We start from the raw sequence: 48,338 nt of genomic DNA, 5'->3' as shown, positions 1-48,338 counted from the left end.
CCCTTCGACAGGCTCAGGAGAGGGATCTCCTGAGCCTGTCGAAGGGGCGCTCGGGATGACGGTCTATGTGAAGCATGGGATGTCGGGAGGTCGTATGTCGCGACGCGTGGTCCTTGCGTTCGCTCTGGGTGTCGCGACGGCGGCCGCAGGCAGCGCCGCCTGGGAGCGCCTTCTCGTCGGCACTGCGCATGCCCAGAACGAGCAGATGACCGGCCGCCAGAACTACCTGCTGGTGCTGGCGATCGGCAACGCCCTGAGCTCCCTGGCCGTGGACAGCGAGCGCACAGCGTCCGGCCTCAACGATGTGTCCGACCGGGTCAAAGCCCTCGAGACGCGCCTGCGGCGCGCCGAGAAGCGGGTCGAGGAGCTGGAGCGCATGCGGTAGCCGGCAGCCGCGGCAGCACGATCTTCCCGTCATCCCGAGCGCAAGCGAGGGATCTCCTGCGGCAAGGCTCACGGTGCGCCATTCGCGGGAGATCCCTCGCTTGCGCTCGGGATGACGGCGGCGCCATGACAGGGATAGAAGGCAGCCCTCAGTCGCTGGCGATCAGCTTGCGCTTGGCGGCTTCCATCATCGGCGTGCGGATGCCCAGGTGCTCGATGTTGTCCAGGATCTTCTGCCGCAGCTCCTCGGAATCCTCCGGCTGCCATGACGGCAGGAAGGTCCAGAAGCGCTTGGAGGCGCGGAAGTAGCCCAGCTCGTCGAACAGCGACACGCCGAAATAGTAGGCTTCGTCGAGGCTGCTGTAGGGGCTGACGTCGAACTCGCCGATGCTGTTCATCGACAGCCGCCGCGCGCGGGCGGTGATGATCAGGATCTCGGCCCAGGCGTTGGCGCGCTCCTCGTCGGTCATGTGCGGCCAGCCCAGGCGCAGCAGGCGCACGACGTCGTAGGCGTGGTGGTTGTTCTGGGTGCCGCGGTCGTGCCAGCCGAACGGGTAGGGCCGGTCGCGGATGCGCAGGGTCGTGCGCACCATCTCGCGGATGCGCGGGATGTCGCCATTGCGGTAGCTCGCGATATGGAACGTGATGCTGAGATCCTCGGTCTTCACGAGCTTGCCGTCGATCTTGTACCACGGGCCCCAGTAGCCGGTTTCCGGATCCTGCCACTCGTGGTCCATGAAGTCCTTCAGCCCCTGCGCCACGCGATCGCGCTGCCAGGACGGCTCGAACAGATAGGCGAGCTCGGGCAGGAACAGCATCTGCGACAGCGCCGAGAGGCCGAGGTTCATCTCCTTGCGCTGGTTGCGTCCGTTGCGCCCCACGTCGGAGACCAGCAGCGACCGGGCATAGGCCGCCAGCTTCTCGCCGCTGTCGACCCGCTCCAGGAACTTCAGGGGATATGCCGGCCGCGCACCCTGCACCGCCAGCTGCTTGAGCGGGTCGGCGCTGGCGTAGACGCGCAGGAACCATTCCTCGTAGCAGCCGCCCCAGGAGCCGTCGTCCGGCGACTGCAGCAAGGCGGCGCGCTGGCGTTCCGGCGGCAACTTGAGGCTGCGCCGCAGATCCTCCAGCCGCTTGTCGACGCGTGCCGTCTCGTTCGTGTACTGGATCAGCCATGCGAGTTCGGTCAGGATTTGCGTCGAGCAGGTCAGCGTCTCGCCGCGCGCCTGACGCTCCAGGATCGTCTTCTGTATCTTGTCGAAGGTCGGCGCATAGCGCTTGTTCATCGCCTTCTTGAGCGAGAAGCGCGGCAGGTAGCCATCGATGAGATAGACGGTGTCGTCGACCATGGCCGCCGGGATGGTGGTCGGTTGCTGTTGCTGCGGCTGCGCCGGGGCTGCGGCGCCAAGGACAAGCGCCAGCCCAAGCGCCAGCGCGGCGGTCGTCAGCCTCCGCACCGATGGCCTCCTGTGGCGGGCGAGGTCGTCACGGCGGGGAAGATAGCCTTGTCAGGCGCCTGCAAGGCAAGGCAAAACGATGTGCTCAGCCGATGAAACTATTCCGCAGCAGCCCGGCTCCGCGCAATTCGCGCAGAGCCGGGCCTTCGATCGCGCTGATAACGGGCTTGTTACCTCTTGGCGCTGGCCTCGCGACAGGTGTGCAGCACCACGTCGCCGTCGAGGATCGGAGCGGCGACCTTGAAGAAGGTGGCGACGGCGTCGGAGCCGTTGTGCCGGTCCATCGCCGCCTCGTCGGTGAAACGCTCGTAGGTGGTGAGCACGGTCGGGTCGTCGCGCCCCTGCGCGACGAAGAAGTCGACCGTGTCGGGCTCGTTCCGTGCCACGTGCGCGGCCACGTCGAGCAGCGCCTGGCGCAGCGTCGCCTCGGCGCCCTTGCGGGCCCGCAGGATGGCGGTGATGGTGATCACGCCGTCACCTTCATCCAGTCGTGGCTCTTCTCGTAGGCGTCGGCGGCGCGGTAGATCGTCGATTCGTTCCAGTGCTTGCCGATCAGCATCAGGCCGGCCGGCAGGCCGTCGCTCATGCCACAGGGAACGGTGATCGCCGGGTGGCCGGTGACGTCGAACGGGGCCGTGTTGGGCAGCATCTCGAAGGCGCGCTGGATGATGTCCATGCGCGGCCCGGCCGGGTCGGGCAGCCTGGTGGCGCGCAGCGGCAGGGTCGGCATCAGCAGCAGGTCGTACCTGGCGAGCGCGGTGTCGTAGGCCGCCACCAGCTTGCGCGCCAGGTTCTGCGCCTTGGCGTAGTAGTGGCCGCGATACTTGTTGAGCGCGTATTGCCCGAACAGGATCGTGGTCTTGAGCGTGTCCGACAGCTCGTCGGCGCGGCTCCTCCAGGCCGAGTGCGCATCGATCAGGCTGGTGGCGTACAGGCCCTTCCAGTTGAAGCCGTGGCTGTTGCCGTTCATCATCTGCGCCGTAGCGCCTTCGCTGGCGATCGCCGACCACACCGCCATGCCGGTGAGGTGCCAAGGGATGGAGATCTCCTCGACCGTGGCGCCCATCTCCTTGAGCCGCGTGGCACCCTTGCGCACCAGCTCGTCGACCACCTTCTCCGATTGCGGATGGCCGAAGCCTTCCTTGACCACGCCGATCTTCATGCCGGCGACGCTGCCGCTGAGCGCCTTGGTGTAGGTGTCGGTGGTGCAGCCCATCTGGCGCGGATCGAGCCCGTCGGGGCCGGCCAGCACCTCCAGCATCAGCGCGTTGTCGGCGACGTCGGCCGTCATCGGACCGGTGTGGTCGATCGTGAGCTCGATCGGCATGACGCCGGTGTAGGGCACCAGGCCCCAGGTCGGCTTCAGGCCGACGATGCCGCAGTACGCCGCCGGTATGCGGATCGAGCCGCCCTGGTCGCCGCCGATCGCCATGTCGGCCTCGCCGGCGACGATGGCGGCGGCGCTACCCGACGACGAGCCGCCGGCCGAGTAGCCCATCTTGCGCGGGTTGTGGACCGGGCCGGCGGCGCTGGTGTGGCTGCCGCCGGAGAAGCAGAAATATTCGCAGTGCACCTTGCCCACGACGGTGGCGCCGGCATCGAGCATGCGCGTCACCACGGTGGCGTCGACGTCGGGCACGTAGCCCTCCAGGGTGGAGGCGCCGTTCATCATCGGCATGCCGGCGACGCAGACATTGTCCTTCAGCACCACGCGCTTGCCGGCCAGCTTGCCCGACGGCGCGCCCTTGATCTCCGATTTGACGGACCAGAGATTGTACTTGTTCTCCTCGCCCTCGGGACGGTAGCCGGGCGTGCGCGGATATTTCACGGCCGGCAGGTTGTCGGGCAGGGTCTCCAGCAGGTTGTAGGCGGCGACGCTGCCGGCCATCGTCTCCTGGAAGAACGCGATATCGGCATCCGACAGGTTCATCCCCAGCTGCTTGCCGACGTCACGCAGCTCGGCCTGTGTCGGCATCTTGACGCTTCCCATGGCAGTCCCTCGCTTTTTGGGTTCACACAACGATCCTCCTCCCCAACGCAGTTGGGGAGGTGCCCCCGAAGGGGGCGGAGGGGAGCCGACGTGGTCCCTGCAATTGAGATCACGTCGGGTCCCCATCCGGCCTTCGGCCACCTTCCCCACTGCGTGGGGAAGGTTACTACGTCACCGCCATGCCAATGAACTCGGCCACCAGCGCCGGATCGGCGAGATGGTCGGGCGGTACCTCGCCGGTGATGCGGCCTTTCTGGATGATCAGCACGCGATCGGCGAGGCGGCGGATGAAATCCTGGTTCTGCTCGACAAGCACGATGGTAAGTCCGCTCCTGCGCTTGAGCCGCAGCAGGATATCGATGATCTCCTCGATGATCGACGGCTGAATGCCCTCGGTCGGCTCGTCGAGCAGCACCATCCTGGGCCGGCCGCACAGGCAGCGCGCCAGCGCCAGGATCTGCTGCTCGCCGCCCGACAGCACGCCGCCGGCGCGGCCCAGGATCGGCTTCAGCCGCGGCAGCTCGTCCAGCACCTCGTCGAGCACGTCATCGGCCAGCCCGGCGCCGGCGGCGCCCATGCGCAGGTTGTCGCGCACCGTGAGGCCGGGGAAGATCTGCCGCCCCTGCGGCACGTAGCGCAGCCCGCGCCGCGCCCGCTGGTGGGTCGGCGCGTGCGTGATGTCGCTGCCGGCGAAGCCGATGCGGCCGGCCGTGGCCGGCAGCTGGCCGACCAGGGTCTTGAGCAGGGTGCTCTTGCCCATGCCGTTGTGGCCCAGCACGCCCACGAACTCGCCGTCGCCGACCTCGAAGCTCACGCCCATGATGATCGGGATCTTCTGGTAGCCCGAGGCGAGGTCGGTGACGCGCAGCATGGTCAAGCCATCACCGCCAACGTCATCCCGAGCGCAGCGAGGGATCTCCCGGGGAGGGAGGCTCCATTCGCGGGAGATCCCTCGCTGCGCTCGGGATGACAGTGTTGGCGCTCGGGATGACAGGCTGACCGATTCATCATCACGCCGCCTGCCTGCCGAGATAGACGTCGCGCACGCGGGCGTCGACCAGGATGTCGGCGACGTCGCCCTCGACCAGGATCGCGCCCTGGTGGAAGACGGTCACGGTCCTGGCGACGCGACGGATGAACTGCATGTCGTGCTCGACCACGACCAGGGCGTGGCGCTTGTTGAGCTCCTTGATCAGGTCCACCAGCCGGTCGACCTCGTCATCGGTCATGCCGGCGGCCGGCTCGTCGAGCAGGATCAGGTCGGGCTCGGGCGCCACCACCATGGCCAGCTCGACGAGCTGGCGCTGGCCATGCGCGAGCTGGCCCACCATGCGTCCGGCGATGGCGCCGATGCCGACCCGCTGCAGCGCCGCGTCGGTCATGGTGTCGGCCAGCCGCCCGGGGTTCACGCGCGCGGCGGCCAGCCACACGTTCTCGCGCACGCTCAGCCCGTCGAAGACGCTGGGCACCTGGGTCTTGATGCCGACGCCGTGGCGGGCGATGGCATGGCTCTGGCTGCCGGCGATGCTGTGGCCGCGGAACAGCACGTCGCCATGGCTGGGCCGCAGCTGGCCGGTGAGGCACTTGAAGAACGTGCTCTTGCCGGCGCCGTTGGGCCCGATCAGGCAGCGTAGCTCCGCCTCCTGCAGGCTGAAGTCGACGCCGTTCACCGCGATCACGCCGCCGAAGCGCATGGTGAGCCCGCGCGTCTGCAGGATGGGGGCGGTCATGCCGACGACTTCCTTCCCCCGGAGGGGGAAGGTGGCGCGAAGCGCCGGAAGGGGGATGTGTGAACGGATTCGAGGTGGGATCCTGTCGCCGAGGCGGATCGAACATCCCCCTTCCGCCCTTCGGGCACCTTCCCCCTCCGGGGGAAGGGAAGGTTGCGCACCACCCACCGCACCGCATCCGCCGCCAGCGCCATCAGGCCCTTGGGCACCAGCAGAACGAAGACCATGAGGATCACGCCCAGCACCAGGTTGGGGTCGACCCAGCCGAAGCCGGGCACCTGGTTGAGCGTGCCCAGCCAGTTGGTCAGGACCTGCATCAGGATGCAGCCGATCACGGGTCCGATCAGGGTGCCGAGCCCGCCGATGATGACCCAGATGATGATCTGGCCGCTGACGGGCAGGCTGAACATGGTGGGGCTGACGAACACCGAGTTGGCGAACATCAGGCCCGACAGGCCCGCCACCGCGCCGCCGACCACGAAGATCGCGAGCTTGTAGCGGCGGGTGTCGTAGCCCAGCAGCGCCACGCGCGCCTCGTTCTCGCGGATCGCCACCACGACGCGTCCGAAGCGCGTCGCCAGCAGCGCCTTGCAGCCGAAATACACCAGGATCAGCAGCCCGGCCGCGAGGCTGAAGATGTTCTCCGGCGCCAGCTGCTCGCCCGGGCGGCCGGGCCAGTTCAGGATCGGCGTCGAGGGGATGCCGTTGAAGCCGCCCAGCGGCGCCTCGCCGATGTTCCACTGCTCGCCCGCCGTCTGGTTCACGAAGCGGTAGAGGATCAGCGACACGGTGAGCGTGATGACGCCGAGATAGACGTCACTGATGCGGCCCCAGAACATGAAGTAGCCGAGCAGGGCGGCGAACAGGGCCGGCAGCGCCACCGCCAGCGCCGCCGCCCCGGTGGTGTCGCCGAAATTGATCGCGGCGACGGCGTAGGTGTAGCCGCCCAGCCCGAAGAACGCCGCCTGGCCGAAGCACAGGATGCCGGCATAGCCCCAGATCAGCGCCAGCGACAGCGCCAGGATGGCGAAGCTGGCGAAGATGGTGGCGTTGATGATGACATAGGTCTCGGCGAACGCCGGCAGCCCGAACAGCGCTGCCAGGCCGGCGACCAGCACGGCGATGTTGCCGAGCACCGGCAGCAGACGGCTCATGATGACAGCCCCTCACCGTCATCCCGAGCGCAGCGAGGGATCTCCCGGGAACGGAGACTCCATTCCCGGGAGATCCCTCGCTGCGCTCGGGATGACGCGCTCACAGCGACCTCTGGAAGAAGCGGCCGGTGATGCCCTGCGGTAGGATGCGCAGCAGGATCACGGCGGCGGCGAGCAGGGCGACCTCGCCCAGCACCGGCGTGAAGGCGAAGGTCATCGCGGTGTTGATGGTGCCCAGCAGGCCCGAGGCGATGGCGGTGCCCGACAGGATCGCGGCGCCGCCGCTGATCACGGTGATGAACGCCTTGGCGATGTAGGCGGCGCCGATCGTGGGCACGACCCCCGACAGCGGCGCCAGCAGGCCGCCGACCAGGCCCGAGAGCGCCGCGCCGACGCCGAAGGTGACGGCATAGACCAGCGATGGGCTGACGCCCAGGGCGGCCGCCATGGCCGCGTTCTGCATGGTGCCGCGCGCGATCAGGCCCAGCCGCGTGAAGCGCAGCACCGCCCAGCCGGCCACCAGCAGCACCGCCGCCACGAGGACCAGGAACACCTCGTAGGCGCCGGTGCGATAGGCGCCGATGGTGAGGCTGCCCAGCGGGGCAGAGATGCCCGACACCGTGTTGCCGAACACCACGGTCACGAACCCGATCATCGCCAGGCTCAGGCCCCAGGTCGCCAGCATGGTGTCGATCAGCCGGCCGTAGAGATGGCGGATGATCAGCCGCTCGACCACGATGCCGAACAGGCCGACGGTGAGGGGCGCCACGATCAGCATCGCCAGCCACAGGTTGACGCCGTTGTTGTAGGCGGTGATGGCGGCATAGCCGCCCAGCATCAGGAACTCGCCATGCGCCAGGTTGATGACGCGCATCATGCCGAAGATCACCGCCAGCCCGAGGCTGATCAGCACCAGGCTGGCAACGGCGCTGCAGATCTGCAGCGCCAGGATGGCGGCGTAGTCCATGGCTAGGCCCTGACCCTCCCCGCGCAGTGGGGAGGTGCCCCGAAGGGGCGGAGGGGAGCCGACGAGGTCTCTCTACTATACATCACCACAGCTCCCCATCCTGCCTTCGGCCACCTTCCCCGCAAGCGGGGAAGGGATGTACTGCATCACGTCTTCACGTCGATGACGTACTGCTTGTTGTCGTTCGGGTTCTTCTTCAGGTCGCAGACGGCGGCGGTGTCGGCCGGGGTCTGCACCGGGAACTTCTCAAGCACCACGAACTTCTTGTCCTTGGCCTCGCCGATATAGACGTCGAGGATGTTGTGGTGGGTCTTGGCGTCGAGCGTGGTCTTGCCCGCCGGTCCGGCGAAGGTGAGGCCGCTTTCGAGCGCCTCGATCACCTTCATGCGGTCGATCGAGTTCGCCTTCCTCACGCCCTCGGCCCACAGGTGCACGCCGTGATAGGTCATCGCGGCCAGCTCGGTCATGTGCGGGATGTTGTACTTGGTGTGGATGGTCTCGACGAACGCCTTGTTCTCCGGCGTGTTGATGCCTTCGAGATAGCCGAACACCACGTGGATGCCGTTGTGCTCCTCGGGCGAGGTGATCACCACCTCGTTGCCGAAGGTCGTGGAGGCGAGCGGGATCTGCTTGTTCATGCCGGCGGCCGCCCATTGCCGGTAGAACGAGATGTGCGCCGCGCCGACCAGCGGCGCCAGGATCAGGTCGGGCTTGGCCGCCTGGATCTTCTTGATGGTCGGGCCGAAATCGGTGACGTCGAGCGGGAAGAAGTCGGTCGCCACCACCTCGCCGCCATTGTCCTGGGTGTATTTCTTGATCCACTTGGCGGTGATTTGACCATAGTTGTAGTCGGCCGCGATGGTGTAGACCTTCTTGCCCCATTTCTTCATCACGTAGGACATGAGCTTCTCGACCGTCTGCGCCGGGGTCGAGCCGGTGCAGAAGATGTTGCGGTCGCACACGCCGCCTTCGTAGAGCGTGTTGTAGAAATAGAGCGTGTTGAAGCGCTTCAGCAATGGCCGGATCGCCTCGCGCGAGGCCGAGGTGATGCCGCCATGCACCACCGCCACCTTCTCCTTGGTCGCCGCCTCGGTGGCGTACTGGGTGTAGAACTGGATGTTGGATTGCGGATCGTAGTTGATCAGCTTCACCTGCTTGCCCAGCAGGCCGCCCTTGGCGTTGATCTCGCTGACGGCGAGATCCATCGTCGCCACCATCTGCTTGCCGTAGATGTCGAGGCCGCCCGACGTGTCGTGGATGCCGGCGATCTTCAGGACGTCCTGGGCCCGCAGGTCGCGGATGACGAAAGGTCCGACGGAAGCCGCGCCCAGGCCGGCGGCAGCGGATGTGAGCAGGCGTCGACGACGTATGGGCATGAGCAGGCTCCTTGCGTGGCAAGTCCAGCAATAAGGAAAGCGCAGCAATAAGAATGCCAACGGAACGCGGTGGGGACGCGCGGGACGATCGCGGAGCCGAGCCTGCGCGTGCGAATCGTCCGGGTCAAGAGAGCAAGCGGACGGCCTCGTCAACACATCGCCTGCACGGCGACGTTGCGCACCACGACAGACGGCGCAACGTGTGGTTCAACGCCGACATGACAGGCCGCGGTGTCATCCCGGGCCCGACGCGGGAGCTGGTGCCGCCCCTGGATCCCTCGCGCGCCTGGCATGACGAACGGAATGGCAGCGGCCGCGATGTTCCCGGGGACCCGGGCGGAACGGAAGCGCAGGCGCCAAGGATGCAGGGGCGACCCGGGCTGCGCGTACGGCCACGGGCACCGAGGCTGGGGAAATCGCCTGTCAGGCTATTTGACAGGCCTGAAGCAGCAAGGCTAGAACCACCCCGCATCCGTCGTGGTCATAGGTTGCTCGGGTCTTGACGGTTCCCGCGGAGGGGTGGCCGAGCGGCTGAAGGCGGCGGTTTGCTAAACCGTTATACGGGCTTAAACCTGTATCGAGGGTTCGAATCCCTTCCCCTCCGCCACTCTCTTTAATATCAATGACTTGGACGTCGTTTCGTGGCGCCGTCAGGCGCGGTTATCTGTGCCGAACCGCTGCACCTGTGCCGGGTTTTGTGCCGGCCCGTGCATGGCCTGTTCCTTCTCCTCGGGCGTCAGATAGTCGAGATACAACTCGGTGGTCTTGATCGAGGCGTGGCCCAGGATCTGCTGCAGGTCGTAGATATTGCCCCCGGCCCGCAGGTAATCCACGGCGAAGCGGTGCCGCAAATGATGGAACCGGAAGCGGATCCCGTGGGATCGGCGTTGCGCCGCGAAGTTCGAAGCGAAGTTGGCGAAGCCTGCGCCGTCGCCGTGCCAGAAGACCAGCTTGGATTTCAGGTGCCGGACTGTGCCGGCTATTGTGCCGACGGCCAGATCCGTGATCGGGCCGGTCAGGGGGATTGCCCGGGGCCGGTTGGTCTTCGTTTTGGTGAGGTCGATACGCGCCGGCAGGTGCACCTGGGGGTGCTCGAGGGTGACGATCTCATCCTCGCGCATGCCGGTGCGCCAGGCCAAGGCCATCATCTGCCCCATGGTCGCCGGCACAGCGGCGATGGCGGCGGTGATCTCATCGGCGGTCGGCAGCAGGATGGGGGCGCGGCGCTCCTTGATATGGCTGCGGTCCCATTCCTTGGCCGGGTTGTCGTCGCGCCATCCCCAGCCGGTGCAGGCCTTCAGGACGGCGCTGGCGGCCGTCAGGTCGCGGCGGATCGTGGCGTTGGTGGCGCCCGACTTCTTTCGCTCGCTGACGATGTCGGCGATGGTCGTCCGCGTGATGCGCTTGTCGGCCGGCAGGCTCTCGGGCCGGTCGACGAGGCGATCGCGCAGCAGCGCGTCGAGCTGGCGCAGCGATACCAGGTAGCGCGTGGCGGTCTTGGGCTTGACGTTGTCGGGTAGGACCTCGGTGGTGAACCGCACCACGGCTTCCTGCCAGGTGTGGCGCTCCTCGCCGGCGTAGGCGGCGCGATTCAGGTCCTCGAGCCAGGCCGTGAGCCGGCGTCGCGCTTCAGTCCGATCGCGCGTGCGTAGGCTGCGTCGATGCTCGTCGCCGGCAACCTGGGCGCGACCCCACCAGGTTTTGCCGCGGCGGTAGAGATTCTCGGGCACGATGTCTCCTCTCGCTGGTGTATCCAGCCGCGCAGCCTAACCTCATCGAACGTCCACACGGAACCGAGTTTGGCGGCCGACGGGATCATCCCGCGCACCGCCATGTTTTGGATCTGGCGTTGCGACAGGCCGGTGATCTGGGCGGCGCGGGCGGTCTGCACCCGCTCGGGCTTGCTGGTGCCGCTCATGCTTGCTTCACGCCGGCGACGATCAGCGACGCCCACGGCTGCCAGACGGTGAGGGCCTTCACAGCGGCAGCTCCTTAGTGGTGTTCTCGGCGATCCACGCCTGCACGTCGCGCGCGGCCTCGAGGTATTCACGGCTCGGCCGCTGGTCGGCTTCCTGGCCGGGCCGATAGGCGCGCCAGATGCGGTCGCGCAGCGGCTTGGGCAGGCGATACCAGTGCTCGCGGCAACCCCACATCGCCGGCGGCACCTGCCTAGTGCAGCCTGGCCAATGGCAATGGTGCTGGCGCGTCTGGCGTTGGCGCACGACGTAGGCGGCTTTAGGCGGCAGTGTCGGCATCATCACGCCACCTTGGGCCATGCGGTGTGCTCGACGCCGTCGAGCAGGCGGCCGGCGCGCTTCTTGCCGACGCGAATCAGCGGACCGTCACCCTCACTGCAGAGGCAGGAGGTCACCCAATTCTGTCCGGCGTGGAATTCGCCATAGGGCATGTCATCGAGATTGAGTCCGTGTCCGTCGGGCAGTGCAGATTTCGGCGCCCACTCGCCCCATTGCTTGAAGAAGAATGCCGCGCCGGCGCGGGCGGCCTGGTCGCGCAGGGAACGCACCGGATCAGGATGCAGCGGGCGTGCGCGCCGGCCGCTCTCGCCGCCGACAATGATGCCGTCGAGGCGAGGCGGCTCGACCCCGGTCCCATCGCAGGCCGGGCACGGCTCGTCGAAAAAATGCCCCGTCACGCGCGTGCGGCCGTTAAAGCAGTCCGGGCACGCGTGCAGGTATTTCAGGATGTCGACCGGGCCCAGCAGCGGCTCGAGCGATACGATGCGTCGCGCCGCCGCCGCGGCCAGCAGCTCGGGGATGCGCTCATCCGCCGATGGCTGATCCTCGGCCGATACGCCAGCTGTGACGTTGCGCAGCGGCCAGCCGCCGGCGTCGTCCAGCTCGCGCGTGCACCAGTGCGCCGGCGCGATTTCGTTCATGGCCTTGTCGACCTGGCCGGGCGTCGCGGGATCGGTCGTCCAGATGCGCATGCGATCGCCGCGCTTGGTGAGCACGACGAATTCGTGCTGCGGGCAGAGCGCCATCACGGCGTAGATCCTGGCCAGCATGGGCACCGTCACCCAGGCGCCGAAAGTGTCGCTCATGCTGTGAAGGAAGATGCGCCGTGGCCGCCGCCACCGGAACGGCAGCATCAATGTCACGCCGTCGAGGTAGATCTCGACATCGCCGATCCTGCCCTCGCTGAATGGCACCATGTTGCCGAGCCGCAGGTTGATGGCCTCGGCGTAGCAGTGACGGCAGCCGGCGCTGACACGAGCGCAGAACGATCCGACCTTGCCCGATGCGCGCGACCGCGCGCGCACTGGGTTCCATGTCGAGTCGCACCATTCGATACTGGTCTTGTCGCCCATGATCAGCCCCTGGTGATGATGGCTTGCGCCGACGCCAAGACGCCGGCTGCAGCCGAGTCCGCGGTCACGATCAAGCCGGCCTCGGCGAGGCGCACGACGTCGCGCGCCAAGGTCACTCCCGCGTCGAGCTGGGCCCGGGCGCGCACCAGCTCGCCCAGGATCAGCTGGTATGTCGTGAGCGTCACCGACAGGGTGTTGCCCTGCGCGATGGTGCCTGTGCGGGCGCCTACGATGCGCAGGCCGCGCCGGTCGAGCTCGGCGACCAGCGCCTCGGCCGCGGTGCGCGAGCCGTGGCCCGGGCCCAGGCGGCCGTCGAGCACCAGGTCGATGATGATGCCGGACAGGGCGGCGACGATAGCGTCGTCGCCCTGATCCGTTGTCTGTGGCGCGTCGGCCATCAGCCTGCCGTCGGCCAGCCGCGCAGCGGCGTGATCGTCGTCGCCTGCTCGACCGTCTGGCAGGCGTGGGCAAGCACGCGCTCCCAAACCCGCTCAAGCTCGTGCAGCTCGACGATCCATTTGACGCTGCTGCCCGCCATGCGATAGCGCAGGTGCACCGCGATCAGCCACGCCTCGGGGTCGTTCTGCAGCACCGGGATCGCAATCAGGAAGAGGTTGGGCACCTTGACCTTGTCGGCGCCTTCACCCTGGTGCTCTTCCTGGTAGACGACGGTCGCCTCGCCGGTGTCGCGGTTCAGCTCCTGTTTGGCCATCCGGCCGGCGGTGATCTGGATGCCGCGGGCGAACCGCGCCAGGTCACCCGGCGTCGCAAGCTTCTTGTCCAGCGTCGCGATGAGCTTGCGGATCTCGGGATCGGCGAGCGCCGATTCCTCGCGGCCGTCGGCGTACACGGACGTCGGAGGCGGCAGCACGTCGACCAGGCGCTGTTCCAAGAAGGCTGCGAATTCGCCCTGGTCCATGGGCTTTCCGCTGGCATTGCGCCACGCCTCGAACACGCGGCTCTTGGGGAAGGTGTACATGGCGCGGTGCTTGCCGTTGCGGGCGCGGTGGCCGGGCTCGTCGATGACGTCGTCGCCGTCGTCAACGCGCGGATACGTGAGCGCGGCCTGCTCAGGGCCGGCCATGTCATAGTCGATGATGGCCAGCAGCGACGGGTCGTTGATGTTGTCCTTGCAGAACACCACCGAGCCGTCATCACGATGACGGTTCACCCAGGCGGTGAAGGACGCCATGTCGGTCAGCTTCGCCGTGCCCTCGCGCCGCTCGGGGCGGGTGCGGAAGGCGTCGAGGATCGGCTTGACGTCCTCGAGCGCGTAGCCCTTCGGCACCAGCATGGCGACGGCGCCGTCGCTGGTGCCCCTGCTGACGCTGATCGTCTGCGGCACGCGCGTGTTCTGCTGGATGAATTCCGCGAGCTGCCGCAGGTCGGCAAGCGCGGGCTGGGACTCTTGCATTGTCTGTCCTGATGTACGGGGTTGACGGGAGACGTCGGAGCCGCGCCGCTAGGCGTCGGTCACGACACGGGTGCTGCGCGCGTCCTCGACCTGCCTGAAGCGGAACTTCATCTGCTTCGGATTTTCGGGCGTCAGGTTGTTGTCGCGATCCGCCCACATGAACGTGCGCTGCACGGGTTTCGCCGGCGCCGTGACCTTCAGCTCCGGCTTGATTTCGTAGGTGCCATCCTCGCGGATGATCGACAGCTTGAGCGTGATCGCCCCTTTGACCTTGCGCAGGCCTTCGGCGGCCACGTCCTCGAGGGTGGCGATGAGATCCTGCACTTCCTGGCCGGCGGCGCCGTCGAAATCCTGATCGAGGTAGGCGATCAGCTGCGACAGCTTGCGGGCCGGCGGCGTCAGTGTGACGTCGTCATCGGCATTGGACATGCGATGCTCCTTGTGCTGCTGGGCGAACATGAAGGCTCCGAAGTGAGAGGGACGCGGGGACTACGCGGCACGCGCGCCGTGCCGGCGCAGGACGCGCCAGGCCAGCGCGCGCTGGCTGGCGGTGTAGAGGTGCGGTGCGGTGGCGATGGCCAGCGCCTGGGCACGCCAGGCGGCAAGCGCGCGCAGGAAATCGGACATGCTAGTCCTCGGGGTTGCTCTGGTGGGTGAAGCCGGTGGCCGGGTGCCAGCCGCGCTGATGCTCGGCGTAGCGGCAGCTGATCGGCGTTCCCTGCTGGATGCGGGACATGAAGAAACTCCATGCCCCTTCGCCGTCGAGGTAGATGAAGATGCCTGGCGGCGCTGTGTCGAAGCCGAGCGCGAAGATGAAGAGGGGGCGTTTGTGCCAACCGAAGACGATGGGCTCGCTGCTCATCGCGCGGCCCCGAACAGCTGGCCGGTGGTGGTGTCGCGCCGCGTGCCGCCGAGCTGCGGCGGGCCCGGGTCGGACCCCTTGCCGATCAGCGGCGCCTCGGCGAAGAGGCGATTGAGCGTGTCGACGCCGCCATCGTGCGGGCACTTGAATTCGTGCGCCGGGAAAAACCGCACGATGGTGGTTTCAGTGCCGTCGCTGTTGAGGCGCACGGCGCGGATCTTGCCGGCGCCATTGCGGCCGGTGATCCGCATACGCCAGCCGTCGCGGCGCCCGGCCGGCCACCAATAGACACGGGGTTCGGCGGGCACCGGCATGGCTACACCACCTTCGCGCGCAGCGCCTGGGCGGCGCGATCGCGTGCCTTGGGCAGGTGCTGCGCCAGCTCTGCGCGCGTGAAGCCGGCGCCGATCAGGTCGGCCTCGCAGGCCGACCCGGTGCGGATGGCTCCGTCGACCAGGGCGTCGGTGAGCGCGTCGACCAGGTCGCTTTCGGTGCGCACATGGCGCGGCTGGCCGTCGATCATCAGATAGCGTGGCCGGGCCGGCTGCGGCGTGGGGAACGCCTGCTGGATATGATGGATCATCCAAAACTCCTCTGCGCGGTTGAGCGGGGCGGAAAACGCGCTCATCACAGCCCCCGGCAGCGGAAGAGCCGTGGGCAGCCGTTGATGAGGCACATGCGCGAGCCGCAGTGCTTGCGGCGCGATGCGCGGATGCGGCGCAGCGCCCAGGCCAGCAGGCACAGCAGGCCAAGCGCGAGGCCGACCAAGGCGGTGATGGTGTCAGCGCTCACGACGCGGCCTCGGCGCGGCGAATGGCGGCATGGCTGCCGATGGTCATGAGGCCGGATGCCGGGTTCAGCTCCGACGGCAGGCGGTCGTGAGCGGGCCTGTGCCGCAGCGCGCGCTGGAGCGTCTTGACCGGCAGCATGATGCAATCGGTGTTGCCGCTGCCGGTACGCACGAACACCAGCGCGGCGCTGGCCTGGCGCAGGTGGGCCCGGGCATCGGCGACGGTGCGGCCCAACTTCATGTTGGCGTCGCGCTCGACCTGCAGCAGGCCGAGCCGCGCTCTTGCCGCGATGTGGGCAATCTGGCTGGCGCCGGCGGGATCAAACTGCGCCGACGTGACCGACGGCACGACGGGCATGCCGTCGAGCTGCGAGAGGAACAACCCCATGTGACTTGGCCTCAATGTTCCATGCGGAAAGCGTGCAAACGCTAATAGGCCAATTCCTATAAGTCAATAGGTCTTTACCTATTAAGGGGCGTTCGCTTGAAGGTTGCAACGTTCGTGTTACTTTTGAGGGAGTTGGGGAGAGGTTCGATGTTCAAGACTGGTGCTGTCGTTCTGGCGTCGATCGTGCTGGCAGCCTGTGCGCCCACCGCGCCGGCGACCACGGCGATGGATGTCGATGCGAAGCGATTCGAGACGGCGCCCGGCACTGGCGCGGTCTACGTGCTCCGCGGTAGCGATTCAGCGTTTCTCACCGGGCTGGAACTCAAGCTGGACGGCGCGCCGTTGGCGTGGCTCGGTCGCCGCGACTATGTGCGTATTGATTCGCCGCCGGGGCGGCGGCGCATCACCTGCGGGGAGGGGGACACCCTTTACCTTGCCGACGTTGCGGCCGGGCAGACGCTGTTCGTAGAGGCCATCATCCAGGTGGGCTGGATGACGCCGCGCTGTAGTCTGGTGCCGCTCGACGATCTCAACGGCCGCGAGCGCGTGATGATGGGTACACGCGTGGCAACGCCCGGGTGACGCTCATTCGGCAGCGGTCGCATCAAACCCGCCGCAGCGGATCCACGCGATCGGCGTTGCCCACCGGCAGCGGTCGCTGATGACCTTGCCGTCGCGGCCGATCGGGTGCAGCTCGACCACGCCAGCTTTCTTGCCTGGCATCACCAGCGCGATGAGCAATTGCCCGCAGCTCGTCTGCACGACCGACGTTCGATAGAAGGCCTCGGCAAGCGTCGCCTTCCCGCGCGGCCGGCGGAAGAAAAGCAGGTCGCCGTCGATGAACCGGCCGGCGGATTCCCCGCGAAACAGCACGGCCTCATAGCGCCCGGCGACCGGCACGTCGAGGTCATCGACTGACAGCACCTGTAGCCGGGTGCGCTTGATCTTGCCATCATCGCGAGCATTGCCGATCAGGTCGATGCCGGCGGTGCGAGGCGCGCTCGTCAGCTCTTGTTCCGTGACGCCTAACGCCCTGGCGAGGTCGCGAACGGTGTCGTGCCGCGGATGCTTCGAGCGGCCGGAAGTGATGTTGTACACCGTCGAGGGATGACGCCCGGCCTTCTTGGAAAGGCCGGCATCCGTCAGGCCGCGCTCGCCGATGATACGCACAAGATTGGATGCTAACTGACTCTGCCCCATGCGGGGAAGTTTCCCATTGGGGCACCTGCAGCTGGTAAACGTAAGTATACGTTCAATCGACGTAAATTTACGCAGGCAAGTCTGATCCAATCAGGATGATTCACCTATGCGTGTGCACGCGGGCGCTGGAATTTTTCACGGTGGTGTGACAGGAAGATTGCGGACCGGTCTGCGCCGATGGCTCTTCGCCAAAGCATGTTCTGAAACTCGCGCGGCCCAAGGAGTCCCCGAAGGCGTTGGGGAGGGAAGCGTGTCGAGTGATGTTAGCGTGGTGTCGCGCGGTGGCGTAGTCGAGGGTGTAGCCGGGCGCAGCGATGTCATTGTGGTCGCCGTGGTGAGCGACGAGATGCACCCGACGTTGCGATCAGGTCAGCGGGTCATGATCGACACGAACGACAGGTGTCCGTCACCGCCCGGCGTCTTTGCCGTGTGGGACGGCGTCGGCCTCATCCTGAGGCGGATCGAGGTGATACACGGGGACCGGCCGGTGCGGGTGCGAATGTCACCGGACAACGCCCGCTATGAATCGGTCGAGGTGCCACTCTCGGAGATGCGTATCCGTGGGCGCGCCTTCGCGGTGTACCGGCCGCTATAGCCGGGCCCACACCCCGATGACGCGACCGTTGATATGTGCCTCGTCCAGGGTGCGTTCGTAAGGCGCGTGGTTCTGGTTGTCGGAGCTGATCCGCACCCGTGGCGGGTCCGAGCCGAACACGACCTCGACGCGTTTCAGCACCAGTCCCAGGCCATCGTAGACCACGAAGATCCCGGGCGGCGAAGGGCGGCGGTCGGTCAGGTCGACCATGACCTTTTGCCCCGGGAAGAGGGTGGGGGTCATGCTGTCGCCGACCACGGATATGATCCTGACCGCATCAGGCGGCGCACCGTAGAGCTGGCGAAACCCGTCCCTGGGAAAGCTGTATTCGCCGACCACAGCGTCGGACGCTGTGGCGTCGTCGATCTCGATCAGGGAGCCGCCTGGCCCCATCGCTGCCCTGACGTCGAATTCAGGGACTCGCACTGATGACGCGTCGCCGATGACCGGCGGCTGATCGGGCGTCTGGTCGACCTGCGTTTGGCGGCCGGCGCGGGCTTTGCCTTTTCCCTTCAAGGCGTCGGGCGGGATGCTGAGGATCTTGCCGACCGCTTCGCGCACGCTTTCCGGCAGGTTGGCGGGAACCCCGCGGTAGATGAATTGCTGAAGATACGCGTGGTTCAAGTCGGCCTTCAGCGAAACCTTTTTCAGGTCGAGGTCGGGCCGCTTGCCGATCGTGTCGACAATCAGCTTGCGGGGTGCATCAAGTTTCACGGCCATGGCGTCAGACAATAGGCATCGTCCTATTCGTGGCCAGTAGGTTTATGCCTATTGACGCGATAGGGATTGGCCTATTACGGTGGCACCACCATGACCCGTGCCGAGTTCCGCGCCTGCGTAGAGGCGCACCTGCAGTCATCCGGCGAGAGTGCCACCGCGTTCGGCCGCCGCGCGCTGAACGATCCTGGCTTTGTCTTCGACCTGCGTAGGGGCCGGGACACCACGCTGTCGGTCGTCGAGCGCGTGCAGCAGGCAATAGCCGATTGGGTGCCGAGCACGCCGGCGCCTGTCGCAGCAGCGCCGGCGGCCCAGGCAGCGGGGTAGCGGCGTGCTCAAGTTGCCGTACAGCCTGCAATCGGCCTGTAGCGACGGGCAGCGGCGAACCTTCGCCCATGTCGTCTGCGGCCAGTGCGATGCCTATCAGGATCACGCGCTGACCGGCGTCCACAACCCGGAAATGGTGCTCAAGCACATGCGGCGGTTGGGCTGGACCGTCGATTTCGGCCGAGCGCGGCACAACCGCTGCCCGGCCTGCAGCGACAGCCGACGCAAGCGCAGCAAGGTGGACCTGATGACGACGAAAGCAGCCGCGCCGGCCCTGGCCGCGGCGACGATGCCGCGCGACCTCACGCCCGATTCCGATCGGCGCGTGGCCGAGGAGTCCAAGGTGCCGGCCGCCTGCGTCGTGCGCCTGCGCGAGCTGGCCTATGGGCCCATCCGATCCGACCCCGAGCTCGAGGCGCTGCGCCGCGATCTCGATGCCCTCGCGGCCCGCGCCAAGACGCTGTCCGCGCAGCTCGGCGACGTCAACCAGGGCATCGCCGACCTGATGCCGCGCCTGCACGCGGTCGAGGCGCGGTTGGCGGGGAAGGCGGCGTAGCAGGCTCATACCGGCAATCAACCAGTTCGGCGGCACCGCGTCGCCGTCAATCGGAGCGTAGGAGTCACATGACCAAGCTTAGGGAACCCGGCTCGCATCACGAGGCGCTGCAACAGTCGCTGGCGATGCTGGGCGATGCCGGCGCCGAGGCCGCCACCGGCAAATCATCGGGGCATCTGCGGGCGTGCAGCAACCCCGATGAGACCCGCGAGGTGCTCTATGTCGACGCCGTGCAGTTGTCGGCTGCGATCGCGAAGGCGGGCGGCACGCCGCCGCTCCTGACGCACCTGCGGCTGGCCTGCGAGCGCGTGCAGCCGATGAGTGCGCCGGCGCCGGCCGATCCGCGCGCGCTGCTGCTCGATTGCGTCGAGGCGGTCGGGGATCTGTCCGGCGCGTTCCGGCAGGCCATGGCTGATGGATCGGTGTGTGCGCGTGAGCGGCAGCAGATGCGCGCCCTGGTGGCTGACCTGCGCAAGCGGTCCGATGAATTGTGGGCGGCGCTGGAGGATCCGCAGGAAGAGCGCATCGCCATGCTCGCGGCCGAGCAGCGCGCGGCGATCGACGTTGTCCACAACATGAGCGTGGCAGGCATCAGGCGCGAGACGCAGCTCAAGCGCGAGCGGGCGCGGCGCATCAGCCTGCAGGCGCGGCTGGCCGAGAAGGGGAAAGGGCGATGACGGATCAGGTTGAGGGTGTCGAGGCCGCGACGGAAACGACGCCGGCGAAGATTGACGGTCGCATGCGGCGCGCCGAGCGCACGCGGGTTCGGATACTGGAGGCGACGCGGCGCATGATCGTCGACGGCGTGCTGCGGCCCAAGGCCGAGGATATCGCGCGCAAGGCCGACTGCAGCACACGGTCGATCTTCCAGCATTTCGCGGACCTCGCCGCGCTGTATGCCGAGGCGCTCACGCCCGCCTTGCGCGAGTACATCGCGCGGCGGCTGCGGGCGATGGACGATGCCGACCTCGTGGCGGCGGTGCAGGGCGCGCGGCTGCACCTGTCGCTGACGGGCGATGACGCGTGGACGCCGCCCGATGCTTGAGCGCGAGCAAGAGGCCTACGCCCGCATATCGGCCCGCGCCGAAGCCGGCGTAAAGAAGCGCGTGCGCTCGCCGAGCGAACGTCTGGCACGGGCGCGGTCGGCGCAGCGGCGCGCGGCGCTGGCCGAGGCGCGCGCGGCAGCGGAAGCCCAGGCCGATTCGGTCGTGCTGGCGCATCTGCGCGAGGCGGCCACGGCGCAGCGCCCGTGCCCGCGCTATCTCGACCTGGTCGAGCAGCTCGTGATGACCGGCCACATGCGCAGCGACCTCACCGAAGCCTCGGCCGTCACGATGATGACGGATCGCCTGCAGCGTCTCGCGAAGGCCGGGCAGATCGAGGTGATCCGGCACGGCGGCAATGCCCGGCAGATCCGGGTCAGGTCCGGCGATGGCTGGACGCCGTGGACCGCGGTGACGGCACGGGCACCGGCGGATGCCGAGTCGGCGGCGGCGCGGCGCGCGATGCTGATCCTGCCGGCCAAGCGGCTCGACCCGCGGCCGGCGCTGCTGGCGACGGCGCGGCGCGTCGACGAGTGGCGCCAGCACGGCATGAGCGATCGCGGCATCCAGCGCGCGCTGCGGCTCACGCAGCGCCAGGCGCTGGATTTCGGTCTGGTGACGTGATGCACGCGCTGCAATTGGCCACGCGCGTGCCGGCCGACTCGGTGATGCGGCGCGCGCCCAGCTATGTGCGGGGCGGGCGGGTGCATGGGCCCGCGGCGAGCGTCGAGGGGCCGCTGCCGCCCGGCAAGATAGAGCCGCTGCGCAGTGTCGGTGCCGATGCCTCGCATGAGGCGCTGCGTCGCGAACTGGCCGAGGCGCGCGGCATGATCGCGGCCTTGCACGACGAGCTCGCCCTGGCCGGCGATACGATCGAGGTGCTGCGTCGCGCGGGTGCGGCGTGCCTGGCGCAGATCCGGCACCTGGAAGCGCTCCTGACATTCGAGGCCGACGCCGTGGCCTGTGACGTCCTGGCGGCCGTCGCCGAGGCGCACGGTATCAGGATCGAGGAGGTGGTCGCGCGCCGCCGGTCGCGGTCTCTGTCGTGGCCGCGGCAGATGGTGTGCGCGCTGCTGGCCGAGATGCGGGCCGACATGACCCTGGCCCGGATCGGCATGCATGTCGGCGGCATCGACCACACCAGCGTCAATTACGCCATCAAGGCCGCCCACGACCGCGTGCGCGCGGGATCGGTGCATGCGTCGTGGCCCGGCCTGCGGCAGCAATTCGAGCTGCCGGCCGAGCTGCCGGCCCTGGTGCGCGGCCGGGTGTGGACTCTCAAGAGGATGGAGACGGGGGATGCTGCGTAGGCTGCTGTACCGGTGGGCCGGGCGCCTGCCGGGCCGGATCATCATGGCCGAGGTGAGCGAGACGGACGCGACGCAGGTGCCGCTGTTCGAGCGCTACTATGTCGGCCAGGTCGCAGGCTGGACGATTTACCTGCACCACTACCTGCGGCCTGACCCTGACCGCGGCCTGCATGATCATCCCTGGCCGCGCGCCATCGCGCTGCCGCTGGCCGGCGGCTACCGCGAGGCGCGGCTCGATGGCTTCGACCAGCACGGCCGCGTGATGCGGGTGCGCATGCGCAGGCCGTTCCTGCCCTACATGCTGCGCGGCGCCGACTTCCACCGCATCATCGCGTTCCGGCCCGGCACGACGTCGAGCTGGTCGCTGTTCGCCCATAGGGCCAACAGCAAGGGGTGGGGCTTCCTGCGCCCGGGGCCGGACGGCGACGGCACCGCGGCGGTGGTGTTCGTGCCGCACCTTGAGGCAAACGGCAGCCACACGAAATGGTGGCAGACGGCGCGCATCGGCGCGGCGCTGAACCGGGCGGCGCCGTGATGGGCGCGCCGCAATCTCTGTTCGATCAATGGTGGGCCGAGCGTGTCGCTGTCCAGCACGGCGCGCTCGTCGAAATGACGGCGCTGCTGCGCGACTGGCTGGCCTGGTGCGGCAAGCGCCAGCACATGCCCGGCCTCGGGTCGGTGTTTATGGCCCGCGTCGGCGAGCAGCAGGGCGTCGCTGCGATCGGCGGCACCGACTGGTTGACCGGCCTGCAACTGCGGCGGGCCATTCAGGAGACTGGGGCGTGATACTCCCCCTTCTTGGCGCCCATCCCGACTATGCTGATGGCGCCCACGATAGCTTGTTACTTATTCTATCATTCATGGGCGATCTTCAGGCCCGTGAAGCGCTCGATCCCTTCGACGGCCCGGGCACAATCTCGCGCTGCCATGAAGCACTGCAAGGCAAAGCCGTCCACAATTCCGACGTTGGTGCCCTCATCGTCAGTAAGACGAGCATGCAGTCGCCTGAAGGACGAGGTCCACTCCCTGATCGAAGCAGATGCCTCGATCGCTGCACGAGCATCGTCGGTCGGCAAGTGGGAGACCTCGGCGCCGACAGTCGCGAATATGTGCGTCGTGATCGGCGGTTGCGTGTTCGTAACTTCGATCACGTACTCTCTCGACAAGATGTCGCGACCCGGCTTGTTGGCCCGGAAGTCGTTAGTTTGTTGGATGATATTTCTCCACGCAGTTCTGAGGACGTGCTCGACGGCGGCCAATTCGTACCCAATTGCCGCAAGCTTCCGTTTGGACTCTTCGGCTGCTTCGCGCTTGCCGTGGTTCAGCGTCATTACGACGGCAATCAGCGTAGCGACGCCGCCAAGCAGCTGAGAGATCGATTGGATCCAGGCGTCGCATGTGAACCCGAGATGGGTCTTGCGTTGTTCGGCAGGGCCTGCGCTGCACCACTCGAAGCTTGGCGTCAGGAAGCTGCCAAGCACAAACGCCGCGAAAGCAATTGCCGCGACGATCAGCCAGACCTTGCCATTCTCCCCCATGATTCTGATGGTTGCACGGAGAGAAGGCCGGCGTCCAGCAGCGGAGTGGGGCGATGACACCACGTCCCATCCTGGCGGCTGACCTCCTCTGTGACGCCGGCCGCAGTAGCCTAGCCGCCACGCGTGCAGTTGCCGGGGCTTTTCGTGACCTGGCGCTGGCCCCAGATGCGTCGCCGCGCGCGGCTGCGGAGCAGCGGCGATGCTAGTTCGATTGGGCATACCCGCCAGCTTCCGTCGTTTCACCGCCCATGCGTCAGCATTGGAAGCACCCATCCTGGTATCGGCGAACGCCTTTCGGCGCCGGGACGGTGCCGGGTTCAAGCTGCCTCGGCCCGATACATTCTCGGGCTGCGACGTCGCGCTCGACAGCGCGGGCTTCGTGGCAATGCTTCGGTACGGCGGCTATCCCTGGTCTGTCCGGGACTATGTCCGGCTCGCGGGTGCGTTCCCGTGGGCGTGGTGGGCAGCAATGGACTATTGCTGCGAGCCTCAAATTGCGCGCGATCCGGCCGAGGTCGCGCGGCGGATCGCGCTGACGGCTCGAATGCTAAAGGGCTGTCAGGAAGAGGCCGCCCGCGCGGGTGTCCGCCACCCCCTGCCGGTGCTGCAGGGGTGGCACGCGGACGATTATCTGCGGTGCTTCGATCACATGTCGGCGTTGCCGCTGCCTGACGTGATGGGGTTGGGCTCGGTGTGTCGGCGCCACCTCGGCGGAACCGACGGTGTCCTTCATATCCTGTCCCGGTTGGATCGCGAACTGCCGAGGGGCAAGACGCTCCATCTGTTCGGTGTCAAAGGCACGGCGATCAGTGAGCTGGCGGGGCACCCGCGCGTGCACTCGGTGGATTCCATGGCCTGGGACGCTGCCGCCCGGCGTGAGAAAGCCGGCTCGTGCACCGTCGACCACCGATCAACGCATCTGTGCCGCTGGTATGAGGCGCAGCGCCGGCACCTGGCGCGCCCGCAGCTGCGGCTCGCAGTCTGAGTAGGAGCGTCATCCATGGCCAGGATCCGCAGCGTCAACCCGGCGCTGTTCACCGATGAGGCATTCGTCGCGATGCCGGCGCTGGCGCGCCTGCTGCTGATCGGCGTGTGGACGGAATGCGATGACCAGGGTGTGTTCGAGCTGAAGCCGCTCACGCTCAAGATGCGCATCTTTCCGGCCGACGACGTCGACATGGATAGCCTACTGGCCGAGTTGCAGGCCAAGCGGTGGGTGTGCGGGTTCGATGTCGACGGCAAGGCCTACGGGGCGTGCAGGAACTTTCGGAAGTACCAGAAGCCCAAGGCGCCGAAGTGCTGGCACCCGCTTCCGCCCGGGCTGCGGTCATGGGTTGGCTTGGCCCGTGCGGCGGGCGGTGAGCACGCCGACCCCGACCCGTTCCCCCGATCGGGGGAAACGCCCCCGTCTGAACCTGTGCCATTTCTCCAAAATGGGGAAACCTCATCGCTGATGGAGGATGGAGGGGAGGAGGTAGAGGAAGAGGAAGGTAGTGAGGGTGTGTCTGTAGCCGCGCGCGAGGCACCGCTGCCGGACGGCTGGGCACCCACACACACCGATCTCACTTGGGTGGTCGGGCAGCGCAGCGACCTCGCCACCGTGGATATCGAGCTGCAAACCGAGGCGTTCCGGCTGCACATGCGCGAGCACCGCCAGCTCTCGCCCGACTGGTCGTCGCGGTGGCGCAAATGGATGCTGCGTGCCCACGCCGGCGCCCTCGAGCGCGACACCGGCGCCGCGAAGAGGCTCGGCGAGGGGCGGGGTGGTGGCCGTGGTGCGTCGGCGCCGATAGCCGAGCCATGGGAACAGCGCGTGCGCGGCGAGCGGGCCGACCGCGACGCGGGCAAGGCGCCGACGATGTGGGACCGTCGGCGCAACGATTGGGGCCCGAAACCGGATGAGCAGGGATGCCACGCGCCAGCAGAGCTGTGCGCCCGATTCGGTTTTGTGCGTGCAGCAATGATGCATTGAGGGGTGTGGTCATGGTGCAGCGAGTAGCGATCGGGACGGTGACTTTGCGCCGGTCGGCGCGGGTGTCGGTGCCGTCGGGGCCAGGCTCCTATGGCATCGCGCGCAGCGCCTCGGTGTCGACGGGCGATGTCGACGCGCAGCCGCGGCGCATGCCCTCGGCGCGGCGGGCGTTGATGCCGTTGGTGGTGCCCGGACCGACGACGACGCCCGAGCCGAAGCCGATGGACGTTGAGGCCTTCCTGCATTGGGTGTACGCGCGCCAGAAAGCCGACCGGATCATGGACCACGGCATTGGTCTGCATCGGATCGAGGCAGAATGGGATGACATCGAGATATACGGGGTCAGCGCCTGCGGTTGCGCCCAGGCCGAGCAACTCGGCGCCCTGGGCGTGAGGGTGGATACGTCGCCATACGATGCGGGCCGGTTGCATCCCGATGCAGAGTCGGCAGCCATCTGTGTCCGAGAAACACTCGACTGGCGCACGTTGCCTCTGGTCGTTAGGCATGCGCGCGTCGGTGATCGGCCTGAATGGAGCACCCGCAAGCCTCAGCAGCTGCTGCCGATCCTCAACCGCAAGGGCAAGCCGGTGGTGCGCTATGCAGACTGGGACAAGCACCGCAACTATGGCGCGTGCCCGGTGACGTATGATGTCGATCCGGCATATATCGACATGCTTAACGAGACATATGGCACATGGTGGGATGCACTGCTGCTGTTGTGCAGCACGCTGAATGCGCTGACTGGCAACCAGCGTCTATCCCGCCGCGTCCTACCACCCAAGGCTCCGCGCACACCATGGGAAGAAGATGCCTAGTGCTGGGAGCCTCAGGTTGCTGGTACATCCGTCTTCTCGAGCGGAGCGAAGATCTTCTGCGTGGGAACGCACGGTGCGCCATGCACGGGAAGGCTATCGAGCCGGTGATAGGGGTATTGCTCATGCTCGGTGCAACCGACTTGCGTTGCTTTTTGCCGAGATTCTGCGTATTCTAGATTGAGGGGAATTAGGGAGAAAAAAATGGCTAAAAGGATCGGGGCGACAACGGTCGCTGCCCTCTTAGTCATGATTATTGTCATAGGTATTCTGGTCCTTTTAATCCCTCCGAAAGACATTTGCGCTGATGACGTGAGAGGATATGAGCGCGCTGCCTCTGCCTCTCTCAATGTCATCCGGCAAAATTTGTCGAAGATCGAGGCGACCGCCGGAACGGCAGAGCGGTTGCAAGTGCCAGCTCAGTTGAAGGGGCTCAGTCCGACTAACTTTGCAGCTCTAAGGGCATGCGATACCCAATGTAAATTGCTCGGGCGATGCCTGAGGTATGTCTACCTGCGGGCACCATCGGAAGCGTGTCCTACGGAGTACGCAGACTATAAAACGAGGGTGGATTCAGCGCTGAAGGTGCTGGAGCGCCTGGAAGAAATGGCGAAGAAGTCTGAGCAGGTTGCTCGCGGTGCAGAATCACTTGGTGAAACACGCGAGAAAATCAAGCAACTCGAGAGTTCTGCGTTGGGCTCAACCGGCGGGCGCTTAGCCGCTCTGAAGAGCGAAGCTGAGGGATTGGAAGAGCGCCTCCGCGAGGACTTGTCCTATATAGACCAGCAACTCAGTGCCCTTTGAGGGGGCAAAGATGAAGCACGTCCTGGGACTGGTGTGTGCAATCGCACTCGGAGTTGCCATCGACGCTGGCGATGCTCGCTCGGCACCGGGGAGCCCTGGATCCGCTGCATGCGACGCCTTAGTCATAGAACCCTCGGTTAATGCGATCGTTCGTGAAGTGTTTGAAGAAAAAGGAAAAAAACTGTCGAGAAGTGGACTGCCATCTCGTGATTTTTGGGAAAAGAATAGGAACATAGAGTTCGTAGTTTGCAATAATATGGGAGGATACGACACATTTCTTTATGAGCAGATGGTAATTTTTGATTATAAAATGATTGGATTTTTATTCAGCCAGTCGCGTGCTTTTATTTTGGGTCGATATATTTCTCTTGATAGGCAGTTCGACGTACATGCTGATTTGGTCAGTCAGTTTGTCAAACAAGGACCGGAGCTATCCACTGGACCGTTGGCAATCTTGGAGAGGAAAGCTCTAGCGCTTGGGGTAGGCAAGACAGGTCTGGAAAAATTTTACGCCGACGAGCAATTTAAGCAGCGCGAGCAGAATTTATTTCTGATCTCGATGTACTTTCTAACGATGCACGAGCGATGCCATGTGGCACTGGATCACCCTGTCCAAGTGCAGGCGATGAAAGGCCTTTCGGACGGGGAAATTTCCAGGAGGAGACAACTCCTGGAGCTGGCGGCGGATCGATGCGCACTCGACATCATCAACGCGGATGAGGCGCAATTCAGGAGTTCGCCGATTTCGTTCTTTGGGGTTCTTATGACTGTGGCCACTCAGTCCATAACAGCGAATCTTCCTAGTTTAAGGAGCGACCAAAGTCATCCATCCACTCGATATCGATTGGCGGCCGCTACTGAAATATCTCTCGCATATATTGCGAAATCGGGGTCACCCAATGCAGAGCGGTACATGCTCATCACCAAGGCGACAGCGGACTATTTCGATGATCTTTTACGTAGATTCGAGGTAAGTCCCTGAAAAAAAAGAAAGTGTAAAGATCCGCTGTAAGAGATGCTTGACGTGATACGCAGAATAGTTGACAGTCGCGACCAACGGTGAATTGCGCCTGAATGAATGCCCGGACGGAAATCCCCGCCCGGGCGTTTCTGCGTTGGTGATGAAATGTTCGATATCAAGAGCAACATCCCCAACGTGCTCAAGACGTTGACGCAGTTCCAGCGCGAGCAGGTGCCGTTCGCCACCATCGTGGCCATGACGCGCACGGCGCAGGCGCTGAAGGAAGTGCACATCACGGAAATCAACCGTGTGTTCGACCGGCCTACGCCGTGGACGCTGAATGGCCTCTATGTGCAGCCGGCCACGAAACGGCGGCCGGAGGCTGCGGTGTACTTCCGCGAATTCGCGCCCAAGGGCACGCCTGCCGGCAAGTATTTGCGCCCGCAGATGCATGGCGGCCAGCGCCGCCACAAGGGCATGGAGAGGCTGCTGCAGGGCAAGGGGCTGCTGCCGCCTGGCATGTACGTGGTCCCGGGACAGGGGGCAGAGGTCGACGCCTACGGCAACATGAGCCGGGGGCAGATCATCAAGATCCTGTCCTACCTGCGCGCGTTCGGCGAGGTGGGGTATCTGGCCAACCGCAGCCGTCGCACCAAGTCGCGCGGCACGCGTCGACGCGAGCACTACTTCGTCGGCTCGCCTGGTGGTGCGCCGCTTGGCGTGTGGCAGCGTAAGGGCGATGGCATCGTGCCCGTGATGATTTTCGTGCAGGCACCGCAGTACCCGGTGCGCTACCGCTTCCAGGAAGTCAGCGCGCGCACGGCGGCGTTCCACTTCCCGCCGCACTTCTGGCACGCGCTCGCCCAGGCGACACGCTCGGGAGCAAGAAGGGCCGCTTGATTCGCAGGTCGGTCTTGTTGCCTCGCGTTGGGCGCATGCCGAGTCATGCATCACCAGCCCTGGCCCATGGGGCGGCGTCGGGCCAGGGGTAGTGGATCGACCGAAATATTCTTTCATTAGGACCGCAACGGGTCCTTCCGGGCCCGATTTTGGCCCGGTGTAATTCGAACCCCGCGGGTTTTTTAGTGCGGGCGTTCGGCAACGGGTGCAACGGCGCAACACGCAACGCAACGGCGCAACCGTGCAACGGCGCGGCGGGGAGGGCCGCGGCGGCGAAGGGAAACGATCATGAGCCTGCAGGGTGTGGCCGATGCAGGCGATGCCGGATGGCTGTCGCTGTCGGCCTTCGCCTCGCGCATCGGCAAGAACAAGTCGACGGTGTCGCGCCAGGTGCGCGACGGAGTCATCCCGCCGCACGCGGTGCGCCGCGACGGCTCGCAGGTCATGATCAATGTCGAGGCCGCGACGGCCGGTCGGCAGCAAAACATGCAGGTGCTGCTGTCGCGCGCACCGGCGTCTCGGCCTGCTGTCGTCGACCTGGTCGATGACGCGCCGGCGCCGGTGCCGCGCGGGGCCGAGGGCACGCTCGCCGCGGAGCGCGCGGCGCACGAACGGATCAAGCGGCAGCGCGCCGAGCTGGAGCTCAAAAACCAGCTCGGCCTGCTGCTCGACAAGGAACAGGTCTACGACGCGTTCCTGCAGCTGGGCTTGCTGCTGCGGGCGCAGCTGGAGAACCGCCGGCAGATCCTGGCGCAAGACCTGGTCGGCATCACCGACCCGGCCGAGATCGGCGCGGCCCTCGAGCGGGCCGACGATCGGGCGCTGGAACAGATGGCCAGCGAGTTCCAGAAGCTGGTCGACATGACCACGCTGCAGCCGGTCGCCGACGCGGCCTGATGACAATTCCGAGCGGGGCGGTGCAATCCGCCCCGGCGATCCACCGCAGTGTCGCGCCGAGCGAAAGGCGGATCGCGAAATAGTCGGCGCCGGGGCCGTGGCCCCGTCATGGGGTTGCAGTGCCCGCCGAGACGTTGAAGGCGGATCGCACTGCAACCCCGCCACGCGATTGGGGATGTCGTTGATGTCGTGGCCCTACGATCAGCTTGCCGCGCCCCGTCCGGCGGCGTCGGAGATCGAGGGGCTGGAGCCGGCATTGCGGGTCGCGGCGAAGGCGCTGGCGATCGGCTTGAAACCGCCGCGGCGGCGCAGCGTCGCCGAGTGGGCCGAGGCAGAGCGGGAGGTGAGTTCGGAATCGGGTTCGCCGTTCCCTGGCCGGTGGAGCAACGACACGGCGCCGCATCTGGAAGAGATCATGGAATGCCTGTCGCTCTCGCATCCGGCGCGGGAGGTGACGGTGGCGAAGGGCGCGCAGCTCGGCGTCACCGAGTGCGGGCTGAACCTGATCGGCCAGATTGCGACAGAGGTTCCGTGCACGGTGCTGGTCACGCTGCCGTCGCTCGACACGCTCAAGAGCTACATCAAGACCAAGCTGATGCCGATGATTGAGGCATCGCCGAAGGTCAAGGCGGCGGTGCGTGAGCAGAAATCGCGCGACGAGGACGGCTCGACCACCAGCCTGAAGAAGTTCGCCGGCGGCTGGATTTCGCTCACGACGGCGAGCTCGTCGAAGGGCCTGCAGATGATTTCGGTCCGCGTGTATATCGCGGAAGAGATCAGCGAGTATCCCTTCGACGTCGACCAGCGCGGCGACCCGCTGTCGCTGGGCGACGCGCGCACCATCTTCTGGTCCGGCCGCGAGAAGAAGTTCCGAAACAGCACGCCCAACATCAAGGGCAGCTGCCGCGTGACGCAGCGGTACGAGGCTGGCGACATGCGCCAGCGCTACGTGCCGTGCCCACACTGCGGCGACTATCAGGTGCTGCGCTGGGAGCGGATGGTCAAGGAAGGGCAATGGCGCGGCATGATTCCGTGCCTGTCCTGCGGCGTGCCGATCGAGCAGAAGCACAAGCGTGCCATCATGGCGCGCGGCAAGGCAGTATGGCTGAAGACATACCCGGGTGACGGTCACCCGGGCGATGTCGTGAAGCCGGAAGAGATCCCGACGTTCCGAGCTCGGCCGTCAAACGGCCGGCAACCCAGCTTCTGGATCTCGGGCCTGTATTCGCCGGTGCTGACGTGGTTCGACATCGTCGACGATTGGGATGCGGCCAAGGGAATCCAGAGCAAGGAAAAGAAGTTCGTCCAGCAGGTGCTGGGCGAGGCCTGGGAAGAGAAGGGCGAGGCGCCCGACCATGAACGGCTGCTCGAGCGGCGCCAGGCGGACATGCAGCCGCGGCGCATCCCGCCGGGCGCGCTGTTCCTGACCGGCGCCGCCGACGTGCAGGGCAACCGCATCGAATGGTGCGTGTGGGCGTGGGGCATCGGCTATACGCGCTGGCTGATCGACAAGGGCATCATTGAGGGCGACCCGCACAAGCCCGAGGTATGGCGCAAGCTCGATGAGGTGACGCAGCGCCGCTATGAGGATTGGCGCGGCGAGCATTGGGGCATCGACGCCTTCGGCTGCGACTCGGGCTATGCCACGGGCATGGTCTATCGCTGGGCACTGCGCCATGCCGGCACTGGCCGCATCTTCGCGCTCGACGGCCGGCCGGGTTGGAAGCTGCCGCCGCTGGGCACGCCGCAGCCGATCGACATCAACTATGAGGGCCGCAAGCTCGGCGCCGTCATGTTGTGGCCGGTCGGCACCTGGGATCTGAAGTCGGAGTTGTACCGCTCGCTGCGCAACCTGCTCGACGGCCGGGATAGCGAAACCGGTGAATGGCCGATCGGAACTGCGTTCTTCGGCGAGAACGTCGACGCGGCATGGCTGCAGCAGCTGACGTGTGAGTACCTCGCCGACGAGGTCACGAAGGACGGTTATCAGGTTCGCATCTGGCGGAAGCCTGGTGGCGCGGCCAACGAGGCGCACGACATCGCGGTTTATGCCGCGGCGCTGGCGCATCACCTTGCCGACCAGATGAGCGCCGAGGCGTGGCACGCGCTTGCCGCCCGCCGCGCCGCGCCGGTCGAACGCGTGCAGGGTGACCTGGCGCAGCTATGGGGCGCGAGCCTGGCGCAGCCGGCTTCACCGCCGCCGCCGGATCCGCCGGCGCCGGCCGAGACTCAACAGCAGCCGGCGCCGACAGAGGCACCGGCCGATGACTGGCTGGGCGCCAGCAGCGATTGGCTCGGCGATCGCGGCGGTGACTGGCTGAATTGAGGGATGCGATGGACTGGACGCAGTACATCCAGAAGATCGAGCGCGCGATGCTGCGCGGTGAACAGTCGATCGAGCACGAAGGCAAGCGGGTGACCTTCCGCACGGCCGACGAGGCCATGAAGCTGATCGCCTACGCCCGACAGCAGCAGGCCGCCGCGCAGAACGGCGGCATCGCGCCATCGCAGAGCTACGCGGAGTTTGGCCGTGACTGACGCCGAGGTGACGCCGACGCTGCTCGATCGCGCCATCGGCTGGCTGTCGCCGCGGGCCGGCGCCGAGCGCATGTACTGGCGCAGCGCCATCGCGGCGACGCGCGGCTATCAGGCTGCGAAGGTCGGCCGGCGCACGGCCGGCTGGACCGCGACGGGCGGGTCCGCGAATGCCGAGATCGGCGCCGGCGCGCAGACGATGCGCAACCGGTTCCGCGCCATGGTGCGCGACAATCCGTGGGCGGCGGTGGCGGTCGCGAAGCGCACGGCCGCGACGGTCGGCACCGGCATCGTGCCGCGGGCGGCGACCGACGACAAGGCGACGCGTCAGCGCTACGCCGACGAATGGTCATGGTTCGTCGAGAACAGCGACCCGGAAGGGCGCCTCGACTTCTACGGCCAGCAGAACCTGGCGGCGCGGACTGTGTTCGAGGCTGGGGAGGCATTGATCCGCTTCCTGCCGCGGCCGTCGTCGTGGAACCTGCGCGTGCCCTTGCAGCTGCAGGTGCTGGAGCCGGATTGGCTCGACTCTTCCAAGACGCAGCGCCTCGAGGATGGCGGCGCCATCATCCAGGGCGTGCAGTACGATCGGGCCGGCCGGCGCACGGGGTACTGGCTGTTCGATGAGCACCCGGGCGAGACGGTGCCGATCTCGGTGCGCGGGCGCTTTCAGTCGCGCTTTGTGCCGGCGAGCGAGGTGCTGCATATCTTCAAGTCCCTGCGCCCCCACCAGGCGCGCGGGGTCGGCATGTTCGCCCCGGTGGCGATGCGCCTGCACGACCTCGACGACTTCAGCGATGCCGAGCGGGTGCGGAAGAAGCTGGCCGCGTGCTTCGCCGCGTTCGTGAAGCGCCCGCCCCAGGTCGCATCGCCGCTGAGCACGCCGACCACGGACCCCAAGGGCCGGCGGATCGAGAAGCTTTCGCCCGGGCTGATCCAGTACCTGAACCAGGGCGAGGAGGTGACGTTCGGCACGCCGCCGTCGGCCGACGGCTATATCGACTACATGCGCATGGAGCTGCATGCCGTCGCAGCCGGCTGCGGCATGACCTATGAGGGGCTGACCGGCGACCTGTCCCAGGTCAATTACAGCTCGCTGCGATCGGGCAAGCTCGACTTCTGGGATCTGCTCGACGAGGACCAATGGCTGATGATGATCCCGCAGGGATGCCGGCCGGTGTGGCGCCGCGTCGACAACCTGCTCACCGCTATGGGTGAGCGCCGGCAGGCGGGCATGCTGGCCATCTGGGCGCCGCCGAAGCGCCGCTTGGTCGACCCGCAGAAGGAGATCGCCGCCGAGCGCGACGCCATCCGCAGCGGCCTGAAAACCTTGCGCATGGCCATCGCCGAAACGGGCGAGGATGCCGACGAGCTGTTCGAGGAAATGAGCGAGACGAACACGCTCTTGGACAAGCTCGGCATCGTGCTCGACAGCGACCCGCGGCGCACCCGGCCGGCCACCACGGCCGCGCCGCAGGACGCCGGCACCGAACCCGCGACAGCGAAGGAGTAGGCCGATGGAAGGCCAGGCGACCCGCGACATGCAGATGCAGTCGCGGCAGGGCAGCTTTGTGCCCGGCACCTACAATGCCCAGGGGCGCACGATCGACGTGGTGTGGACCACCGGCGCGCGGGTGCCGCGCATGGATTGGTGGTCCGGCAAGCGGTACGACGAAGAGCTGTCGCTCGAGCGCGGCCATGTGCGCCTCGACCGGCTGAACAACGGCGCGCCGGTGCTCGATACCCACGGCCGGTTCGAACTGCGCGACATCATCGGCGTCGTGCAGAAGGCCTCGATCGACGGCAAGGAAGGCCGCGCCACGCTGCGCTTCTCGGAGCGCGAGGAAGTCGCGCCGCTGATCGCTGATATCCAGGCCGGCATCATCCGCAATATTTCGGTGGGCTACATCGTCCACCGCTATGACATCACCAAGGTGGACGGGCAGCGCGAGCTGTGGCGCGCCACCGATTGGGAACCCACCGAAATCAGCTTTGTGCCGATCGGCGCCGACGCGGGGGCAGGGACTCGCGCCGGCGACAACAGCCGATTCCCCTGCATGTTCGTGACCCAGGGCGAACCCGCCCGCAACCCGGAGACTCGTATGGATCCGCATGAGAACGCGCCGGGCGGCGCTGGTGCCCAGCCCGCAACCACTGCCCAGGACGCGCCCGCCGCGGCCGACGCCACCCGTGCCCAGCCCACGCCGGCGCCCGCGCCTGCGGCGCAGCCGGTCGATGTCGCCGCCGAGGTGCAGCGTGCGCTGGCAGCGGCGCGCGAGCGCGACTCCACCATCCGCGAGCGCGTGCGCGCCGTCGGGCTGCCCGAGGCGGTCGCTGACCAGCTGGTGCGCAGCGACGTGACCGTCGAGCATGTGGGTAACCGCATCGTCGACGAGCTCGCCCGGCGCGGAACGCAGCACGGCGGCCATCGCATCGAGCTGGTGCAGGATCATACCGACCCGACCAACATGCGGGGCCGCCTGGTCGACGCGCTCGCCGCGCGTGCCACGGCGCACCTGCCGGCCAACGGCGGCCGGATCGAGCTGCCCGAGGCCTCGCGGTCGTTCGCCCGGCTCGGCCTGCTCGGCGCGATGGCCGAGCTGGCGCGAGCGCACGGGCAGCGTGTCGAGCGCGACCTGCCGTCGTCGCAGCTGTACGAGCACCTTGTGTCGATGCGCGCGCTGTCGATGTCGGATTTCCCGCTGCTGCTGGCCGACTCGGCGAACAAGGTCATGCTGACGGGCTATGCCCTGCGCAACCCGACGTATCGGCTGATCTTCGCGCGCAAGCGGTTTACCGACTTCAAGCCGCATTCGTTCCTGCGCGACGGCGATTTCCCGAACCTGCTCGAGAAGGGCGAGACCGGGGAATTCAAGTACGGGTCGATCAGCGAATCGCGCCAGCAGATCACGCTGGCCGAGTACGGCCGCATTATCGGCATCAACCGCCGCATCATCATCAATGATGACCTGGGCGCGTTCGCTGACCTGCCGATGAAGGCCGGCCGCCGCGTGGCCGACTTCGAGAACGCCACGGCGTGGGCGATGGTGGTGGCCAACCCCAACATCACCGAGCCGGTCGACGGCGCGCAGGCCACCAACGCTGTGTTCAGCGCGGGCTGGGGCACCCTGGCCGGGGCCGGCGCCGATATCGACATCGACACCATCAGCGCCGGCCGCCAGGCGATGATGGAACAGCAGAGCCTCGACGGCCTGCGCATCAACGTCAGCCCGCAGTACCTGGTCACATCGCCGGCGAAGTACACCAAGGCTGAGCAGTTCTGCGCCGTGAACCTGCTGCCCAACCAGCCGTCGCAGATCAACCCCTTTGCCGGCCGGCTCACGCCGGTGGGCGAGGCCAACCTGACCGGCAACGGCTGGTATCTATTCGCCGATCCCGGCCAGGCCGAGACGTTCGTCTACGGCTACCTCGAGGGCAGCGAGGGCCCGCGCATGGCCACGCGCGAGGGCTTCACCACCGACGGCATCGAGCTCAAAGTCGCGCTCGACTTCACGGTCGGCGCCGTCGACTACCGCGGCGCCTACAAGAATCCCGGCGCCGCCTAGCCGTCAACCGGCGCGCTGACCCGCGCGCACTCGCACTCGCCGCCTGACGGCGGCGAGTTGATGACTCTCGTCTGAAGGAGACTTCCATGCGGAACTATGTGCAGCTCGGCGTCGTCGTCGAGGTGATCGCGCCCTACTTGCTGGCCTCGGGCGACGGGTGCCAGGTGGGCGCCGGCCTGTTCGGCGTCGCCACCACCGACGCGGCCAACGGCGCCAAGGTCAATATCCATACCTTGGGCGTGTTTGACCTGAAGGCCGAGCCGTCCGTCGCCTGGTCGGTGGGCGATAAAATCTATTGGGACAACACCAACAAGCGCGGCACCAAGACGGCGACCAGCAACCTGCTGATCGGGGTGGCGCTGGCCGCGAAGGGCGGGGGCGCCGGCGACACGCTCGGCCGCATCCGGCTGAACGGCGTCGTGCCGGCGTAGGCGCGTCGTCCATCCTCGGCGCCGCCCGCGCGGGCGGCGCTCACCGGTGATCGGGAGAACGTTGATGTTCGTGACGGTGCTGAAGCCGTGGACGCTCCATGGTAAGGCGATCGCGGTCGGGTCGGTGGTCGACATCGACAAGGCGACGGCCGACAACCTGGCCGGGACCGTGCGGCCGGCGACCGATGCGGAAGTCGAGGCCGCGACCGGCGGCGGCGCGCCGCAGCCTGACCCGCAGGGCGGCGAGGACGCGTGAGCGTCGATTTCGGCGCGCTGCACGACGCTTGCGTTGATGCGTTCGGCGTCGGCAGCGACGGCACCGGCGATGATGCTCGCGCGCTCTACCGGCCGCAGCGCCAGGCGCCGGTGTACGTGGACGGCATATTCGATAATCCGTGGCTGCGTATCGATGGCGTCGGCGAGGTGCCGCTGACCTCGCGCGAGCCACGGTTTTCCTGCCGTCGCGCCGACCTGCCGCCCGATGCCGCCCAGGGCGACAGCATCGACATCAAGGGCGCCTGCTATCGGGTGCGCGAGCTGCGGCCCGACGGCCAGGGCTGGGTTGTGCTCGACCTCGAGGCCGCCTGATGGCCGTGAAGCACCACCGCCAGGCGCTGCGCGAGGCCGCGGCGGCCATCCTGGCCGACCTGCCCAGCACGCGCGAGCGGGTCTATCAGTCGCGCGTCTGGCCGGTCGATGCCAGCCGCCTGCCGTGCCTGCTGATCTTCACGCGGCGCGAGCAGCGCGGCGAGGTCAGCCGGCCGCCGCGCAAGTTCGACCGCAGCCTCGAGCTGATCGTCGAGGGGATCGTCGCGGCGTCGGAAGCCACGCTCGACGATCGCCTCGACACGATCGCGGCCGAGGTCGAGGCCGCGCTCGCCGCATCGCCCAACCTGGCGGGCACGGCGAAGGAATGCATCTACGAGAACACCGTGTGCGAGCTGCGGGCGCGCGAGGGCGAGAAGCCCGTCGGCGCCGTTCAGCTCGTCTATGCGGTCGAGTACCGCACCACCGAGGCCGACCCCACGGTCGGCATCGCTTGATCATCCGCAGCAGAGGGGAGTCCCAATGGCGACTCATCATGGCAAGGAGGGCGTCGTCAAGGTCGGCACGAACACCGTGGCCGAGACGCGCACTTGGTCGATCAACCAGAGCGTCGAGACCGTCGACGACTCGTCCCAGGGCGACGGCTGGAAAAGCCATCTCGTCGGGATGCCCGAATGGGACGGCGAAATGGAGTGCTGGTGGGATGAGACCGACACCACCGGCCAGGAAGCCCTGGAGATCGGCGAGTCGGTGACGCTGAACCTCTATCCCATGGGCGCGGCCACCGGCGCCAAATACTACACCGGCACGGCCACGATCACGCGCGTGGGCATGTCGGTGCCGGTCGACGGCGGCGTGTCGCGGTCGTTCTCCTTCAAGGGCAACGGCGCGTTGACCAAGGCCACGGTGACCTGACATGGCCGACGACAAGCGCTCGCCGCTGCGCGAGCAGATCCTTGATCGCGCGAAGGCGCATATGGCGTCGCACGAGGTGCGCGCGATCGAGGTGCCCGAATGGGGCTGCACCATCTACTGGACGCCAATGACGCTGATCGAGCGTGAGACGGTGCGGCGGCGTAGCCAGGCCAATGGGCTGGCCGACGCCGCCGCGCACATCATCGTCATGAAGGCGATCGACCGCGACGGCCACAAGCTGTTCGACCTCGACGACAAGCGTGTCTTCCTCAACCAGGCCGATTCCGGCGTGGTGCAGCACATCGCCAACGCGATCTCCGACGACCGGCCGCTCGATGAGCAGGTCGCCGACGCGAAAAAAAACTCGCCGACGACGGACGCCGCTACCTGATCTTCGGGCTCGCCGCCCACCTGCACAAGACGGTGGGCGAGATCGAGCAGATGCCTGAACCGGAATTCGTGGAATGGCTTGCGTTCTTCCAGCTCAAGGAAGAGCGCGGGAAAGGGTGACACATGCCGCTCGATGGCAGCGATATCCGTTTCACGCTGTCGGCCAAGGATCTGACCGGCGGTGTGTTCAACCAGTTCCAGAACAAGCTGCGGCAGATGGAAGGCACGCTTGCCGGCGTGCAGAAGGGCTTTTCCGGCATTCAGACCTTCCTCGGCCGGCTGCAGGCCGGCGCCGCGGCGTTCGGGCTGTCGCTTGGCATCGGCGAGTTCGTCGCCTTCAATCGCCAGATCATGGACACGGTGGGCGGCCTGGGCGAGCTGGCGCAGCAGCTCGGGATCTCGACCACGGCGCTGCAGGCGTACCAGACGGCTGCCTTGCAGAGCGGGGTGAAGGCGCAGCAGTTCGAGCAGTCGCTGATCAAGCTCAACCGCACCATGGGTGATGCGCTCGGCGGCGACAAGAAGTCGATCGAGGCTTTCAGCGAACTGGGCGTGCGGATCCTCGACGTCAACGGCAAGCTGCGCAGCAGCGACTCGATCCTGGCCGAGGTGGCGCGGCGTGTGATGGCGCTGGGCACTGAGGCCGAGAAAACCGCGGCGATGAACAAGCTCTTCGGCGAGTCGGGCGCGCGCCTGCTGCCGATGCTGCCCGAGCTCGCCAAGGGTGTGGGGCAGCTGACGGCCGAGGCACGCGCGGCCGGAACGCTGATCGAGCAGGGCGTAATCGACAAGCTGGACAAGGCGTCCGACCAGGCGGCGCTGGCGCGCAAGAAGTTCGAGGCGACGTTCGCGCGCGACGTGACGCTGCCGATGATCGAGGGCATGACCTGGATCCTCAATCTGATGAATCAGCAGATTGAGAAGGCCGGCGACCTGCGGCTGGCCTATCTGCGCGCGTTCTCCAGTGTGCCGGGTGCGGGCGGTGCGTTCGAGCTGATGGCTCGGCTTATCGAGGAGCAGAACCGGCAGCAGGCTGCCGGCCAGGTCGGCGGCATCGTCGGCGGCATGATCGGCAGCGGGTTGGGCGGCGGCAAGCCGGACCCGGGCGGTGCGTTCAATCCGACGCCGCGCGGCACGTCCGATCGGTTCGGCGAGCAGATGCGGTCGATGGAACGGGATGCGGCCCGCTTCGCCGAGCGGTTGGCGATGCTGAAGGCCGATACCAAGACGGCTTGGCCCGAGTTCGAGCGGCAGCTCGATTCGATCGAGCAGACGGAAAAGCGCATCGCCGACCTGACCAAGGGCATGCCGGCGAATTCGCCTATGGCCGTGCAGCTGTCGACGCAGGCGATCATGACGGAAAAAGCGCGCCTGGAATTGGAGAAGTACCAGCGCGCTGTCGTTGATGCCGACCGGTTCGAGCGCCAGTTCGGCGACGGCACCTTGGAGCTGACGGAGACTCTGCACCAGCTCGACGCCGCGCGGGCCACAGGTAGGCTGTCGCTGGAGGCGTACACCATTGCGGTACAGCAGGCGCGCGAGGAGCAGGAGCGCCACGCGCTCGTGATGCAGGGTATGGCCAGCCAGGGTTGGGATGGCTTCATTGCCGGCATCCGTCTGGCGCAGAGCGAGTGGGACCGGGCGAATAGCGCCTTCGAGCAGGGACAGCGGTTTTTCGAACGCACCATGCAGGGCATGGAGGATGCGTTGACGCAGTTCGTGACGACCGGGAAGCTCAACTTCCGTGACCTTGCCAACAGCATCATCGGTGACCTCATTCGGATGCAGGTGCGCGCGGCATCGACGTCACTTTTCGGGTTGCTCACCAACGCTATAGGTAACGCGTTGGGGGGTGGTGTCAGCGGATCGAGCGGGCAGCGGAGCGGGGATTACTACAACGTGCCAGCCCGAGCGGCGGGCGGCCCGGTCACATCCGGCAGCCCCTACATGGTCGGCGAGCGTGGGCCCGAGCTGTTTGTGCCGGATCGGTCCGGCACGATCTATCCGAACGGCACCGGTCCGGGCATGGGCGGCGTCACGGTGCGGCAATCATTCGTCGTCAACGGCGGCGATGAGGCGGCGGTCAATCGCGCCATGGCGCAGTGGCTGCCGGTCATGCGGCAGGAAGCGCTCGCCGCCGTGCTCGAGGCGCGGCAGCGCGGGGGCCGCTTTGCGCAGGCGTTCCGGCAGTGACCGTCACCTATCCCCTGGCTTGGCCGGGGGTCGCGCGCGTGCGCTCCATCCGGCTGCGGCAGCGTACCGTCGTGGCCGCCACCCGCTCGCCGTTCACGGGACACCGCCAAGTGCAGGTGCATGCCGGCCAGTGGTGGGAGGCCGATATCACCTTGCCGCCGCTGCGCCGCGCGACGGCAGAGGCGTGGCTCGCCTGGATCGTGTCGCTGAACGGGACCGAGGGCACGTTCCTGATGGGCGACACCGCCAACGCCGCGCCGCGCGGCACGGCACGGTTCACCCCGGGCACGCCTCTGGTGATGGGCGGCGGGCAGGCCGGCGGGTCGCTCACCTTCGACGGCGCGCCGGCCAGCGCCCCGGGCTACCTGCTGGCGGGCGACTGGATCCAGGTCGGCAGCGGCGCCGGCAGCCGGTTGCACAAGGTGCTGGCCGATGCCGACACCAACGGCGCCGGCGAGGTGACGGTCGACATCTGGCCACGCCTGCGCGCGGCGCCGGCCGACAACAGCCCGGTGGTGCTGGTCGATACGCGCGGGGTGTTCTCGCTGCCGGCCGGCACCGCGGCGGATTGGACGATCGACATGGCCATCATCTACGGCCTGTCGTTCAGCGCGATCGAGGCACTGTAGCATGCGCGACCTCACCGCGGCCCTGGCGGCGGGCATCCAGGCCGGCGTCGTGCGGCCGGTCATGCTGTTCGAGGGCGAGTTCGCCGGCGGCACGACGCGCGTCTGGACGGGCATCGGCGACCTGGCGTGGAACGGCCAGACATGGCTGGGCATCGGCTATCTCGGTGGCATTTCCGACATCGAGGAAACCGACGAGCTGCGCGCCGCCGGCGTCACGGTGTCGATGAGCGGCATTCCGCAGTCGCTGATCTCGCTGGCGCTCGGCGACGTGCGGCAGAACAAGCCCGGCCGGCTGTACTTCGCCCTGATGGACGGCGACACCAGCAACCTGGTGGCCGACCCGTACCTGGCATTCGAGGGTCGCCTCGACGTCGTCGAGATCGACGAGGGCGCCGAGACGGCCACGATCAGCATCAAGTACGAGAACCGGCTGATCGACCTCGAGCGGCCGCGCGAGCGCCGGTACACGCATGAGGACCAGCAGCTCGACTATCCCGGCGACATGGGGTTCGAGTTCGTGCCCGCCTTGCAGGACGCGCAGATCAGCTGGGGCAGCGCGGGCGGCGGCGGCAGCGGGGGGCTGAGCAAGAAATGACGCGCGTCGATGATTGGCCGCGGCAGCTCGTCGACTATGTCGAGGCCTGCCGCCTGAGGCCGTTCGCCTGGGGCTCGCATGATTGCCTGCAGTTCGGTGCCGGCGCGGTGCTGGCGCTGACCGGCCGCGACCTGCTGGGCGGTCGCTATGTCTATCACGACGCCGAGCAGGCCGCGGCGCTGCTGCGCGATGAAGGATTCGAGTCGCTCGAGGCGGCTGTGACGCACCATGTCGGCGCGCCGCTGAAGCACTACCGCCAGGCCGGGCGCGGCGATCTGGCGCTGGTCGAGCTGGGCGGGCTGCAGGTGCTCGGTGTCGTGCTCGGGGTTCTGGTGGCGTGCCCTGGGCCCGATGGCCTGGTGTTCCCGCCGCTGTCGCAGGCCGTGGCCTGCTGGAAAATCTGATGCCGCCGGCAGTATTCGTGGCCATCGGCATGAGCGCGGTCGCGGCCAGCATCGCGAGCGCCGTTGCCTCTATCGTCATCAGCATCGGCCTCGGGATGCTGCAGCGCGCCCTGACGAAAAAGCCGAAGATGAAGGGCGACGGCATCGACACCAAGGTGACGGTGCGCCAGCCCAACGCGCCCTGGCGCGTCATCTACGGCAAGACGCGGGTGGGCGGCACCTATGCCTTTGTCCATTGCACGGACAACAACCAGCACCTGCACCTGGTCATCATGCTGGCGGGGCATGAGGTCGAGGAGATCGGCGACATCTGGTTCGATGACGAGGTGGTGCCGCTCGACGGGGCGGGCAATGCCACGGGCAAGTATGCCGGCTATGTGCGAGTCAAGAAGGCGCTCGGCACTGCCGACCAGGTCGCGTTCGCTGACCTGGTGGCCGAGGCCGGCGACAAGTGGACGGCCAATCATCGGCTGCGCGGGCGCTCCGCGCTCTATGTGCGGCTGAAGCACTCGCAGGACAAGTTCCCCAACGGCGTGCCCAACATCAGCGCGGTGGTGAAGGGCCGCAAGGTCTATGACCCGCGCACGGCGACCACCGCCTGGACGGACAACGCGGCCCTGTGTGCCGCCGACTACATCAGCAATCGCGCCTTCGGCCTGAGCGCGGCCTACGGGACGGAAATCGAAGAGGACTGGCTGTCGGCCGCGGCCAATGTGAGCGACGAGGACGTGCCGCTCGCCGGCGGCGGCACGGAAAAGCGCTACACCATCAACGGCGCCTTCGATGTCGACCAGAAGCCGGTCGACATCCTGACGGATCTGCTGAACGCCATGGCCGGCCGCGCCTTCCACGCCGGCGGCCGGTGGCGTGTGCGCGCCGGCGCGTGGATGGCGCCGACCGTGACGCTCGACGAGCACGACCTGCGCGGGCCGTTCAAGGTGCAGACGATGCTGTCGCGCCGCGACAATTTCAACGCGGTGAAGGGCCAGTACATCAGCCCGGACAACAGGTATCAGGAGTCCGATTTCCCGGCGGTGGTGTCGGCCACGTTCCAGGCGCAGGACGGCGGCGAGCGGGTATTCAAGGATATCCGGCTGCCCTTCACGAACACCGCGTCGAAAGCGCAGCGCCTGGCCAAGATCGAGCTGCTGCGGGCGCGCCAGCCGGTGACGCTCACGCGCGTGCCGTTCCACTTGAGCGCCTATCGCGTGCAGTGTGGCGACACCGTGGGCATGACCAATGCCCGTATGGGTTGGACGGCCAAGGCCTTCGACATTGATGAGGCCACACTGACGGTCGGCGGTGGCAGCGGCGACGACCAGGTGCCGGTGCTCGGCGTCGACCTGACGCTGCGGGAAACCGATGCCAGCGTCTATGACTGGAACACGTCGGAAGAGCAGGCGGTCGACCCGGCGCCAAACACGAACCTGCCCGATCCCTTCGCCGTCGGCGAGCCGGTTGGGCTGACGCTGGACAGCGGCGACGAGGTGCTTCTGCTGCTGGGCGAGGGGTCGGTGATCAGCCGTATCCGCGCGACCTGGACGCCGCCGCTCGACGCGTTCGTGGCGCAGTACGAGATCCAGTGGAAGAAGAGCGCCGAGCCGGCATGGACGTCGCAGATCATCGGCACGCTGCAGACAGAATGGATGATCGCGCCGGTTGAGGATGGCGTGTCCTATGACGTGCGGGTGCGCTCGATCAACCTGGCGCAGGTGCGATCGGCGTGGGTGCAGGTCGATGGGCATATCGTCATCGGCAAGCTGGCGCCGCCGCCGGCGCCCAACAGCTTCACGGTGGCGCGCCTCCCCGACGGCACGCGGCGGTTCGCCTGGTCGCTGGCGTCTGTGCCGGCCGACGTGCGCGCCGGCGGCGGCTATCGCATCCGGTATTTCGACGGCCTCATCGCCGATTGGGAGTCGATGACGCCGCTGCATGGCGGCCTGCTGGTCGCCTCGCCGTGGGAAACCAACGAGCTGCCGGCGGGGACCTACACTTTCGCGATCAAGACCGTGGACAGCTCGGGTAACGAGTCGGCCTCGGCGACCTTCATTACCGGTGCGCAGCTCGGCGACCCGCGCCTGGTAGGGGTGATCTACAACGCGCGCGAGCAGGACGCGATGTGGCCGGGCACGAAGACCAGCTGTTTCCGCGATGCCGACAACGTGCTGTATGCCGTCGTCAGCGGCGGCTGGGATGGCCTGCCTGACACCTGGGATGCGCTCGAAAACACCTGGTCGGCCCTGGGCACTGGTGCCTCGCCGATCGCCTATGAGACGCAGGTGATCGACCTTGGCGCGGACCTGACGTTCACGCCGATCGTATCGGTGGTGGCGGCCGGCGCGGCGGTGATCACGATGAAGAGCGGCACCGCGGCCAACGGCACCGTTGCCGGCAGCTATGTCGCCGTCGGCACGCTGACGGGGCGGCGCTATGTGCAGTTCAAGGTCGAGGTGACGGGCGATGACGCCAACATCCGCTCGATGTCGATCCTGATCGACGGTCAGGCGCGCACCGAGGAGTTCACCGACGTCAATACGGCGACGGTAAGCGCCACGTGGTTTCAGCGCCTGGCGGCGGGGCACTTCCGGGTCGGCAGCCGCGGCGACCTGGCGGTGATCAGCCAGGCGCGGCTGGCGCTTCAGAGCGTCGGCGCCGGCTGGAGCTGGGCGGTGATCAGCAAGGCCGCGACCGTCAATGGCGAGGTCGCGGCCGAATTCAAGATCTGGAATGCGAGCCTGGTGCTGGCCGACGCCGTCGTCGACGTCGAGCTGCGCGGGCCGAAGAAGGGGTAGGGCATGACGATTCCGGCGCCGGCCACGAAGACGAATCTCGACCAGACGACCGACAACCCCAAGCTGGCGCGCGCCGAGCTGGCCGACAACGTCGACAAGTTCAATCAGCTGCGGCAGCACATCATCGACGCGCCGTTCGCCAACAACCAGTATCAGGTGGGTGACGGGTTGGAGGTCGCTACCGGTCAGGTACGCGGCAAGATCATCCCGGGTTGGGGTATCGGGCGCCACTCGGGCGGGTTCTACTTCGATATTGCGGGCAACCTGTCCGATATCCCCGAGCTGGTCGATTGGAGCGCCGACAGGGTGCCGATCCACAACGCCAGCAGCGGCGGTGTGAACAGGGTGTCTCCTTATGACATCGTGAAGCTATATGCCTACTACGCGGGGCAGATCGGCGGCATCGACGTCAACAGCGACAGGATCCCGATCTGGGATCTGGATGGCGGCGTGCTGCGGTGGTTCGTGCCGTCGCAGCTCACGCTGTCGCCATGGAAGAAGCTGGGCGACGCCTATCCGTCGGGTGTCGTCGAAAGCGCGATGGACGGGCTGCCCGGCGCAGTGCGCAACGTCGTGGTGATGGGATGGGCGCGGGCCAACGGGTCGAACGTCAATATCTCGTTCCAGTGGCGCAAGGCGGGCCCGACCAATATCGGCAGCTACTACGCGCTGCCGAGCGCCGAAATCGTGTCGGCGCTGCGGCTGGGCACCAACATGGCAAATGGCACTGACGTGTTCTTTGTGCTCGAGTTGCCGGGTGCCTCGGGCGCGTTGAACAAGGTCACGTTCGGTCGCTCTGTCCAGGTGACCCCGTTGGGGGCAGTGGAATCCGGCGGGCTGGTGGCCGACACGGCCGCGATCACCGGCGCCCGCATCTTCTCCAGCACCGGCACGCTGACCGGCTGGTGGCACATCTTTTACTCGGAGTAGCGGTAATGGCCGGACGGCTAAGCCCTGACGACATCGAGCAGGCGGCGCTGCGCATCGAGGCGCTCGAGGCGCCGACGGACGAGCCGCGGTTCCGCGAGCACAACGGCCGCATCATCCGCATGACGGCCGAGGAGATCGCCGCCGTCAAGGCGGAATGGGCGCGGGCCGCCGATCAGGACGCCGCCGCGGCGCGGGCGGCCGAGGAGAGGCGCCAGCAGGAAGAGGCGGCGCTGCAGGCGAAGATCGACGATGCCGTCGCCGCGGCGCTGGCCGCGCACGGAATCATCAAAGCGCCCGCCGACGGCGCGTGAGAGGTGCGCGGCCGGTTGGGGCCGCGACAGGCCGGGGAGTCCAAAGCATGGATTGGGTCGATATCGCGCTGCACGCGGGGATCGCGGCGGCGGCGGTGGCGCTCGCGTCGCTCGTGGGCTGGCACTGGCATGCGGTGCCGCTGGTGTGGGTGGCCTTCGCCGCGCGCGAGGCGTCGCAGGCGCGCCGGAAGTACGGGCGATGGCTGGCGCCGTGGTCGACGCAGAAATGGCTCGAGGCCATGGCGCCGCTGCCGGCCGGCATGATCGCGGCGGCGATCGCCGCCGCGCTGCGCTGATCGGCGAGGGGTGTCATGGACATCAACGATGTCATCGCGTCGCTGGGCGTTAAGCTGTCGACGGCGATCGCCGGCGTGGCGGGTGGTGTCGCGCGCGTTGTCTTCATGAGCCAGTCCAACAGGATGGACTGGAAACGCGGGCTTAGCCTGATCGTGCTCGGCGCGATCAGCGCCGGCTATCTCACGCCGCTGGTCGGGCTGGCGATCACGGTGCCGCCCGACGGCGCCCTCGAAAGGGCGCTCGGCTTCGTGGTCGGTCTGCTCTCCATGACCTTGATCGAAATGATGCTGCGCCTGGCCGATTGGTTCCGGGAGGATCCGCGTCGCCTGTTCGATGCCTTCCGCCCAGGTCGGCCACCGACGGGAGGTCAACCATGACGGACGCCTGGCCGTTTGCATTGTGGGTCGCCAACGCGGTGACGTCGCTGGCGATCGCGGTCTGTGCCTTCCGTTTCCTGTTCGAGCGCGCGCGGCAGCGGCCGTTGTGGCTGCGCCTCTCGCTGTACGCGGCCGTCGTCGGCGGCGCCGCCAACATCATCATCTGGCCATGGTCGGTGGAGCTGAGCCAGATCGGCGTCAACGCCGGCTTCGCCGGCACCATGATCTACCGCCTGGCGCGCGATCGCTCCACCGCGGCCTGACAACACACCATCGGGAGTTTTGCAATGTTGGTCACCCGCGACCAGCTCGCGGCAATCATGCCGCGCGCCCATAGGGCCGGCCGGATCGAGACGTGGCTCCTGCCGCTCAACGAGCAGATGGAGATCTACCGGATCGACCGCGAGCAGCGCATCGAGATGTTCCTCGCCACCGTGGCCGAGGAGACGGGCGAGCTGGCGGCCCGCGAAGAGAATCTGAGGTACGATGCGGCCGGACTGATGAAACACTTCGGGCGGTTGTTCCCGACGCGCGAGGCTGCTGCGGCGATGGCGGCGCGTGGGCCCGAGGCGATCGCGAATTTCATCTACGCCGACGCCAACCGGCCGCCCGGCTACAAGATGGGCAACACCCGCACGGGTGACGGCTGGCGCTATCGCGGGCGCGGGCCGATGCAACTCACCGGCCGGGAGAACTATGAGCGGTTCTTCGCCTCGGTGGGGATGCCGCCGCAGTCGGATCCCGACTACCTGCTGACGCCCGACGGCGGCGCGCGGTCGGCGGCATTCTTCTGGCAGTCGCGTGGCTGCAACGAGATCGCGGACAGCGGGGATTTCGAGGCGCTCACGCGCAGGGTCAACGGTGGGCTGATCAACCTCGACGCGCGCGTCTACTACTGGCACCGCGCCATGGCGGCGATCGGCGATCAGCCCATGACGCTCGACGATGATCCGCCGCCATCGCGGCCGGCGCCCCGCGTGCTGGTGGTGGGCTGCACCGGGCCCGATGTCGTGGCCCTGCAGCAGGCGCTGAACCGCGCCGGCGCCCAGCCGCCGCTGGCCGTCGACGGCGATTTCGGGCCGGCCACGGGTGACGCGGTGCTGGCGTTGCAACGCCGGCAGGGCCTGCGCGCCGATGCCATTGTCGGCCCGGCCACGCGCGCTGCGCTGGGGCTGCACTGATGAGCGCTGACGATGTCGACGCGCTGCTGCGCCTCGCGGGCCGCGGTGCGATCTGGCTTTGCGGCGTCGTGGTGCTGGCCGGCCTCATATCGTCGGTGCTGCCATGATCAAGCCCTGGATCGCCGTCGCTATCGCCGGCGCGGTGCTCGCCGCACTGCTGGTGATCCAGACGCTGCGGCTCGACGCGGCCGAGCTGCGGGAGACGGCCGAGCGCCAGCGCGCCGATGCCAACGCCGCGGCCGTGAAGCGCATGCAGGACGACGCCGCGCTGTCGGCGCGCCTGGTCGCCGACTACGCCGCCGAGATTGCCTCGCTACAGGAGCGGGATCGTGAGCTACGCAATGCCATCGTGCGCGCGCCGGCGTCTGCCGCCTGCGCTACCAGCCCTGCTATGCGGACTCTTCTTGATGGGGTGCGGCGAGAGTGGGCCGCACCTGGTGCCGGTCGACCGGGTGCCGCCCGCTGAGCTGGTGCAGGACTGCGCCGCCGAGCCGCCGCCGCCGCCGCCCGACGCCGACGATCCCGAGGTGGCGCTCTACTGGCACGACGTGCGCGTTAGCGGGCGTGCGTGCCGGATCAAGTTTCGTTGCCTTGCCGCCTGGGTCGTGGGCGGCACGGGCCACGCGAGTTGTCGAGTGAAGAAAGGAGGCTCTTCGACGTTTCAAATGGAATTGACGAGTTTGGGTAGTGGAGCGCCAACGAGATAGATCATGGCGATGAAGGTATCGACGTTGCGATAGCCGCGGGCGCGGGCACGGACGAGTTGGAACATGC

At 67.2% G+C, this 48,338-nt stretch carries 63 protein-coding genes and 1 tRNA gene; 41 read left to right on the top strand and 23 right to left on the bottom strand.

Annotated features, from left to right (window positions below; all coding sequences use genetic code 11):
• The first annotated feature begins 94 nt into the window (after positions 1 to 94).
• Positions 95 to 385, top strand: a complete 291-nt coding sequence (locus FHP25_RS36205) for a hypothetical protein (RefSeq protein WP_147851873.1) — start codon at positions 95 to 97, stop codon at positions 383 to 385.
• 148 nt (positions 386 to 533) lie between these two features.
• Here the strand turns inward: FHP25_RS36205 and FHP25_RS36200 are convergent, their stop codons facing one another.
• The 8 genes from FHP25_RS36200 to FHP25_RS36165 form a co-directional block, all read right to left on the bottom strand.
• Positions 534 to 1,841 carry a hypothetical protein gene (locus FHP25_RS36200; protein WP_147851872.1) on the bottom strand — a complete coding sequence of 436 codons (1,308 nt, stop codon included), beginning with the start codon at positions 1,839 to 1,841 and terminating at the stop codon, positions 534 to 536.
• Between the two features lie 170 nt (positions 1,842 to 2,011).
• The gene (locus tag FHP25_RS36195; protein WP_147851871.1) at positions 2,012 to 2,311 is read right to left on the bottom strand and encodes a putative quinol monooxygenase; all 300 of its coding nucleotides are present in this window, start codon (positions 2,309 to 2,311) and stop codon (positions 2,012 to 2,014) included.
• Positions 2,308 to 3,831 (bottom strand): amidase, encoded by a 1,524-nt coding sequence (locus FHP25_RS36190; protein WP_147851870.1) that lies wholly within the window; start codon positions 3,829 to 3,831, stop codon positions 2,308 to 2,310. Before FHP25_RS36190 ends, FHP25_RS36195 begins: the two co-directional genes overlap by 4 nt.
• A gap of 166 nt (positions 3,832 to 3,997) precedes the next feature.
• Positions 3,998 to 4,702, bottom strand: a complete 705-nt coding sequence (locus FHP25_RS36185) for an ABC transporter ATP-binding protein (RefSeq protein ID WP_147851875.1) — start codon at positions 4,700 to 4,702, stop codon at positions 3,998 to 4,000.
• A gap of 139 nt (positions 4,703 to 4,841) precedes the next feature.
• Positions 4,842 to 5,561, bottom strand: coding sequence for an ATP-binding cassette domain-containing protein (locus FHP25_RS36180; protein ID WP_147851869.1), 720 nt, complete (start codon positions 5,559 to 5,561; stop codon positions 4,842 to 4,844).
• Positions 5,558 to 6,715, bottom strand: coding sequence for a branched-chain amino acid ABC transporter permease (locus tag FHP25_RS36175; protein WP_147851868.1), 1,158 nt, complete (start codon positions 6,713 to 6,715; stop codon positions 5,558 to 5,560). Before FHP25_RS36175 ends, FHP25_RS36180 begins: the two co-directional genes overlap by 4 nt.
• A 100-nt stretch (positions 6,716 to 6,815) precedes the next feature.
• The gene (locus tag FHP25_RS36170; protein WP_147851867.1) at positions 6,816 to 7,682 is read right to left on the bottom strand and encodes an ABC transporter permease subunit; all 867 of its coding nucleotides are present in this window, start codon (positions 7,680 to 7,682) and stop codon (positions 6,816 to 6,818) included.
• 146 nt (positions 7,683 to 7,828) lie between these two features.
• Positions 7,829 to 9,058 carry an urea ABC transporter substrate-binding protein gene (locus tag FHP25_RS36165; RefSeq protein ID WP_147851866.1) on the bottom strand — a complete coding sequence of 410 codons (1,230 nt, stop codon included), beginning with the start codon at positions 9,056 to 9,058 and terminating at the stop codon, positions 7,829 to 7,831.
• A gap of 513 nt (positions 9,059 to 9,571) precedes the next feature.
• On the opposite strand from FHP25_RS36165, the gene FHP25_RS36160 reads away from it, so the two are divergent.
• Positions 9,572 to 9,665 (top strand) — tRNA-Ser (locus FHP25_RS36160).
• 43 nt (positions 9,666 to 9,708) lie between these two features.
• On the opposite strand, the gene FHP25_RS36155 is transcribed toward FHP25_RS36160, so the two are convergent.
• The 12 genes from FHP25_RS36155 to FHP25_RS36110 all read right to left on the bottom strand — a co-directional run bounded on the left by FHP25_RS36155 (position 9,709) and on the right by FHP25_RS36110 (position 15,840).
• Complete coding sequence (locus FHP25_RS36155; RefSeq protein ID WP_147851865.1) at positions 9,709 to 10,788, bottom strand: tyrosine-type recombinase/integrase; 1,080 nt, start codon at positions 10,786 to 10,788, stop codon at positions 9,709 to 9,711.
• A gap of 246 nt (positions 10,789 to 11,034) precedes the next feature.
• Positions 11,035 to 11,334 carry a hypothetical protein gene (locus FHP25_RS36150; protein ID WP_218578852.1) on the bottom strand — a complete coding sequence of 100 codons (300 nt, stop codon included), beginning with the start codon at positions 11,332 to 11,334 and terminating at the stop codon, positions 11,035 to 11,037.
• Positions 11,316 to 12,386, bottom strand: coding sequence for a DUF5131 family protein (locus FHP25_RS36145; RefSeq protein WP_147851864.1), 1,071 nt, complete (start codon positions 12,384 to 12,386; stop codon positions 11,316 to 11,318). Before FHP25_RS36145 ends, FHP25_RS36150 begins: the two co-directional genes overlap by 19 nt.
• A gap of 2 nt (positions 12,387 to 12,388) precedes the next feature.
• Positions 12,389 to 12,784 carry a hypothetical protein gene (locus FHP25_RS36140; RefSeq protein ID WP_147851863.1) on the bottom strand — a complete coding sequence of 132 codons (396 nt, stop codon included), beginning with the start codon at positions 12,782 to 12,784 and terminating at the stop codon, positions 12,389 to 12,391.
• Positions 12,784 to 13,800 (bottom strand): DUF2303 family protein, encoded by a 1,017-nt coding sequence (locus FHP25_RS36135; protein WP_147851862.1) that lies wholly within the window; start codon positions 13,798 to 13,800, stop codon positions 12,784 to 12,786. Before FHP25_RS36135 ends, FHP25_RS36140 begins: the two co-directional genes overlap by 1 nt.
• A 48-nt stretch (positions 13,801 to 13,848) precedes the next feature.
• Positions 13,849 to 14,229: a hypothetical protein gene (locus FHP25_RS36130; RefSeq protein WP_147851861.1), complete on the bottom strand. Its 381-nt coding sequence runs from the start codon at positions 14,227 to 14,229 to the stop codon at positions 13,849 to 13,851.
• 60 nt (positions 14,230 to 14,289) lie between these two features.
• Positions 14,290 to 14,427 carry a hypothetical protein gene (locus FHP25_RS41165; RefSeq protein WP_178134056.1) on the bottom strand — a complete coding sequence of 46 codons (138 nt, stop codon included), beginning with the start codon at positions 14,425 to 14,427 and terminating at the stop codon, positions 14,290 to 14,292.
• Between the two features lies 1 nt (position 14,428).
• Positions 14,429 to 14,662 (bottom strand): hypothetical protein, encoded by a 234-nt coding sequence (locus FHP25_RS36125; protein WP_147851860.1) that lies wholly within the window; start codon positions 14,660 to 14,662, stop codon positions 14,429 to 14,431.
• Entirely contained in the window at positions 14,659 to 14,976 is a 318-nt protein-coding gene (locus FHP25_RS36120; protein ID WP_147851859.1) for a hypothetical protein, read from the bottom strand. The genes FHP25_RS36125 and FHP25_RS36120 overlap by 4 nt, the downstream gene beginning before the upstream one ends.
• A 2-nt stretch (positions 14,977 to 14,978) precedes the next feature.
• The gene (locus tag FHP25_RS36115; protein ID WP_147851858.1) at positions 14,979 to 15,245 is read right to left on the bottom strand and encodes a hypothetical protein; all 267 of its coding nucleotides are present in this window, start codon (positions 15,243 to 15,245) and stop codon (positions 14,979 to 14,981) included.
• Between the two features lie 44 nt (positions 15,246 to 15,289).
• The gene (locus FHP25_RS41160) at positions 15,290 to 15,454 is read right to left on the bottom strand and encodes a hypothetical protein (protein ID WP_178134055.1); all 165 of its coding nucleotides are present in this window, start codon (positions 15,452 to 15,454) and stop codon (positions 15,290 to 15,292) included.
• Positions 15,451 to 15,840 carry a hypothetical protein gene (locus tag FHP25_RS36110; RefSeq protein ID WP_147851857.1) on the bottom strand — a complete coding sequence of 130 codons (390 nt, stop codon included), beginning with the start codon at positions 15,838 to 15,840 and terminating at the stop codon, positions 15,451 to 15,453. The genes FHP25_RS41160 and FHP25_RS36110 overlap by 4 nt, the downstream gene beginning before the upstream one ends.
• 147 nt (positions 15,841 to 15,987) lie before the next feature.
• On the opposite strand from FHP25_RS36110, the gene FHP25_RS36105 reads away from it, so the two are divergent.
• Entirely contained in the window at positions 15,988 to 16,422 is a 435-nt protein-coding gene (locus FHP25_RS36105; protein WP_147851856.1) for a hypothetical protein, read from the top strand.
• 3 nt (positions 16,423 to 16,425) lie between these two features.
• Here FHP25_RS36105 and FHP25_RS36100 read toward each other — a convergent pair whose 3' ends face one another.
• A complete protein-coding gene (locus tag FHP25_RS36100; protein WP_147851855.1) occupies positions 16,426 to 17,040 on the bottom strand; it encodes a helix-turn-helix domain-containing protein in 615 nt (204 codons plus the stop codon).
• 250 nt (positions 17,041 to 17,290) lie between these two features.
• Here FHP25_RS36100 and FHP25_RS36095 point away from each other — a divergent pair, with 250 nt between their 5' ends.
• On the top strand, positions 17,291 to 17,635 hold the full coding sequence (locus FHP25_RS36095) for a S24 family peptidase (protein ID WP_147851854.1): 345 nt from the start codon (positions 17,291 to 17,293) through the stop codon (positions 17,633 to 17,635).
• On the opposite strand, the gene FHP25_RS36090 is transcribed toward FHP25_RS36095, so the two are convergent.
• Positions 17,630 to 18,355 carry a S24 family peptidase gene (locus FHP25_RS36090; RefSeq protein ID WP_147851853.1) on the bottom strand — a complete coding sequence of 242 codons (726 nt, stop codon included), beginning with the start codon at positions 18,353 to 18,355 and terminating at the stop codon, positions 17,630 to 17,632. The genes FHP25_RS36095 and FHP25_RS36090 overlap by 6 nt on opposite strands.
• A gap of 66 nt (positions 18,356 to 18,421) precedes the next feature.
• Here FHP25_RS36090 and FHP25_RS36085 point away from each other — a divergent pair, with 66 nt between their 5' ends.
• The 8 genes from FHP25_RS36085 to FHP25_RS36050 all read left to right on the top strand — a co-directional run bounded on the left by FHP25_RS36085 (position 18,422) and on the right by FHP25_RS36050 (position 22,374).
• The gene (locus FHP25_RS36085) at positions 18,422 to 18,679 is read left to right on the top strand and encodes a hypothetical protein (protein WP_178134054.1); all 258 of its coding nucleotides are present in this window, start codon (positions 18,422 to 18,424) and stop codon (positions 18,677 to 18,679) included.
• A gap of 4 nt (positions 18,680 to 18,683) precedes the next feature.
• Positions 18,684 to 19,235 (top strand): hypothetical protein, encoded by a 552-nt coding sequence (locus FHP25_RS36080; protein ID WP_147851851.1) that lies wholly within the window; start codon positions 18,684 to 18,686, stop codon positions 19,233 to 19,235.
• A gap of 68 nt (positions 19,236 to 19,303) precedes the next feature.
• The gene (locus tag FHP25_RS36075; RefSeq protein WP_147851850.1) at positions 19,304 to 19,912 is read left to right on the top strand and encodes a phage regulatory CII family protein; all 609 of its coding nucleotides are present in this window, start codon (positions 19,304 to 19,306) and stop codon (positions 19,910 to 19,912) included.
• Entirely contained in the window at positions 19,909 to 20,280 is a 372-nt protein-coding gene (locus tag FHP25_RS36070) for a TetR/AcrR family transcriptional regulator (protein WP_147851849.1), read from the top strand. Before FHP25_RS36075 ends, FHP25_RS36070 begins: the two co-directional genes overlap by 4 nt.
• A complete protein-coding gene (locus FHP25_RS36065; RefSeq protein WP_147851848.1) occupies positions 20,273 to 20,902 on the top strand; it encodes a pyocin knob domain-containing protein in 630 nt (209 codons plus the stop codon). The genes FHP25_RS36070 and FHP25_RS36065 overlap by 8 nt, the downstream gene beginning before the upstream one ends.
• Positions 20,902 to 21,588, top strand: a complete 687-nt coding sequence (locus FHP25_RS36060) for a helix-turn-helix domain-containing protein (RefSeq protein WP_147851847.1) — start codon at positions 20,902 to 20,904, stop codon at positions 21,586 to 21,588. Before FHP25_RS36065 ends, FHP25_RS36060 begins: the two co-directional genes overlap by 1 nt.
• A complete protein-coding gene (locus FHP25_RS36055) occupies positions 21,578 to 22,123 on the top strand; it encodes a hypothetical protein (RefSeq protein ID WP_147851846.1) in 546 nt (181 codons plus the stop codon). The genes FHP25_RS36060 and FHP25_RS36055 overlap by 11 nt, the downstream gene beginning before the upstream one ends.
• Positions 22,123 to 22,374 (top strand): hypothetical protein, encoded by a 252-nt coding sequence (locus FHP25_RS36050; protein WP_178134053.1) that lies wholly within the window; start codon positions 22,123 to 22,125, stop codon positions 22,372 to 22,374. The genes FHP25_RS36055 and FHP25_RS36050 overlap by 1 nt, the downstream gene beginning before the upstream one ends.
• A gap of 68 nt (positions 22,375 to 22,442) precedes the next feature.
• Here FHP25_RS36050 and FHP25_RS36045 read toward each other — a convergent pair whose 3' ends face one another.
• On the bottom strand, positions 22,443 to 23,126 hold the full coding sequence (locus FHP25_RS36045) for a hypothetical protein (protein ID WP_147851844.1): 684 nt from the start codon (positions 23,124 to 23,126) through the stop codon (positions 22,443 to 22,445).
• Between the two features lie 259 nt (positions 23,127 to 23,385).
• Here FHP25_RS36045 and FHP25_RS36040 point away from each other — a divergent pair, with 259 nt between their 5' ends.
• The 29 genes from FHP25_RS36040 to FHP25_RS35905 all read left to right on the top strand — a co-directional run bounded on the left by FHP25_RS36040 (position 23,386) and on the right by FHP25_RS35905 (position 48,030).
• A complete protein-coding gene (locus FHP25_RS36040; protein ID WP_147851843.1) occupies positions 23,386 to 24,111 on the top strand; it encodes a deazapurine DNA modification protein DpdA family protein in 726 nt (241 codons plus the stop codon).
• 15 nt (positions 24,112 to 24,126) lie between these two features.
• Positions 24,127 to 25,098: a hypothetical protein gene (locus FHP25_RS36035; RefSeq protein WP_147851842.1), complete on the top strand. Its 972-nt coding sequence runs from the start codon at positions 24,127 to 24,129 to the stop codon at positions 25,096 to 25,098.
• A gap of 11 nt (positions 25,099 to 25,109) precedes the next feature.
• Entirely contained in the window at positions 25,110 to 25,913 is an 804-nt protein-coding gene (locus FHP25_RS36030) for a hypothetical protein (RefSeq protein WP_147851841.1), read from the top strand.
• A 201-nt stretch (positions 25,914 to 26,114) separates the two neighbouring features.
• A complete protein-coding gene (locus FHP25_RS36025; RefSeq protein ID WP_147851840.1) occupies positions 26,115 to 26,714 on the top strand; it encodes a hypothetical protein in 600 nt (199 codons plus the stop codon).
• Positions 26,715 to 26,724: 10 nt separating this feature from the next.
• Entirely contained in the window at positions 26,725 to 27,696 is a 972-nt protein-coding gene (locus FHP25_RS36020; RefSeq protein ID WP_147851839.1) for a hypothetical protein, read from the top strand.
• A 144-nt stretch (positions 27,697 to 27,840) separates the two neighbouring features.
• Positions 27,841 to 28,575 carry a hypothetical protein gene (locus FHP25_RS36015; RefSeq protein ID WP_147851838.1) on the top strand — a complete coding sequence of 245 codons (735 nt, stop codon included), beginning with the start codon at positions 27,841 to 27,843 and terminating at the stop codon, positions 28,573 to 28,575.
• A gap of 288 nt (positions 28,576 to 28,863) precedes the next feature.
• Positions 28,864 to 29,472, top strand: coding sequence for a hypothetical protein (locus tag FHP25_RS36010; RefSeq protein WP_147851837.1), 609 nt, complete (start codon positions 28,864 to 28,866; stop codon positions 29,470 to 29,472).
• 184 nt (positions 29,473 to 29,656) lie between these two features.
• The gene (locus FHP25_RS36005) at positions 29,657 to 31,798 is read left to right on the top strand and encodes a phage terminase large subunit family protein (protein WP_178134052.1); all 2,142 of its coding nucleotides are present in this window, start codon (positions 29,657 to 29,659) and stop codon (positions 31,796 to 31,798) included.
• 8 nt (positions 31,799 to 31,806) lie between these two features.
• On the top strand, positions 31,807 to 32,010 hold the full coding sequence (locus FHP25_RS36000; protein WP_147851835.1) for a phage head-tail joining protein: 204 nt from the start codon (positions 31,807 to 31,809) through the stop codon (positions 32,008 to 32,010).
• Positions 32,003 to 33,520 (top strand): phage portal protein, encoded by a 1,518-nt coding sequence (locus FHP25_RS35995; RefSeq protein WP_147851834.1) that lies wholly within the window; start codon positions 32,003 to 32,005, stop codon positions 33,518 to 33,520. The genes FHP25_RS36000 and FHP25_RS35995 overlap by 8 nt, the downstream gene beginning before the upstream one ends.
• Positions 33,521 to 33,524: 4 nt before the next feature.
• Complete coding sequence (locus FHP25_RS35990) at positions 33,525 to 35,573, top strand: prohead protease/major capsid protein fusion protein (RefSeq protein ID WP_147851833.1); 2,049 nt, start codon at positions 33,525 to 33,527, stop codon at positions 35,571 to 35,573.
• An 86-nt stretch (positions 35,574 to 35,659) separates the two neighbouring features.
• Positions 35,660 to 36,004, top strand: coding sequence for a DUF2190 family protein (locus FHP25_RS35985; RefSeq protein WP_147851832.1), 345 nt, complete (start codon positions 35,660 to 35,662; stop codon positions 36,002 to 36,004).
• Positions 36,005 to 36,068: 64 nt separating this feature from the next.
• Positions 36,069 to 36,260 (top strand): hypothetical protein, encoded by a 192-nt coding sequence (locus FHP25_RS35980; protein ID WP_147851831.1) that lies wholly within the window; start codon positions 36,069 to 36,071, stop codon positions 36,258 to 36,260.
• Positions 36,257 to 36,592 (top strand): head-tail joining protein, encoded by a 336-nt coding sequence (locus FHP25_RS35975; RefSeq protein ID WP_147851830.1) that lies wholly within the window; start codon positions 36,257 to 36,259, stop codon positions 36,590 to 36,592. The genes FHP25_RS35980 and FHP25_RS35975 overlap by 4 nt, the downstream gene beginning before the upstream one ends.
• A complete protein-coding gene (locus FHP25_RS35970) occupies positions 36,592 to 37,047 on the top strand; it encodes a hypothetical protein (RefSeq protein ID WP_147851829.1) in 456 nt (151 codons plus the stop codon). Before FHP25_RS35975 ends, FHP25_RS35970 begins: the two co-directional genes overlap by 1 nt.
• 25 nt (positions 37,048 to 37,072) lie before the next feature.
• Complete coding sequence (locus FHP25_RS35965; protein WP_178134051.1) at positions 37,073 to 37,465, top strand: phage tail tube protein; 393 nt, start codon at positions 37,073 to 37,075, stop codon at positions 37,463 to 37,465.
• 1 nt (position 37,466) lies between these two features.
• Entirely contained in the window at positions 37,467 to 37,856 is a 390-nt protein-coding gene (locus FHP25_RS35960; RefSeq protein WP_147851827.1) for a hypothetical protein, read from the top strand.
• Between the two features lie 122 nt (positions 37,857 to 37,978).
• Positions 37,979 to 40,048, top strand: a complete 2,070-nt coding sequence (locus tag FHP25_RS35955; protein WP_147851826.1) for a phage tail tape measure C-terminal domain-containing protein — start codon at positions 37,979 to 37,981, stop codon at positions 40,046 to 40,048.
• Complete coding sequence (locus FHP25_RS35950) at positions 40,045 to 40,677, top strand: hypothetical protein (RefSeq protein WP_147851825.1); 633 nt, start codon at positions 40,045 to 40,047, stop codon at positions 40,675 to 40,677. Before FHP25_RS35955 ends, FHP25_RS35950 begins: the two co-directional genes overlap by 4 nt.
• 1 nt (position 40,678) lies before the next feature.
• Entirely contained in the window at positions 40,679 to 41,272 is a 594-nt protein-coding gene (locus FHP25_RS35945; RefSeq protein ID WP_147851824.1) for a hypothetical protein, read from the top strand.
• Positions 41,269 to 41,676 carry a DUF6950 family protein gene (locus FHP25_RS35940; RefSeq protein ID WP_147851823.1) on the top strand — a complete coding sequence of 136 codons (408 nt, stop codon included), beginning with the start codon at positions 41,269 to 41,271 and terminating at the stop codon, positions 41,674 to 41,676. The genes FHP25_RS35945 and FHP25_RS35940 overlap by 4 nt, the downstream gene beginning before the upstream one ends.
• Positions 41,676 to 44,468, top strand: a complete 2,793-nt coding sequence (locus tag FHP25_RS35935) for a phage tail protein (RefSeq protein ID WP_147851822.1) — start codon at positions 41,676 to 41,678, stop codon at positions 44,466 to 44,468. Before FHP25_RS35940 ends, FHP25_RS35935 begins: the two co-directional genes overlap by 1 nt.
• 3 nt (positions 44,469 to 44,471) lie before the next feature.
• Positions 44,472 to 45,398 (top strand): hypothetical protein, encoded by a 927-nt coding sequence (locus tag FHP25_RS35930; RefSeq protein WP_147851821.1) that lies wholly within the window; start codon positions 44,472 to 44,474, stop codon positions 45,396 to 45,398.
• 5 nt (positions 45,399 to 45,403) lie between these two features.
• On the top strand, positions 45,404 to 45,709 hold the full coding sequence (locus tag FHP25_RS41155; protein WP_178134050.1) for a hypothetical protein: 306 nt from the start codon (positions 45,404 to 45,406) through the stop codon (positions 45,707 to 45,709).
• A gap of 47 nt (positions 45,710 to 45,756) precedes the next feature.
• Positions 45,757 to 46,005 carry a hypothetical protein gene (locus FHP25_RS41150; protein WP_178134049.1) on the top strand — a complete coding sequence of 83 codons (249 nt, stop codon included), beginning with the start codon at positions 45,757 to 45,759 and terminating at the stop codon, positions 46,003 to 46,005.
• 15 nt (positions 46,006 to 46,020) lie between these two features.
• Positions 46,021 to 46,383: a hypothetical protein gene (locus FHP25_RS35920; RefSeq protein WP_147851819.1), complete on the top strand. Its 363-nt coding sequence runs from the start codon at positions 46,021 to 46,023 to the stop codon at positions 46,381 to 46,383.
• Entirely contained in the window at positions 46,380 to 46,646 is a 267-nt protein-coding gene (locus tag FHP25_RS35915) for a hypothetical protein (protein ID WP_147851818.1), read from the top strand. Before FHP25_RS35920 ends, FHP25_RS35915 begins: the two co-directional genes overlap by 4 nt.
• Before the next feature lie 24 nt (positions 46,647 to 46,670).
• A complete protein-coding gene (locus FHP25_RS35910) occupies positions 46,671 to 47,564 on the top strand; it encodes a peptidoglycan-binding protein (protein ID WP_147851817.1) in 894 nt (297 codons plus the stop codon).
• Between the two features lie 103 nt (positions 47,565 to 47,667).
• Positions 47,668 to 48,030 carry a hypothetical protein gene (locus tag FHP25_RS35905; RefSeq protein WP_147851816.1) on the top strand — a complete coding sequence of 121 codons (363 nt, stop codon included), beginning with the start codon at positions 47,668 to 47,670 and terminating at the stop codon, positions 48,028 to 48,030.
• Positions 48,031 to 48,338: the final 308 nt, after the last annotated feature.

Source organism: Vineibacter terrae (assembly GCF_008039615.1).
GTDB lineage: Bacteria > Pseudomonadota > Alphaproteobacteria > Reyranellales > Reyranellaceae > Vineibacter > Vineibacter terrae.
Note: the sequence above shows the minus strand (reverse complement) of the source record. Positions and strands in the feature narration are given on the sequence as shown.

Excerpts from the sequence above, each read along its gene's own strand:
- FHP25_RS36205 (WP_147851873.1), top strand. The coding sequence starts at position 95 with ATGTCGCGACGCGTGGTCCTTGCGTTCGCTCTGGGTGTCGCGACGGCG.
- FHP25_RS36190 (WP_147851870.1), bottom strand. The coding sequence starts at position 3,831 with ATGGGAAGCGTCAAGATGCCGACACAGGCCGAGCTGCGTGACGTCGGC.
- FHP25_RS36185 (WP_147851875.1), bottom strand. The coding sequence starts at position 4,702 with ATGCTGCGCGTCACCGACCTCGCCTCGGGCTACCAGAAGATCCCGATC.
- FHP25_RS36180 (WP_147851869.1), bottom strand. The coding sequence starts at position 5,561 with ATGACCGCCCCCATCCTGCAGACGCGCGGGCTCACCATGCGCTTCGGC.
- FHP25_RS36175 (WP_147851868.1), bottom strand. The coding sequence starts at position 6,715 with ATGAGCCGTCTGCTGCCGGTGCTCGGCAACATCGCCGTGCTGGTCGCC.
- FHP25_RS36170 (WP_147851867.1), bottom strand. The coding sequence starts at position 7,682 with ATGGACTACGCCGCCATCCTGGCGCTGCAGATCTGCAGCGCCGTTGCC.
- FHP25_RS36165 (WP_147851866.1), bottom strand. The coding sequence starts at position 9,058 with ATGCCCATACGTCGTCGACGCCTGCTCACATCCGCTGCCGCCGGCCTG.
- FHP25_RS36150 (WP_218578852.1), bottom strand. The coding sequence starts at position 11,334 with ATGGCCCAAGGTGGCGTGATGATGCCGACACTGCCGCCTAAAGCCGCC.
- FHP25_RS36145 (WP_147851864.1), bottom strand. The coding sequence starts at position 12,386 with ATGGGCGACAAGACCAGTATCGAATGGTGCGACTCGACATGGAACCCA.
- FHP25_RS36140 (WP_147851863.1), bottom strand. The coding sequence starts at position 12,784 with ATGGCCGACGCGCCACAGACAACGGATCAGGGCGACGACGCTATCGTC.
- FHP25_RS36135 (WP_147851862.1), bottom strand. The coding sequence starts at position 13,800 with ATGCAAGAGTCCCAGCCCGCGCTTGCCGACCTGCGGCAGCTCGCGGAA.
- FHP25_RS36130 (WP_147851861.1), bottom strand. The coding sequence starts at position 14,229 with ATGTCCAATGCCGATGACGACGTCACACTGACGCCGCCGGCCCGCAAG.
- FHP25_RS41165 (WP_178134056.1), bottom strand. The coding sequence starts at position 14,427 with ATGTCCGATTTCCTGCGCGCGCTTGCCGCCTGGCGTGCCCAGGCGCTG.
- FHP25_RS36125 (WP_147851860.1), bottom strand. The coding sequence starts at position 14,662 with ATGAGCAGCGAGCCCATCGTCTTCGGTTGGCACAAACGCCCCCTCTTC.
- FHP25_RS36120 (WP_147851859.1), bottom strand. The coding sequence starts at position 14,976 with ATGCCGGTGCCCGCCGAACCCCGTGTCTATTGGTGGCCGGCCGGGCGC.
- FHP25_RS36115 (WP_147851858.1), bottom strand. The coding sequence starts at position 15,245 with ATGATCCATCATATCCAGCAGGCGTTCCCCACGCCGCAGCCGGCCCGG.
- FHP25_RS36110 (WP_147851857.1), bottom strand. The coding sequence starts at position 15,840 with ATGGGGTTGTTCCTCTCGCAGCTCGACGGCATGCCCGTCGTGCCGTCG.
- FHP25_RS36105 (WP_147851856.1), top strand. The coding sequence starts at position 15,988 with ATGTTCAAGACTGGTGCTGTCGTTCTGGCGTCGATCGTGCTGGCAGCC.
- FHP25_RS36100 (WP_147851855.1), bottom strand. The coding sequence starts at position 17,040 with ATGGGGCAGAGTCAGTTAGCATCCAATCTTGTGCGTATCATCGGCGAG.
- FHP25_RS36090 (WP_147851853.1), bottom strand. The coding sequence starts at position 18,355 with ATGGCCGTGAAACTTGATGCACCCCGCAAGCTGATTGTCGACACGATC.
- FHP25_RS36075 (WP_147851850.1), top strand. The coding sequence starts at position 19,304 with ATGACCAAGCTTAGGGAACCCGGCTCGCATCACGAGGCGCTGCAACAG.
- FHP25_RS36070 (WP_147851849.1), top strand. The coding sequence starts at position 19,909 with ATGACGGATCAGGTTGAGGGTGTCGAGGCCGCGACGGAAACGACGCCG.
- FHP25_RS36065 (WP_147851848.1), top strand. The coding sequence starts at position 20,273 with ATGCTTGAGCGCGAGCAAGAGGCCTACGCCCGCATATCGGCCCGCGCC.
- FHP25_RS36060 (WP_147851847.1), top strand. The coding sequence starts at position 20,902 with ATGCACGCGCTGCAATTGGCCACGCGCGTGCCGGCCGACTCGGTGATG.
- FHP25_RS36055 (WP_147851846.1), top strand. The coding sequence starts at position 21,578 with ATGCTGCGTAGGCTGCTGTACCGGTGGGCCGGGCGCCTGCCGGGCCGG.
- FHP25_RS36050 (WP_178134053.1), top strand. The coding sequence starts at position 22,123 with ATGGGCGCGCCGCAATCTCTGTTCGATCAATGGTGGGCCGAGCGTGTC.
- FHP25_RS36045 (WP_147851844.1), bottom strand. The coding sequence starts at position 23,126 with ATGGGGGAGAATGGCAAGGTCTGGCTGATCGTCGCGGCAATTGCTTTC.
- FHP25_RS36035 (WP_147851842.1), top strand. The coding sequence starts at position 24,127 with ATGGCCAGGATCCGCAGCGTCAACCCGGCGCTGTTCACCGATGAGGCA.
- FHP25_RS36030 (WP_147851841.1), top strand. The coding sequence starts at position 25,110 with ATGGTGCAGCGAGTAGCGATCGGGACGGTGACTTTGCGCCGGTCGGCG.
- FHP25_RS36025 (WP_147851840.1), top strand. The coding sequence starts at position 26,115 with ATGGCTAAAAGGATCGGGGCGACAACGGTCGCTGCCCTCTTAGTCATG.
- FHP25_RS36020 (WP_147851839.1), top strand. The coding sequence starts at position 26,725 with ATGAAGCACGTCCTGGGACTGGTGTGTGCAATCGCACTCGGAGTTGCC.
- FHP25_RS36015 (WP_147851838.1), top strand. The coding sequence starts at position 27,841 with ATGTTCGATATCAAGAGCAACATCCCCAACGTGCTCAAGACGTTGACG.
- FHP25_RS36010 (WP_147851837.1), top strand. The coding sequence starts at position 28,864 with ATGAGCCTGCAGGGTGTGGCCGATGCAGGCGATGCCGGATGGCTGTCG.
- FHP25_RS36005 (WP_178134052.1), top strand. The coding sequence starts at position 29,657 with ATGTCGTGGCCCTACGATCAGCTTGCCGCGCCCCGTCCGGCGGCGTCG.
- FHP25_RS36000 (WP_147851835.1), top strand. The coding sequence starts at position 31,807 with ATGGACTGGACGCAGTACATCCAGAAGATCGAGCGCGCGATGCTGCGC.
- FHP25_RS35990 (WP_147851833.1), top strand. The coding sequence starts at position 33,525 with ATGGAAGGCCAGGCGACCCGCGACATGCAGATGCAGTCGCGGCAGGGC.
- FHP25_RS35985 (WP_147851832.1), top strand. The coding sequence starts at position 35,660 with ATGCGGAACTATGTGCAGCTCGGCGTCGTCGTCGAGGTGATCGCGCCC.
- FHP25_RS35980 (WP_147851831.1), top strand. The coding sequence starts at position 36,069 with ATGTTCGTGACGGTGCTGAAGCCGTGGACGCTCCATGGTAAGGCGATC.
- FHP25_RS35970 (WP_147851829.1), top strand. The coding sequence starts at position 36,592 with ATGGCCGTGAAGCACCACCGCCAGGCGCTGCGCGAGGCCGCGGCGGCC.
- FHP25_RS35965 (WP_178134051.1), top strand. The coding sequence starts at position 37,073 with ATGGCGACTCATCATGGCAAGGAGGGCGTCGTCAAGGTCGGCACGAAC.
- FHP25_RS35960 (WP_147851827.1), top strand. The coding sequence starts at position 37,467 with ATGGCCGACGACAAGCGCTCGCCGCTGCGCGAGCAGATCCTTGATCGC.
- FHP25_RS35955 (WP_147851826.1), top strand. The coding sequence starts at position 37,979 with ATGCCGCTCGATGGCAGCGATATCCGTTTCACGCTGTCGGCCAAGGAT.
- FHP25_RS35945 (WP_147851824.1), top strand. The coding sequence starts at position 40,679 with ATGCGCGACCTCACCGCGGCCCTGGCGGCGGGCATCCAGGCCGGCGTC.
- FHP25_RS35940 (WP_147851823.1), top strand. The coding sequence starts at position 41,269 with ATGACGCGCGTCGATGATTGGCCGCGGCAGCTCGTCGACTATGTCGAG.
- FHP25_RS35935 (WP_147851822.1), top strand. The coding sequence starts at position 41,676 with ATGCCGCCGGCAGTATTCGTGGCCATCGGCATGAGCGCGGTCGCGGCC.
- FHP25_RS35930 (WP_147851821.1), top strand. The coding sequence starts at position 44,472 with ATGACGATTCCGGCGCCGGCCACGAAGACGAATCTCGACCAGACGACC.
- FHP25_RS41155 (WP_178134050.1), top strand. The coding sequence starts at position 45,404 with ATGGCCGGACGGCTAAGCCCTGACGACATCGAGCAGGCGGCGCTGCGC.
- FHP25_RS41150 (WP_178134049.1), top strand. The coding sequence starts at position 45,757 with ATGGATTGGGTCGATATCGCGCTGCACGCGGGGATCGCGGCGGCGGCG.
- FHP25_RS35920 (WP_147851819.1), top strand. The coding sequence starts at position 46,021 with ATGGACATCAACGATGTCATCGCGTCGCTGGGCGTTAAGCTGTCGACG.
- FHP25_RS35915 (WP_147851818.1), top strand. The coding sequence starts at position 46,380 with ATGACGGACGCCTGGCCGTTTGCATTGTGGGTCGCCAACGCGGTGACG.
- FHP25_RS35910 (WP_147851817.1), top strand. The coding sequence starts at position 46,671 with ATGTTGGTCACCCGCGACCAGCTCGCGGCAATCATGCCGCGCGCCCAT.
- FHP25_RS35905 (WP_147851816.1), top strand. The coding sequence starts at position 47,668 with ATGATCAAGCCCTGGATCGCCGTCGCTATCGCCGGCGCGGTGCTCGCC.